The sequence below is a fragment of the Cryobacterium sp. BB736 genome, assembly GCF_014980265.1.
Classification (GTDB): domain Bacteria; phylum Actinomycetota; class Actinomycetes; order Actinomycetales; family Microbacteriaceae; genus Terrimesophilobacter.
Map to the genome: position 1 here is coordinate 1 of NZ_JABXWQ010000006.1, position 55211 is coordinate 55211.

Sequence of the window (55211 nt, forward strand, 5' to 3'; positions counted from 1 at the left end):
TGTGTACCTAGCCTGTTTTCGCCTGTTTCTTTCTGTGCTGCTGTTCCGCTACTTCCCTTATGCTCATTGGCTTGTAGCCCCGAGCCCCCTGTCGGATTCGAACCGACGACCTTCGCTTTACAAGAGCGGTGCTCTACCAGCTGAGCTAAGGAGGCGTTTGCCTCACCAATAGTAATGGCTGGCCGAGAGGCCGTAGCCTCTCGGCGCCCACCACCCTGTTGTGCAGGATTCTAGGCCGCCAAGCTGGGGCCGGACGACCGCATCACACCCCTGTTGTGCAGGACTTTCGGTCGTCCGGGCGGGAAATCACAGGCATCCGGGCCCGTTCTTGGCCGGATGTCCTGCACAACAAGGAGTGTCCTGCATAACAGGAACAGCCGACGGGGAGGGTCAGTCGCGTGGCTCGAAGCTCAGCGACACCGAGTTCATGCAGAAGCGGTCACCGGTCGGAGTCTGCGGTGCGTCATCGAAAACGTGCCCCAGGTGCGAGCCGCAGTTGGAGCAGAGCACCTCGATGCGCTCCATGCCGAGGCTGTGGTCCTTGAGCAGCTGGACCGCGTCCTGCTCGGTGGGGATGTAAAAGCTCGGCCACCCGCAGTGCGAGTCGAATTTCGCTTCGCTGCGGAACAGTTCCGCGCCGCACGCCTTACAGCGGTAGACGCCCTCCCGGTTCTCGTCGAGCAGCTCGCCCGTCCACGGGCGCTCGGTCGCCGCCTGGCGGAGCACCGCGTACTCGTCCGGGGACAGTTCGCTGCGCCACTCCTCGTCGCTCTTGGTCACTTTGTAAGCCATGCGGATGCTCCTCTTGCTCGTGTCCCTCCATTTAACGCCCGCTGTGTCCGAATCGTTCCCGTATCCCCCGGTTCGGCCAATGGCGGCCGGTTAGGCTGGAGAACGGTGCCGATTGTCGGGCACCCGAGGGGGAGTTGTGCAGGTCATCCGCAGCCGAGTGCTGGCTTTTTTCGTGGCGCTGGCCGCGGTAACAGCGATCCAGTCGCCCACGGCGGCCACCGCCGAGCTCGGCACCGCAGCTGCCACGTCGGGTGCGTCAACGGCCGAATCCCAGACCTGCGCAGTCACCGGGGCGGATCTGGAGTGGGGCTTCAAGGAGTCCTTCCGCAGCTACATCAGCAGCACGATCGCGAGCGGTGACTGGAGCGTCGCCGATGGTGCACGCTATGAGACGCCCACTTTCTACTGGTCCGGTGGCGACGGCGACTTCGATGGCCGCACCATGACCGGGACGGTGTCGTTCACCGGTTCGATCACCTTCACCGGGCACGACGGCATCTTGAACACGACCGTGGCCAATCCCGCCATCCGTTTCGATGGTCGCGAGGCAGTGCTGCTGGTGGACGTTGCAGGCACGACCCAGGATGGTGTCGCGGTGTCGGAGCAGGCCGTCGAGTTCGTCAGCATCGACCTCCGCGCCGGGGTCACAACGAGCGCCGACAACGTCGTGACGGTCAGGGATGCGCCAGCGGTGCTGTTGCCGACCGGCGCCGCAGCATTCGGAACCTACGAAGCGGGCGAGCCGTTCGATCGCATCCGGATCGACATCCCGACCGAATCGGAGTGCGCCCAGCTGGCCACGCCGCCGGTGTGGCTGTGGATCGCCATCGGCGTTGTGCTGCTCTTCGTCGTGGCGATTATCAGCTTCGTGGTCATCCGCCGCCGCGCCTGATGGCCACCCCGCCGCCCACCGCCGATTGGTACCGGCGCTTCGCCGAGCTCGAGGCAGCCGGACACTCCGCCGTCTACGAGGACTGGGCGCTCGGGGTCGCAGGCGACCCCGCCGTGCTTGCGCTCATCGAAGCGTTGCCGTTCCCCAAGCGGCAGCCGAACCTGATCCTCGCGTGCGCGCGCCTGCTCGGTGCGCCGGAGGGCGGTTACGTCGAGTTCCGCCACTGGCTGCTCGACAACTGGGACGCGGTCGCCGGCCAAGCACGGGTCCGGATGACGCAGACCAACGAGGCCCGCCGCTGCGCCGCGCTGCTGCCCGCGCTGGCACGAATCGACGGACCGCTCGCCCTGATCGAGCTCGGCGCGAGCGCCGGACTGTGCCTCTACCCCGACCGGTACAGCTACGACCTCGGCGGCGAGCGAATCGATCCGCCGACCGGGCCGTCCCCGGTGCTGCTCAGCAGCGACTACTCGGGACCCGTCCCCACCGTCCTGCCCGAGGTGACGTGGCGTGCCGGCTCTGACCTGAACCCGCTCGACGTGGGCTCCACCGACGACGTGCGCTGGCTCACCACTCTCATCTGGCCCGAACAGCATGAACGCCGCGAACGACTGAGCGCCGCCATCCAACTGGTGGCCGCCGACCCGCCGCTGCTGCTGCGAGGCGACGCGATCGACACCCTCGACGACCTCCTCGCCCGCGTTCCGGTCGGCGCGACGCCGGTGGTGCAGACCAGCGGCATGCTCGTCTACCTGCCGTTCGAGTCCCGGATGCGCCTCGTCGAGCGCATCCGGGCATCCGGTGCTCGCTGGGTCTCGCTGGAAGCGGTCGGCGCCCTGCCGACCGTGCGCGAGCGGTTGCCCGAGGAGCGTCCCGGCGCATACGTGCTCGGGCTCGACGAGCGGCCGCTCGCCTGGGTCGGTCCGCACGGCCAGTTCGTGGAATGGATTCAGGGGGCGTAGATCGCGCGGGCGAGCGCGTCGAGCACGTCGGCGGTGCGCGGCCCGAAGCTCAGGATCTCGCCGTCGGCCATGCTCACGAAGCGCTCGTTCTTGCCGGCGGTCGTCAACGCGAGCGCGGGCTTTGCCTCCAGCAGCCCGTCGACGCCACCCGCGCTCTCCAGCCCGTCTGACATCACCAAGATCAGGTCCGGGTTGGCTGCGATGATCGCCTCGTCGGTCATCGGGCGCATGCCCTCCCAGCCGATCTCTGTCGCCACGTCGATCCCGCCGACCGCCTCGATGAGCTGGTCGGCGCCGGACTCCTGTCCGAACAGGTAGTAGATCCCGGATGCGCCGCGGAGGTAGAGGAACACCATCCGCAGCCGGTCGGCCGGCTTCGGGGAGATGGCGGCGATCTCCGCGATCTTCGCGTCGATGTCCGCGGTGAGGGAGGTCGCGAGCAGCTCTCCGGAATCCGTCGCCCCGAGCGCTGCGGCGACCTGCCGGGTCAGGTCGGCGACACCACTCACCCCGGGTTCCGCCTTGACGAAGACGACCGGCACTCCGGCATCCCGCAACTGCAGCAGCGCATCCAGAGGGCCGACGGTGCCGTCGGTGACGATCACGCTCGGTCGCAGGCTGAGCACCGCCTCGCTGTTGATGGTGTGGCCGCCGCGCGTGACCAGCGGCAGCTCGCCTACCGGCGGGAAGGTGGTCGACGAGTCGCGGCCCACCAGGTTGTCGCCGAGGCCCAGCCCGTAGATCGTCGCCGCGATGGAGCCCGAGATGTCGAGGCCGATGATGCGTGACGTGTCGGTCACGGTGACGTTCCGGTCGCCCCCCGGGTCGTGTGACGTGACCTTGGCCGGCAGCTCTTGCGCGGGCGAGGAGGTGATCGGTTTGATCTGCAGTTCGCGCAGCAGGGCGACGGACTCGCCGACGTAGTCCTTCGGGTTGTCGAGCAGGTCGGCTTCGGCCAACGGCACGAGAGGACCGGATGCGGTCGGTGCCGTGCTGGGTTCGCTCGTCGCCGCCTGGCATCCGGTGAGGGCGACCGCCACCACGACAAGCCCCGAGAGCAGGGCGGGCAGGCGGCGGGTCATTGTGAGGCGGTTCTCCACGCGGATTGCGGACGGGTCGGGATGCAGGGAAGCAACTTAGGTAATCCTAACCGAGCCGGATTTCGCCCGCTGGCCGAGCCTCGGCCGCCGCCGCCACGCTTCGCCCTAGGATGGCGGCGGACCGACGGCAGGAGAAGGTGTGACGCAGGCATCCGGAGCGGAGCAGGAGCTTCCCGCCGCCGAATTGTCTGACCTCCAACTGCGGATTCTGGATTTCGAGCGCCAATGGTGGAGACATGCCGGCGCCAAGGAGGAGGCCGTGCGCGCGGAATTCGGCGTCTCCGGCGCCCGGTACTATCAACTGCTGAACGCTGTGATCGACTCTCCGGCCGCGATCGTGCACGATCCGATGCTGGTCAGGCGGCTGCAACGAGTGCGAGACCATTCAGTCGCTGCCCGTTCGGCGCGCCGGCTGCCCGGGTCACCGCGCGACTGACCCAAGTGCGACTGACCGAAGGAAAGAATGGCGACGTACCCGAAGGACCGCTTCGACGAGGTGCCTGACGAGCTGCTGCGCGTCGGCGCGCACCGGGCACCGGCGAAGAAGGGTCGCGGTTGGATCGCATTCGGATGGGCGGCGTTGGCGACGATCGTGCTGGTGCTGGCCGGGCTGGTCGCGCTCGCGGCGCTGAACGACGACTTCGAACTCGGGTTGCCGGGCTTCGAAGCGAGTGAAGCACCGCTTCCTGAACCCGAGGTGATCCCAACGGCCGAACCGACGATCGCGCCGGAGATCCCGATCACCATCCTCAACGGCACCCCGACGGTCGGGCTCGCTAACACGGTCGGCAACTCGCTCGTCGAGCAGGGCTGGGCCGGCGCGGACCTCGGGACCGGCTCGCGCGCGAACGCCGCGGCGAACGATGTCGAGGAGACGATCGTGTACTACAACGCCCCCGAGCTGGAGGGTGCCGCGCGCGGCATCGTGCAGTCGCTCGGCATGGGCGACGTGCGGTTGTCCGACGACTTCCCCGGATCGCCGCTGACCATTGTCATCGGACTCGACTACCGTCCAGCAGGCTAAAGGTCAAATCGCCTCTCCCGAAACTCCCTCAACCTCGCTACTATCGGCTCATCCGTCCCAGGTTTTGGGCAGGGCCGTAACAGCACAGCAGGGAGCACCACATGGCGAACGGAACCGTTAAATGGTTCAACGCTGAGAAGGGGTATGGCTTCATCACCGTCGACGGTGGGGGCCAGGACGTGTTCGTCCACTACTCCGCAATCGACATGTCCGGTTACAAGGTCCTCGAAGAGGGCCAGCAGGTCGTCTTCGAGGTCGGCACCGGATCGAAGGGGCCGCAGGCGGAGCAGGTTCGGGTCGCACAGTAGCGACCGACCCAAACCGTACGGCACGCGCGCGCTAACGCCGGCTGGGAGACCAGGCGGCGTTAGTCTGTGCCTGTGGTTCGACACGGGGGATTCGCGCGCGCCGCCGCGCTTTCGGGGATAGCGGCTCTCATCCTGACGGCTGCCGGATGCGCGGCGACGGCACCGGAGCCGGCACCGAGCCCGACCGTGCCGGTCTATGTCTCCACCTACGAGACGCCCGCGCCCACCGAGCTCGCGCCGCTGCGCGGTACGACTGTGCCCGCCGGTTCTCTCGCGCACTCCGCCATTGCAGCGAAGGTTGACAACCACTGGGATGCCCGCCCGCAGGTCGGGTTGGAGTCCACCGACATCGTCTACGAGGAACTTGTCGAGGGTGGCATCACCCGGTACGTGGCGATCTGGCAGTCGACCATTCCGGAACTCCTCGGCCCGGTGCGGTCCATCCGACCGATGGACCCCGACATCGCCGCCCCCTACGGCGGCATCATCGCCTACTCCGGTGGACAGCAGCGTTTCGTGAACCTCATGCAGGCAACGCCCGTCTACAACGCCATCCATGGCATGGGTGACACCGCGAACACCTTCTTCCGGACCGACAGCAAGCGCGCGCCGCACAACGTTCTCGTCAAGGCGACCGAAGTCGTCGCCCAACATGCCGACATCCCTGCGCCCGCTCAGCAGTGGGCATACTCGCTCGACGCGGCGTCGTCATCCGCGGCGAAGGAGGGGGCGCCGGTCTCCGCCATCCACTACCGCTTCTCCAACATGTTCGACGGAAGCTGGACGTACGATCCGGATAGCCAGACCTACCTGCGCATCCAGCAGGGCAGTGCGGACCTGGACTCCAGTGGCAACCAGTTGCGAGCGACGAACGTCGTCGTGCTGCGCGTCGGCGTGGTCGACGATCAGGGTGTGCCGAAGACGCTGCTGGAGGGCAGCGGGGAGGCTTGGATCTCCACCGGCGGCGGCACCATCCACGGCACCTGGTCGAAGGCATCACAGACGGAGCCCCTGCAGTTCACGGATGACCGAGGGTTCGGCATCCGGCTCGGCGCGGGCAACACCTGGGTCGAACTGGTGCCGACCCGCGGCAGCGTCGAGTTCACCGCAGCCGGCTGACCCTCGCTTGCACTCGCCCCCTTAGAGTGCCAGAATCGTTTAGCACTCTCTTGTAGGGAGTGCCAAGGTTGTATCTGGACGTCCGGGAGGGACGAGAAACACACATGGCAAAAATCATTGCTTTCGATGAAGAGGCCCGTCGCGGCCTTGAGCGGGGCTTGAACACCCTGGCCGACGCGGTACGCGTGACGCTTGGCCCGCGCGGTCGCAACGTCGTACTCGAGAAGAAGTGGGGCGCCCCCACCATCACGAACGACGGTGTGTCGATCGCCAAGGAGATCGAGCTCGACGACCCGTACGAGAAGATCGGCGCCGAGCTGGTCAAGGAGGTCGCCAAGAAGACCGACGACGTGGCGGGTGACGGAACGACCACCTCGGTCGTGCTCGCCCAGGCGCTCGTCCGCGAGGGACTGCGCAACGTCGCAGCCGGAGCCGACCCGATCTCGCTGAAGCGCGGCATCGAGAAGGCCGTCGCATCCGTGACCGAGGAGCTGGTCAAGCAGGCCAAGCCGATCGAGACCAAGGAAGAGATCGCTGCGACCGCATCCATCTCCGCCGGCGACACCGAGATCGGTGCGCTCATCGCCGAGGCGATCGACAAGGTCGGCAAGGAAGGTGTCGTCACCGTCGAGGAGTCGAACACCTTCGGCACCGAGCTTGAGCTCACCGAGGGCATGCGCTTCGACAAGGGCTACCTGTCGGCGTACTTCGTCACCGACCCCGAGCGCCAGGAGACGGTGTTCGAGGACCCGTACATCCTCATCGTCAACTCCAAGATCTCGAACATCAAGGACCTCCTGCCGGTCGTTGACAAGGTGATCCAGAGCGGCAAGCAGCTGCTCATCATCGCCGAGGACGTCGACGGCGAAGCGCTCGCGACCCTGGTCGTGAACAAGATCCGCGGCATCTTCAAGTCGGTCGCGGTCAAGGCTCCCGGCTTCGGTGACCGCCGCAAGGCGCAGCTGCAGGACATCGCGATCCTCACCGGTGGTCAGGTCATCAGCGAGGAGGTCGGACTCAAGCTCGAGAACGCCACCCTCGACATGCTCGGCCAGGCCCGCAAGGTCATCGTCACCAAGGACGAGACCACGATCGTCGAGGGCGCCGGTGACCCGGAGCAGATCGCCGGTCGCGTGAAGCAGATCCGCTCTGAGATCGAGAACACCGACAGCGACTACGACCGCGAGAAGCTGCAGGAGCGCCTCGCGAAGCTCGCCGGTGGTGTCGCCGTCATCAAGGCGGGCGCCGCGACCGAGGTGGAGCTCAAGGAGCGCAAGCACCGCATCGAGGACGCCGTGCGCAACGCCAAGGCCGCAGTCGAGGAGGGCATCGTCGCCGGTGGTGGCGTCGCGCTCATCCAGGCCGGTGCCGCAGCGTTCGGCAACGGCTCGCTGTCCGGCCTGACCGGTGACGAGGCGACCGGTGCGAACATCGTTCGCGTCGCGATCGACTCGCCGCTCAAGCAGATCGCGCTGAACGCCGGTCTCGAGCCCGGTGTCGTCGCCGAGAAGGTGCGCAACCTCCCCGCGGGTCAGGGCCTCAACGCCCAGACCGGCGAGTACGTCGACATGCTGGCCGCCGGCATCAACGACCCGGTGAAGGTGACCCGTTCTGCCCTGCTCAACGCAGCGTCGATCGCGGGTCTGTTCCTCACCACCGAGGCCGTCGTCGCCGACAAGCCGGAGAAGTCCTCGGCACCGCAGATGGACCCGTCGGCAGGCATGGACTTCTAGTCCGAACCTGCACGACACGAAGGGCGGCTCCCATCCGGGAGCCGCCCTTTGGCGTTCCTCGGGGATCGCTACGCGGGGACGGAACGTGAGACCGCCGCCCGTAGACGCCCACCACACCCGCGGCCTCACATTCCGTCCCCGCTCCGCTGGCCTATGCGCCAGACTGACGCGGGTGTTTCTTTCTCGCGCGAGTGTTGCAACACCCGCGCCTGGCAACAACACCCGCGCGATGCGCGCGCCTAGCGCCCGAAGAGGCGCGCGTTCGCCTGCTCGAGCTCGGCGTACTGGGTGCCGGCGTGGGTGAGCGCCTGGTTCATCGCCCGCAGCGAGTCCTCCATGTGCTGCGCCTGTGCACGCCACTCGGCGGCGAGAGCCTGGAACGCACTCGCCGCCGGTCCCTGCCACACGGTGGTCAGGTCGGTGAGCTGACCGTGCAGGCCGCTCAACTCCGCCCGGAGGCGTTCGATCGCGCCGTTCGTCGCCCCGGCACGCGCCAGTACCGCTTCACTGTCGACCTGGAACCGGGTCATCGCTGCTCCCTCCGCCGGGGCGGTTCCCCGGTTTCGCAGCACAGGCTAGGCAGGCATCCGGATGGCCGCCCGACGTGACGATGTCAGTCCGCGGCGGGCTCCGGCGCCTGGGGCGTGGGGAGGAGCGGAAGCGAGACGCGGAATGTCGCACCACCGCCGGGGGTGTCGAGCACCTCGACGGTTCCCTTGTGAGCGGCGACGATGCCGGCCACGATGGCCAGGCCAAGACCGGTGCCGCCGGTCTCGCGCGCGCGCGACGTGTCGGCGCGCCAGAACCGCTGGAAGATCTTCTCCCGGATCTGCGGGGCGATGCCCTCACCATGGTCGACGACCGCGAGCGTTCCCATGCTCCGGTCCTCGTCCACGCCGATCACCAGTTCAATCGGGCTGCCAGCGGGGGTGAACCGCATCGCGTTGCCCATCAGGTTGGTGATCACCTGGCGGATCTTGTTCTCGGCGGCGTTCACCACCGCCGGTCTGGCACCCTCTGTGGACTGCCGGATCGACGCGACCGGGATGCGCTGCTCGACCTGCGGAGCACCGCCCTTTCGCCGCGACCGCAGCTTGGCCAAGGTGGCTCCCGCGAACGCGATCGGGCCGGTCGGGTTGCTCGTGACCCGTTTAGGTCCCCGCGCGGAGGTCGCAGCCACGAGTTCCTGCAGCGACGACGACTCGACCGGGGCGGGGGACTGGACGATAACGGAGACGGTGCGGGTGGGGTCGAAAGCCATCGCGTCAAGCGCGGCGTCGTTCGCGAGGGGCACCAGGTCGACCGGTGCGAGCTGAAGCGGTTTCGCCTCATCGATGCGGGCCAGTTCGAGGAGGTCCTCGACCAGCTCGCCCATCCGGATCGCTTCCTTCTCGATGCGCTCCATCGCCTGCGCGACGTCCTCCGGGGTGCCGAGCGCGCCCATCCGGTACAGCTCGGCGTAGCCGCGCACCGAGACGAGGGGAGTGCGCAATTCGTGGCTTGCGTCACCGACGAAGCGACGCATCTGCTCGATGGTGCGGGCCCGGTCGGCGAACGCCCGGTCGATCCGGTTGAGCATGGTGTTCAGCGACCGGTTGAGGCGCCCCACCTCGGTGTTCGGGGTCGCGCCAGGCAGGCGCTGGCTGAAGTCGCCATCGGCGATGGCTGCGGCCGTTGCCTCGACCTCGCGCAGCGGCGCGAAGGTGGAGGTGACCAGCAGCCGCGTGAGGGCGGCGCCGAGCACGATGACGCTCAGCCCGAAGCCGAGGAAGACGGCGGCGTACTGCGCGATGATCCCGTTGGTGTCGGCCAGGTTCAAGCCGACCGCGAGGGTGACCGTAGACCCGTTCGGGGCGACGTACGGCACCGCGACAACTCGCCACTGCTGGGTGTGCGCGGTGTCCCACAGCGTGATCGGGTTGCCCTTCTGCTCGCCGACGATCGGTTCGGTGAGCACACCGACGTTCGGCTGCGCCTGGTTGTCGGCCCGGTTGTTGCAGATGGTGTCGCCATCGGCATCCAGCATCGCGACGAAGTAGCTGGCAGGACCGGTGGTCCGCTCACACGTGGCGTCGACCCCGATCGCGATCGAACTGAGGTCGAGCGCGAAGGTGGCGACCTTGCGGTCCGCCTCGCTCATCAGGTAGTTGCGCAGCACGGTCATCGTGCCGACACCGGCGACAAGCAAGCCAAGGGTCACCAGGAGTACGGTCACTCCGGTGATCTTGGTGCGCAGGGAAACGCGGTTCCACCACTGCGAGAGGCGCTCGTGCATCAGGGTTCAGGCTAGTCGCCTCGGCTGAGGCGGACGCTCAGACTTTCGCGGCCTTGAGCATGTAGCCGAATCCGCGCTTGGTCTGGATGACCGGCTCCTCGGTGTACTGGTCCAGCTTGCGACGCAGGTAGGAGATGTAGGACTCGACGATGCCGGCGTCCCCGTTGAAGTCGTACTCCCACACGTGGTCGAGGATCTGCGCCTTGCTGAGCACCCTGTTCGGGTTCAGCATCAGGTAGCGGAGCAGCTTGAACTCGGTGGGGCTGAGCTCGACAGGGGTGCTGCCGATGGTCACCTCGTGGGTGTCCTGGTCCATGGTGAGGTCGCCCGCGCGGATGATCGCATCCTCCTCGTCCTGCATGGTGCGGCGCAGGATGGCCTTGATGCGCGCCACGATCTCGTCGAGGCTGAACGGCTTTGTGACGTAATCGTCGCCGCCGACGGTGAGACCGGTGATCTTGTCTTCTGTGTCGTCCTTGGCGGTGAGGAAGAGAATGGGGGAGGTATAGCCGGATGACCGCAGCCGCTTGGTCACGCCGAAGCCGTTCATGTCGGGCAGCATGACGTCGAGGATGATCAGGTCGGGCTCTTCCTCGAGCACCGCGGAGATCGCCTGGGCGCCGTTGCCGACGGCACGGACGGCGAAGCCGGCGAAGCGCAGGCTGGTGGTCAGCAGGTCCCGGATGTTGGGCTCGTCGTCGACAATGAGAATCTTGGGTCCGTCGCTCATGCCGCCAGTATCTGCGTGTTGTCTGAGTACTTCCTGAATGCTTGGTGGTCGTGTTGCGAGCAGTGCTCGATCACTGGCTGGGAGCGATCCGTACGCAGCAGTGCCCCTCTGGGACCACGAATTCGATGCGATCGGCGTCATCGCCAGCACCCCGCGCGACGCCCCGCAGGTACTCCCGGTTGGCGTGGCAGATCACGTCCGCGTGGCGCGACGCGAGCCGGTGGAACGGGCAGTTCGCGAGCACCAGGCCGCCCTCCTCGTCTTCACACGGCTCGTAACCGCTTGCGCTCAGGGCGGTGGGCAGGCTGCCGGCTTCCGCGCCGTGCTCGATGCCCTTGGCGGTCGCGACCCGGCTGACCACGTCCCGGACCGGGTCGCCCGTCGCATCCGCCTCGCCGACCGCGGCGGCAAGCAGCTCGCCTGCCAGCTCATAATTGCGCGGCGGGATGGAGACGGTGAACTCGTCTCTCGCCAGTCGGTACAGCTTCGACGGGCGTCCGGACCCCGGGCCGTCCTTGCCGCTGAGCTTGCGGAACTCGGTCGCGAGCAGCCCTTCGCTGACGAGGCGCTCGAGATGGAAGGCCGCGGTGGCGCGGGGGATGCCCATGGCCTCGGCGGCCTGGTCGCGCGTCATCGGTTCGTCGTTCGCGCTGATCAGCTGGTACAGCGCGCGGCGTTGGGGGTCGTTGACCGCTGCAATGGCCGAGATCGGGTTCGGCAGTTCTCGCATGCTCATATCCTAGCTTTAAAACAACATATCTTGACAAAAGAAATTTCCCGACCTAGTGTCGCTGCCATGACCCAGGCGCTGGAGTTCACTGAAGAATCCGCCGAGCGGATGCCATCCGCCCAGCTTCATCCGGTCGCGACGCTCCACGCCGTGGATACCGAGGACACGCAAGCCAAGGCCGAAATCGCCGTCACCGAACTGCTGCGAGCGCTTGGGCGAGATGTGGACAGCGAGAACCTGGTCGGCACCCCGCGTCGGGTCGCGGCGGCGTTCATCGAACTGCTGACCCCGGTGGAGTTCTCGCCGACCACGTTCCCCAATGACGAGGGCTACAACGAACTCGTGCTCGTGCGAGACATCCCATTCCACTCGCTGTGCGAGCACCACCTCCTTCCATTCCGCGGCATCGCCCACGTCGGCTACCTGCCCGGCGACCGGCTCATCGGGCTCTCCAAGCTCGCCCGCGCAGTCGAGTACTTCGCCCGCGACCTGCAGGTGCAGGAGCGGCTGACCAGGCAGGTCGCCGACTGGCTCGATGTGACCCTCACCCCGCGCGGCGTCGGGGTTGTCATCGAGGCCGAGCACCTCTGCATGAGCATGCGCGGCGTGCAGTCCGCCGGGGCGCGCACCACGACATCGGCCTTCCTCGGCGACCTGAACGACACCGACCAGCAACGCCGATTCCGGATGGGCACAGCCGACTGAGAAGGCGGCATCCTTAGCCGGCACCGGGCCAGATTGAAGGAGCGAAAATGGACGACCAGGAGTTTGTGATCATCGGGGGCGGGCTTGCCGGCGCATCGGCCGCCGAGGAGCTGCGGGAGAAGGGGTTCGCCGGGAAGGTCACCATCGTCGCGGCCGAGACGCACGTTCCGTACATCCGTCCGCCGCTGTCGAAGGGTTACCTCGCGGGATCGGAGGGGCTGGATGCCGCCTACGTGCACCCCGCCGACTGGTACGGCGAGCACGACATCGACCTGATGCAGGGCCGGTCGGCGCAGAAGCTCGACCTCGCCGAGAAGCGGGTCCTGCTCGACGACGGATCGCTGCTGCCCTACGACAAGCTGCTGCTCGCGACGGGGGCGTCACCGCGGCGCCTGCCAATCGACGGAGGGCAGCTCGACGGCGTGCACTACCTGCGCACCATCGAAGACTCGCAGTCCCTGCACGAGGCACTGGGGGACGGCGGCCGCCGACTGGTGCTGATCGGCTCCGGCTGGATCGGGATGGAGGTCGGCGCGAGCGCACGCACCCTCGGCAACGAGGTGACCATCCTCGAGCGTGACCCGATCCCGCTTGCCAACGCGATCGGCGACGAGCTGGGCTCCATGTTCGCCGAGTTCCACCGCGAGAAGGGCGTCGTGCTGCGCCCGAGCGTCGTGGTGAAGCGCATCGTCGGCGACGGACGGGTGTCCGGTGTGGAACTCGAAGACGGTGAGGTGGTGCCGGCTGACCTGGTGCTGATCGGTGTCGGTGCGATTCCGAACACGACGCTGGCCGAGGCAGCTGGCCTTGTGATCGACAATGGCGTCGCTACCGACGCTGCGCTGCGCACGAGCGACCCGAATGTGTTCGCCGCCGGCGACGTCGCGAACGCGTTCCACCCGCGTGTGGAGCAGCGGCTGCGCAACGAGCACTGGGCCAACGCCCTGAATCAGGGTCCGGCGGCCGCGCGCTCCATGCTCGGCGAGCCGACGGTGTTCGACGAGATCCCGTACTTCTACACCGACCAGTTCGACCTCGGAATGGAGTACTCCGGGTTCGGGTCGCTCACCAAGGACGCGACGATCGTCTACCGCGGGGACCGCGAGAGCCGCGAGTTCATCGCGTTCTGGGTCGCTGACGGGAAGGTCGTGGCAGGCATGAATGTCAACGTGTGGGACGTCAACGACCAGGTGCAGCGACTCATCCGCAGCCAGCGGGTGGTAGACCTCGACGCGCTGGCCGATGAGTCGGTCCCCCTCGACGCGCTCGCCCAGGACTCGGTCCCGGTCGAGGAGCGGTAGTGGCCCAGACGCTCGAACTGCGCAGGCGCATCGGCGCTCGCGACTTCGATTTCTCCCGGCAGGTCGCGGTGATGGCGGTCATCAACCGCACACCGGACTCGTTCCATGACAAGGGCGCGACGTTCGCGCTCGAGGCCGCGGTGGATGCCGCCCTGCGCGCGGCGTCGGATGGCGCGGATTGGGTCGACATCGGCGGGGTGCCGTTCGGACGTGGCCCGGTCGTGACGCTGGAGGACGAACTCGACCGGGTCATCCCCGTCATTGAGGCTGTGACCAGGGCAACCGACGCGGTCGTCTCGGTCGACACCTTCAACGCGCGCGTCGCCCGGGCAGCCATCGCCGCCGGCGCTGCGGTGATCAACGACTCCAGCGGACTGTACGACCCCGAGATGGCAGCCACCGTCGCGGACTCCGATGCGACCATTGTGCTCACCCATTCGCTGCATCCGCCCCGCGCCGAACCGCCCCGACCGGAGTACGACGATGTCGTCCTGGATGTGATCGGCTTTCTGCAAGACCGGATCGAGCGGGCACTGGATGCCGGCATCCCGCCCGAGCGGATCGTGATCGACCCTGGCCACGACCTCAACAAGAACACGCTCCACACTCTCGAGGTCACCAGACGGCTGGGTGAGGTCGTCGCTCTCGGCTATCCGGTGCTGGCCGCGGTCTCGAACAAGGACTTCGTCGGCGAGGCCATCAACCGGGAGCAGGGCGAGCGGCTCGCCGGCACCCTGGCCGCGGCGGTCTTCTGCGTCATGGAGGGTGCTCGCATCCTGCGCATGCATGATGTGCGTGCGGCGGTCGACGCGGTGCGGATGACCGAAGCGATTCTCGGCTGGCGCGAGCCGGCCTTCACGAGGCACAACATCTGAGGTGACGTGAGCGACATCCACTCGGTCGAGTTCGGCGAGACGCTGGACGACGCCGCGTTGATCGCAGAGCTCGTGACGGATGAACCGCTGCTCAGGATGAACTTCGTCAGCAGCGTCGACGGTGCCGCCACCCATCGCGGTCAGTCCGGCGGGCTCTCCGGTGAGGCGGACAAGCGGCTCTTCCAGCTGCTGCGCCGAGTGTGCGACGTCGTGCTCGTGGGGGCGGGCACGGTGCGCATCGAGGGCTACGAGGCGATGCGGGTGAGCGCGGAGTCCGTCCGCTGGCGGCACGCGGCCGGACTTCCCGAGCATCCCGTGTTCGCCATCGTGTCCGGTTCGCTCGACCTCGACCCCGCATCCAAGATCTTCACGGATGCCCCGGTGCGGCCGATCGTCATCACTACTGAGCGCGCTCCCGCCGGCGAACGCGCCAGGTTCGACGCGCTCGCCGATGTCATCGTCTGCGGCCAGGAGCTGGTCGATGTCGACGCCATGCTCGGCGAACTTCGCAGACGGGGGCTCGCGCACATCCTGTGCGAGGGCGGGCCGACGCTGTTCGGCACCCTGCTGGCCGCCGACGCGGTCGACGAATTGTGCATCACCATCAGCGCGCGACTGGAGTCCGGTCCGGCGCGGCGAATCGCGAACGGGACGCTCCCGGATGCGCGACAGCTGACCCTGAAGCGGGCGCTCGCTTCCGGTTCCACCCTGCTCTTGCGCTACGGTCGCGAAAAAACTGAAGACCGCTAGGTCTTCCCCTGTTCGGGGGGTATCGGTTAGCGTCAGCACCACTGCTCCGAACCGGAGCATCATTCGCGAGCGATCAAGGGAGATCATCATGCAGCGAAAGCACATCCGGCGCGTGTGCGCCATCGGGATCGGGGCGGCGCTGGCCGTCTCGTTCTCCGTCCCGGCCCTGGCCGACAACGGCACCGACACGACGGCGTTGAGGGACGCCGTGACGGCAGAGGGCCTGCTGGAACACCTCGAGGCGCTGCAGGCTGTCGCCGACGCCAATGACGGGAACCGCGCGGCCGGCACCTCCGGCTACGAGGCGTCCGCCGAGTACGTCGAGGCGCAGCTGCGCGCGGCCGGCTACGACCCGGTGCGGCAGTACTTCGAGTACCAGCAGTACGTCGAGAGCGCGGCCGGTCTGGAGCAGGTCAGTCCGAACCCGATCGTCTACGTCGACCAGGAAGACTTCGACATCATGGAGTTCTCCGGGTCCGGGGACGTGACAGCGCCGGTGACGGCGGTCGATGTGAACCTCGCGGGTGACCGCGCGTCGACCAGCGGCTGCGAGGCCGCCGACTTCGCGACCTTCCCGGCCGGGAACATCGCGCTCATGCAGCGCGGAACCTGCTCGTTCCGGCAGAAGGTGGACAATGCGGCCGCGGCTGGAGCTTCGGGAGCGATCGTCTTCAACCAGGGCAACGACGTGCCCGGTGACGACCGCTTCGGGCTGCTGTTCGGCACGCTGAACCCGCCGGCCGAGTTCGCGGACATCCCCGCCGCGGGGACGTCGTTCGAACTTGGCGCCGAGTTCGCGACCACTGAGGGACTCGTCCTGCGCATCCTCGCGGAGGCGACGCTCGAGACGGTCGAGACCTTCAATGTGCTGGCGGACACCGCGGGACGCACGGACCGCACGGTCGTGGTCGGGGCGCACCTCGACTCGGTGGCCGAGGGCCCTGGTATCAACGACAACGGCAGCGGCACCGCGGCCATCCTGGAGACCGCCATCCAGATCGCGGAGCTCGGCGATGACCCGAGGAACCGCATCCGGTTCGCCTTCTGGGGCGGCGAGGAGGACGGCCTGCAGGGCTCGTCCTACTACGTGTCGCAGCTGACGAAGCGGGAGATCAAGGATCACGCGCTGAACCTCAACTTCGACATGCTCGGGTCCACGAACTTCGTGCGCTTCGTCTACGACGGGGACGGCAACGCGTTCGGCACGGCCGGACCGAACGGTTCCAGCCGGATTGAAGCGGTGTTCCTGGACTACTTCGCGTCACAGGGTCTCGCAACCGAGCCGACCGCGTTCGACGGACGGAGCGACTACTTCGCGTTCATCAACAACGGCATTCCGGCCGGTGGACTGTTCACCGGTGCCGAGGACCCGAAGACCGCGGAGCAGGCGGCAGTCTTCGGCGGCACGGCAGGCGAAGCGCTCGACCCGTGCTACCACCAGGAATGCGACACTATCGAGAACGTCGACCTGACGGTGCTCGAGCAGATGGCGGATGCCGTTGCGCACTCGGTGTGGACGTTCGCGGAGACCACCTCCGCGGTCAACGGCACCGCGCGGGGTGGCGGTAACGGTGTTGCCAACCAGGAGTTCATGGGCAGCAACCTGCTGAAGTAGCTCCACCAACGACAGCGGGGCAGCCGGCGTGTGCCGGCTGCCCCGCTTGCGTGTCCGGGCCGGATGCGGCACCCCCATCGATGCCGCGCCCGTTTGTTATCGATGCCGGCGCTAGAGCGGCCGCATCGATAACAAACCCGAGCAGCGTCGCTTGAGGTCAGGCCGAGCGGACCCCATCGACGCGGCGCGGGATGCCCAACGGGTTGTCGTCGCGCAGCTCGTCGGGGAGCAGCGCCTGCGGCACGCCCTGGTAGGCGACCGGCCGCAGGAAGCGGCTGATCGCGGCGGTTCCCACCGAGGTCGAGGTCACCGCGGTGGTCGCCGGGTAGGGGCCGCCGTGCTGCTGCGCGTGCGTGACCGAGACGCCGGTGGGCCATTGGTTCCAGAGCAGGCGCCCAGCACGCTTGGCCAGCAGACGCAGCAGGTCGGGCGCGATCGCATCGCTCTCCTCGCCGACAACGGTCGCCGTGAGCTGACCCTCGATGATGCGAGCGACCTCGAGCAGCTGATTCTCGTCGTCGTACTCCACCACGAGCGCGGTGGGACCGAACACCTCGGCCATGACGCCATCCGGGTCCTCGAGCACCGCGTCGATCGTCGTGGCGAGGATCGACGGTGCGGGCGGGTCGCTCAGCGACCCCTCCGAGTCGACGATCACCCGCACCTTGCCGGTCTGCTGCAGCGCGGTCAGGCTCGTGCAGTACCCCTCCTGGATGCGCGAGTTGAGCAACGGCGCTGCTGCCGGAAGCTGCACCTCGGTGAGCCGGTCGGTGAAGTCGGAGCCGCGCGGCACGAAGATCACCCCGGGCTTGGTGCAGAACTGCCCCGCCCCGAGCGTGAACGATCCGACGAACTCGTGGGCGATGCTCTCCGAACGCTCGTGCGCTGCGGCGCGTGTGACGAACACTGGGTTGACGCTGCCGAGTTCGCCGTAGAACGGGATCGGCTCCGGGCGGGACTGGGCGAGGTCGAACAGCGCCCGACCGCCCGGGATCGACCCGGTGAAGGCGCCGGCCTTGACGAGCGGATGCTGGAGGGCGATCCGACCGGCTTCGGTGCCGTAGATGACGGTGAACAGCCCCTCTGGCGCACCGGCCGCGGCAAGCGCCCCGGCGACGATCTCGCCGGTCTGGCGGGAGAGTTCCGGATGCCCGGAGTGCGCCTTGAGGATGACGGAGCATCCGGCGGCGAGGGCGGATGCGGTGTCCCCGCCGGCGACGGAGAACGCGAACGGGAAGTTGCTGGCCGCGAACACGACGACCGGCCCGAGCGGAATGAGCACGCGCCGCAGGTCCGGACGGGGGGCGCCCATCGGCCAGTCGGGATCCGCGTGGTCGATGCGGGCGTCGAGGTAGCTGCCCTCGGCGAGCATCTCGGCGAACAGTCGCAACTGGAAGGTCGTGCGCTTCAGCTCCCCGCGCAGCCGGCCGTCGGCGAGGTTGGTCTCCGATGCGGCGAGCGGCACCAGGGTGTCGGCTGCCGCGTCGAGAGCGTCGGCGACCGCCTCGAGAGCCTCGGCGCGGACTCGCGCGGGCGTGACGGCCCACTGATCGGCCGCGGAATCCGCGAGGACGGCGATCTTTTCGATCTCGCTCGGTGTCGTTGGGGTGCTCATTGGTTCCTTACGCTTTGCGCCAGACAAGTTCCGGCCATGCTAGTTCGGACGTGCCATGATCGTCCAAGCCACTAATGACATGCGATGATGCACTATCGGTATTGAAGGCATGCGTCGACGCATGTCGAGGAGGGGGCGGGATGTTCACGTTCGATCAACTGCGAAGCTTCGTCGTCCTGGCGGAGGAGCTGCACTTCAGTCGGGCCGCCGACAAGCTGAATATGACCCAGCCGCCGCTGAGCAGGCAGATCCAGAAGCTCGAGGCCGAGCTGGGCTTCACCCTGTTCGACCGCAACAACAAGAGCGTCCAGCTGACCGCGGCCGGCAGCGCGTTCCGCAGCGAGGCGGAGAAGATCCTGAGCATCGCCGAGGCCTCCCGCGCGATGGCGCAGCGCATTGCGGACGGCTCGGCCGGCGAGATCAAGATCGGCATCACCGCGACCGGCATCATGGAGCTGCTCGGTGAGATTCTGGCGCGCCTCGACGTGCACGCGCCGGGGGTCGCCGTCGACATCGCCGAGATGGTCACCAAGGACCAGATCGCCGCGCTGCTGCGCGGATCCGTCGATATCGCCTTCGTGCGCGAGGTGCCACTGTCCGCCGAACTCGACTCGCTGCTCGTCCGGCAGGAGCCCCTGGTCGCCGCTATCAGCAACCGCCACCGGCTGGCGGTGACCTCGCGCGAACTGAGCGTGACGGAGCTCGAGGGGGAGCACGTCCTGACCTACTCGCCGGTCGACGCGCACTACTTCCGCGCGCTGGTCGACTCGGTCCTCAGCGAAGTTGCGACCCGGCCGAGCCAGCAGATCACCCAGGTGCACAGCATGCTGTCCCTCGTCGCGGCCAACAAGGGCATCGCTCTGGTGCCGTTCTCGGCGAGCAAGCTCGGGATGCCCGGGGTCGTCTTCCGGGGCATCCGGGAGCACAAGGAGGCGAAGGTCCGGCTGCACGCGGTGTGGCGCGCCGATAACTCGAACCCGGTGATGGGGGCGGCCGCCCGCGTGCTCCGGGAGCTCCACTCGGCCATCCCGGCCGAGCCGATTATGTCGTGAAGGTATTGACGGATATAAAAGAACTGTTGATCGGGTATGCACCCCTCCCTACAGTGGGGAAAACTGCCCGAAGGAGGTGACTCCTTCGTTTGGATACCACCATCAAACAAAGGACCACACCCAGTGACTGCCTACAGCCCGCAAGATCTCGCCAAGAAGATCGGCAGCGGACTTCTCTCGTTCCCCGTGACCGCGTTCGCCGCGGACCTGAGCCTTGACGAGACTCGCTACCGCGAGCACGTCGCGTGGATGAGCAGCCACGACGTCGCCGGTCTCTTCGCCGCCGGCGGCACCGGAGAGTACTTCTCGCTCAGCAACGACGAGATCCGCACCGTGGTCAACGCGGCCGTCGCTGAAGCCCGTGACGGTGTGCCGGTGCTTGCTCCTGCAGGCGGCTCGGTCGTCGACGCCATCGAACAGGCCCGCATCGCGGCCGAAGCCGGCGCAGCAGGCATCCTGCTGTTCCCGCCGTACCTCACCGAGGCCTCCCAGGACGGCCTCGCCGCCTACATCGAGGCGATCTGCCGCAGCACGCCGCTCGGCGTTGTCGTATACAGCCGCGCGAACATGTCACTGGATGCCGACACCGTCAGCCGGGTCGCGGAGCGCAACAGCAACCTGATCGGCTTCAAGGACGGGGTTGGCAGCCTCGATCAGATGACCAAGATCTACACCGCCCTCGGCGACCGCCTCATGTACGTCGGTGGACTGCCGACCGCTGAGACCTACGCGCTGCCGTACCTCGAGCTTGGCGTGACCACCTACTCGTCGGCGATGTTCAACTTCGTGCCGGAATTCGCGCTGCGCTTCTACGCCGCGGTGCGCGCAAAGGACCACGATTTCGTCTTCACCAGCCTGCGCGACTTCGTGCTGCCGTACCTCGACATCCGTGACCGCAAGCGCGGCTACGCGGTGTCGATCGTCAAGGCCGGCCTGAACGTGTCCGGCCGTCCGATCGGAGGCGTGCGTCCGCCGCTCACCGACCTCACCGAGGACGAGAACGCGCGTCTCGCCGAGCTCGTGCAGAAGGTCGCGCCCGTACAGGTGTAGTCCTCGCTCTGCCTTCGCCGGTGACCGCGGGACAACCGCGGTCACCGGCTCACCTTTCGATTCACACCTGGTAGGAACCATTGGAACTCAACAACACCGTTTCGATCGCGTCCGTGGAAGCGACAGACCCGCTTGTCGTCCTGAAGCAGGTCAACAAGTTCTACGGCGAGCACCACGTGCTCCGCGACATCAACACGGTCGTCAACCGTGGGGAGATCGTTGCGCTGATCGGTCCGTCCGGCGCCGGGAAGTCGACGCTGTGCCGGGCGATCAACCGGCTGGAGACCATCAGTTCCGGCGAGATCTACGTTGACGGTGTTGCCCTTCCGGAGGAGGGTCGCGCGCTCGCCAGCCTGCGCGCCGACGTCGGCATGGTGTTCCAGTCGTTCAACCTGTTCGCCCACAAGACGGTGCTCGAGAACGTCGCGCTCGGCCCTGTCATGGTGCGGCGGATGTCGAAGGGCGAGGCCAAAAAGGTCGCCATGGAGCACCTCGAGCGAGTCGGAGTGGCCAACCAGGCAGACAAGCTGCCTGCGCAGCTCTCCGGCGGCCAGCAGCAGCGCGTCGCGATTGCCCGCGCCCTCGCCATGAACCCCAAGGTCATGCTGTTCGACGAGCCGACCAGCGCGCTCGACCCGGAGATGGTGAGCGAGGTGCTGGACGTCATGCGCGCCCTCGCGCAGTCCGGGATGACCATGATCGTCGTCACCCACGAGATGGGCTTCGCGCGTGAGGCCGCGGACCGCATCGTCTTCATGGCTGACGGCCAGGTGGTGGAGGAATCGCCACCCGCCGAGTTCTTCACCGAAGCAAAGACCACCCGAGCGCGGGACTTCCTCCAGAAGATTCTCGCGCGCTGACCCACCACCAAGAGGAGAAACAATGAACAAGAGAAGGACCGCAGTGCTCGCCAGCGTCGCCGCACTGGGCGTGCTGTTGACCGGGTGCTCGTCCAGCGCCACGGCGACAGACCCCGCTGAAGAGGTGAAGTTCCCCGTCGCCGAGGAGATCACCCTCGAAGGCAGCGCGACCCTCGACGCAGCAGTCGAGCGCGGCAAGATCGTCATCGGTGTCAAGGAAGACCAGCCCGGCTTCGGTGTGCGCGACTCAGCCACCGGCATCCGTTCCGGCTTCGACATCGACCTGTCGCGCTGGATCGCAGCGGAGCTCGGCTTCGGCACCGACGACATCGAGTTCGTCACCATCCCGAGCCAGAGCCGCGAGCAGGCGCTCACCAACGGTGACGCCGACCTGATCATCGGCATGTACACGATCTCCGAGAAGCGCAAGGAGATGGTCGGGTTCGCCGGACCGTACATGACCAACGGCCAGAGCATCCTGGTGCGTTCGGACAACACCGACATCAAGGGCGAGGACGACCTGGCCGGGCACAAGGTGTGCTCGATCACCGGTTCCACCCCGATGCAGTACATCAAGGAGAACCACCCGGACGTCGAGCCGGTCGAGTTCGACAACATGGCTCAGTGCGTCGACGCGCTCGTCAACGGTCAGGTCGACGCGGTGACCACGGATGAGGCGCTGCTCATCGGTTACACGACCCTCGACCCCGAGAACCTCAAGGTGGTCGGAAAGCCGTTCACCCACGAGGGCTTCGGTATCGGCGTGAACCTGGAAGACGTCGCGCTGCGTCACTTCGTCAACGACCTGCTGGTCACCAAGGCGGATGTCCTCCAGTCGATCTACGACGACAACCTGGGCTCGTCGGGCGTCGCGTTCCAGACCGCAGAGGTCGACAACTACTAGGCAGCACCCGCGGGGCGGGGGAGGGGGCCGCACGGTCCTCTTCCCCGCCTACGAGATCGGAATTGAAATGCAGGTTCTCCTGGACAACCTCGACCTGTTTGTCCTGGGATTCACGAACACCGTCGTGATCTTCGCGATCTCCGCCGTGTTCTCGCTGATCCTCGGATGCGTCGTCGGCATCCTCCGGATCTCCCCCTCGACACCGATGCGCGCCGTCGGCACGGTCTACGTCAATACGCTGCGGAACACCCCGCTCGCGCTGCTGATGATGTTCTTCGCCCTGGGCTACCCGAAGATGGGACTGCCCAGTCTCGACTACACCACCCTCGCGATCATCGCGCTGGTGCTCTACACCGCCAGCTACGTCGCCGAGGTCTTCCGCTCCGGGATCAACTCCATCAACCGCGGGCAGACGGAAGCGGCCAGAGCGATCGGGCTCACCTTCACCCAGGTGCTGCGCGTCGTGCTCATCCCGCAGGCCTTCCGCAACGTGATGCCGCCGCTCGTCAGCGTGTTCATCGCGCTGCTCAAGAACACCACCGTCGCGAGCGGGTTCTCCGTGATGCAGGCCGGTGCGATCGCGGCGAACATGTCCGAGCGCGGTGAGAACCTCCTCGTCACGCTCCTCTGGGTCGCCCTGTTCTTCTTCATCCTCGTCATGGTCCTCGCCGCAGTGCAGAGGGCGTTCGAACGAAAGTGGGCGGTGTAATGGCGTACGCAACGCAGGAGCTCTTCGACGTGCTCGGCCCGAAGGGTCGGCGCAAGAGCAACATCGCCGGGTTCATCACGATCACCGTTGTCGTCGCGATCCTCGGCTTCATCGTCTTCCAGCTGTACCGGTCCGGTCAGTTCGACGCCAAGAAGTGGCAGCTCTTCAGCTTCCCGTTGGTGCAGGAGGAGATCCTCCGCACCACGATCTCGACCCTCAGCGTGTTCGCCGTCGGAGCGGCCCTCAGCCTGGTGCTCGGTGTCGTGCTGCTGCTCGGTCGGATCTCATCGGTGAAGTGGATCAGCGTCCTGTCCGCCTGGCTGACCGAGGCCTTCCGGGCGGTTCCGCTGCTCGTGCTGATGATGCTCCTGTACTACGGGCTCCCGGTGCTCGGGGCGACGTTCGTCACCCCGTTCTTCGCCGTGGCCGTCGGTCTCATGATCTACAACGGGGCGGTGTTCGCCGAGATCTTCCGCGCGGGCCTGAACTCGCTGCCGAAGGGACAGAGCGAAGCCGGCTACGCGGTCGGCCTGCGCCGCAGCCAGGTGCTTCGCGTCATCCTCGCGCCCCAGGCCATCCGGAACATGCTGCCGACCATCATCTCCCAGCTCGTCGTCGCTCTGAAGGACACCGCGCTCGGCTTCATGGTCACCTACCCGGAGCTGCTGTACCTGGCCAAGTTCTACGGAACCCAGATGCAGTACGGGAGCCCGATCATCCCGTCGGCGATCGTCATGGGATCGATCTACGTCCTGCTGTGCCTGCTCCTGTCGTGGATCGCGGTGCGTGTCGAGCGGTGGTCGAGCGGCGGAACCAAGCCGAGCGCGAAAGCCAAGAAGAAAGTGGCTGTACTTCAATATGACTGAGTTGACTGTCTCCCGGCTCCTGGCCTCTGTTACAGAGTCGGCGCCGCAAGCCATCGACGCGCTGGCCAAGAAGTACTTGGCCGCCGGCCGGCCGGTGATCGCGTTCGGTGCCGGCGAGCCCGACTTCGACACGCCGTCGTTCATCACGGATGCCGTCAAGCGCGCGGTCGACGACCCGGCCAATCACCACTACAGCGGGCCGTCCGGGTTGCCGAAGCTGCGTGAGGCGGTCGCTGCCTACACGAGCGAGTACACCGGGACCCCGTTCGCGGCCGACACCGTCTCCATCGCGAACGGCGGCAAGCAGGCGATCTACAACGCGCTGTCCGCGATCCTCGACCCGGGGGATGAGGTGCTGCTTCCTGCGCCGTACTGGACCAGCTACCCGGAGCAGGTCAAGCTCGCGGGTGGCGTGACAGTGCCCGTGGCCACCACGTTCGAGGCCGACTACAGGACGACGGTCGACGCGCTCGAGGCTGCGCGAACCGATCGCACCAAGGTGCTGATCTTCACCTCACCGTCCAACCCGACCGGGTCGGTCTACGACGAGGACGAGATCCGGGCGATCGGCGAATGGGTTACCGAGCACGGCATCTGGGTGCTTTCGGATGAGATCTACCACGACTTCGTGTACGACGACGCGCGCTTCGTGTCGATCTCCCGCTTCGTGCCGCGGGAGCAGCTGATCATCGTGAACGGGCTCGCAAAGTCCCACGTGCTCACCGGATGGCGCCTCGGCTGGGTGCTCGCGCCGGTTCCGATCGCCAGCGCGATCAAGAACTTCCAGTCGCACACCACCGGGAACGTGTCGAACCTGTCACAGCAGGCCGCTGTGGCCGCGCTTACCGACGGAGCGGACTTCCCTGCACGGATGCGCGAGGTCTTCGACCGCCGCAGGTCCATCGCCTTCGACATCCTCTCGTCGGTGAAGGGGTTCCGGGTGCCGCGGCCGCGCGGTGCCTTCTACCTCTTCCCGGAGGTCGGCTCGGTGCTCGACGGTCGGCTCAACCTCGACGGGGTCCCGGTCACGACCTCGTTAGCGCTCTCGAAGCTGCTGCTCGAGGAGATCGACGTCGCTGTGGTGCCCGGTGAGGCGTTCGGCGCGGACGGGTACCTGCGGTTCTCCTACGCGCTCGACGACGCTGCGCTCGTGGAGGGACTCACGCGCATCCGGGACTTCATGGACGCCCGGCTCTAGTCGCTTCGCGCGCGCCGCCATCGCGCCTCCCCGCTCAACCGACTGCCCGCTTGTTGACCGCGCGCCACATTAATCCGGCGCGCGGTCAACAAACCCGAGCAGCGTCGACGCGTGTCACACCCGTTTTGGGGGTGTGAGGGGGGAGCTCCCGCCTCTAAAGTTCGAGGCCACCGCTTTAGAAGTGTTCTACACCCGAAGAGGAGCACTACATGGTTCAGGCGACCCAGGAATTAGCGACCCAACGACCCGCCCTTGCACCGCGACGAGATCCAGCGTGGCAGGCCTTCGCCTTGCTGCGGATCATCTTCACCGTCGCGCCGATACTGTTCGGACTCGACAAATTCTTCAACATCCTCGTCCACTGGCCCATCTACCTGTACCCGAACGCACTCGTCATCACCGAGCAAGAGGCGATGTACGTCGTCGGCATCATCGAGATCGTCGCCGGTGTCGTCGTGGCCATCGTCCCCCGGTATGGGTCGCTGCTTGTGGTTGTCTGGCTCACCGCCATCATCGTCAACCTGCTCGCGGTGGGCAGCTTCTACGATGTCGCGCTTCGCGACTTCGGACTGCTGGTCGGAGCCCTCGCCCTGTGGCGGCTTTCCGTCGTCTACGCTCCCGGGCTTCCGTTCCGGATGCGGAAGAAGCCGTCAGCCTGACAGGACGGGCAAGTCCTCAGGCGACCAGCAACGCGTCGGCGTCGAGGATCTCGTACGAGTAGCCCTGCTCGGCCAGGAAGCGCTGGCGGTTCTGCGCGAAGTCCTGGTCGACGGTGTCGCGCGCGACCAGGGTGTAGAAGTTGGCGGGCAGGCCGCTCTCCTTGGGTCGCAGCAGCCGACCGAGTCGCTGCGCCTCCTCCTGGCGGGAGCCGAAGCTTCCGGAGACCTGGATCGCCACGGTCGCCTCCGGCAGGTCGACCGAGAAGTTGGCGACCTTGGACACCACCAGCACGGTGATCGACCCATCACGGAACGCCTGGTACAGCCGCTCCCTCTCGTCCACCGGGGTGGAGCCGGTCAGTGACGGTGCGCCGAGCGCATCCGCCAGCTGCTCGATCTGGTCCAGGTACTGGCCGATCACCAGGATGCGCTCGCCGGCGTGCTTGTCGACCAGCTGCCGCACGACCCTCAGCTTCGCGGGCGCGGTCGCCGCCAGGCGGTAGCGCTCATCGTCGGCGCTCGCCGCATACTCGAGCCGCTCCTGCTGCGGCAGGTCGACGCGCACCTCGTAGCAGGATGCCGGCGAGATAAAGCCTTGCGCCTCGATCTCCTTCCACGGCGCGTCGAAGCGCTTCGGCCCGATCAGGCTGAACACGTCGCCTTCGCGGCCGTCCTCCCGCACGAGCGTGGCGGTCAGCCCGAGCCGTCGCCGGGCCTGCAGCTCCGCGGTCAGCTTGAACACCGGCGCAGGCAGAAGGTGCACCTCGTCGTAGATGATCAGGCCCCAGTCCATCGCGTCGAGCAGGCCGAGGTGCGCGTACTCGCCCTTCCGCTTCGCGGTGAGGATCTGGTACGTCGCGATGGTGACCGGCTTGACCTCTTTGACCGCTCCGGAGTACTCGCCGATCTCATCCTCGGTCAGGGTGGTGCGGCGCAGCAGTTCGCTGCGCCACTGCCTGGCCGACACGGTGTTGGTGACGAGGATAAGCGTCGTCGTGCCCGCCCGCGCCATCGCGCCGGCGCCGACCAGGGTCTTCCCGGCGCCGCACGGCAGCACCACAACGCCGGAGCCGCCGGTGAAGAAGTTGTCCACCGCGTGGTCTTGGTACGGGCGCAGGTTCCAGTCGGCGGTGTCGAGGCTGATCTCGTGCGGTGTCCCCGGCGTGAAGCCGGCAAGGTCCTCGGCCGGCCAGCCGAGCTTCACCAGCTCCTGCTTGAGCTGCCCGCGCGCCCACGGCGCGACGGTGTAGCTGTCGGATGAGCGTTGCCCGGTGAGCAAGGGGGAGATGCGCTTGGCCCGCGAGATCTCGGTGAGCACCGCGGCATCCGTCGACCGCAAGACGAGGTCATCGCCGTCGCGTTCAATGACCAGCCGTCCGTAGCGGCCGACGGTCTCCCGGATGTCGATGGCCACCGACTGGGGGATCGGAAACTTCGCGTACCGCTCGAGTGTGCCGATCATGTCCTCGGCGTCATGTCCGGCAGCGCGCGCATTCCACAGCCCGAGGCGGGTGATCCGGTAGCTGTGCATGTGCTCAGGGGCGCGCTCGAGTTCGGCGAAGACCGCCAGGTCGTGCCGGGCATCCTCGGCCGCCGGGTGGGCGACCTCAAGCAGGACACTCCGGTCGCTCTGCACGATCAGGGGTCCGGGAGGCATCCGCGTATTCTACTCGCTACCCTTCGCCGACCGAGTGGATGCTCGCCAGAGGCAGGGTGCGTTCGACCCCCGAGCTGTTGTCCCGCGCGCGCAGCCGCCCGCCCGCGACACTGGTGGGCTCCAGGACGAAGGTCGTGACCGAGCCGTTCGGCATCGTCACGCGCACCGTGAGGGTCGAGCGCGCACGGATGGCGCTCTCCAGTTGCCGGACCAGCCAGGCCTGCCCGGTGTCCTGTGGCGCGTCGGCGTCCGCAGCGCGCAGTCGGTGGACCAGCCCGATGTACGGGTCCGGCGCATCCGGTACCGGGAGCGGTCGGTTGCGGCGGAGGTTGATCAGCCGGCCGACATCGTCCTCTGCGGCCACCGGGTAGCGGGCCTCGCTGAGGGTCCAGAACAGTTGAGCGGGGTCGCGCCGGCTTACCAGCCGATGCGGTCCTGTGGCGCGCAGCCCGAGTACGGCGAGCGACTGGTCGACCAGAACAGTGTGCAGCAGCTCCGTGTCGTCGGAGCGCACATAGCTGAACCCCTCGGTGCCGTCGAGCGACCCGACCCGCAGCGCCCCGAACCGGCGGGCTGTCTCGTCGATGAGGTACGCGAGGGGCTGAGGGATGCCGGTGAGGGAGACCGATTCCAGGAAGCCGGTGAGCGAATCGGCGGACTCGCCTCCGGCGAGCGCCCGGTTCAGGCTCGACGACGTGACCCGGTAGGTGGATGCGACCGCTCGACTCTGCGCGTCGGCCAGCGTGCGCAGGCGTGCATCGATCTCCGGGGTGAGGGGTCCGGGAGCGACGATCGACAGGTCGTGCTGCAGGTACACGTTGGACACCGACGGTGGCAACAGCGCCGAGATCGCCTCGACCGAGGCATCCGGTCCACCGGCCAGAAGCAGCCTGGCCGGGGTGGATGGGGTGTGGCGGGCGGTGACCCCGAGCAGTTCGCTCTCGCGCAGCCCGAGCTCGACTGCCTCCGCAAGCTGGCTTCCGCCCGCGGGAAACAGCCAGCCGATGAGCGGGCGCAGGTGGTCTCCGTGGTCGCGGAAACCGGCGAGCAGGGTGCGGAACGACTCCGGCAGCGAGTCAGCGAATGCGGTTGCGAGTCGGATCCAGCGGCCGGATGCCTCCAGGCCGAGCCAATCGTCCGCCGCGTCGGTCGCGTGCAGCTGCCCGGTGCCCTCCGACACCAGAGAAGCCCGCACCGCCATGCTGATGAACGCGAGAGTCACGTCGGTGTCGACCGCGAGCGCGTCGGCGAGGCGGCGCAGGTCGGGCTGGGAGATACCGCCGCGGGAGAGCCGGCGCGCGGGTTCGAGTTTCAGCTGGTGCAGCAGTTCGGCGACGGAGGTTCCGGTGAGGAAGGCGTGCTCCGCCGCGAGTGCGTCGACGGTTGCCTGCTCATCGTCGGTGAGAGTGGTGCCGGTGGGTTTGGGTTCATCGGCCAGGGCCGCGGCATCCGGCAGTCCCTGCCCGGGCCAGGCCGCGAGCCGCGCGCGGACCTCCTCGAACACCACAGGGCCGTCGGCCGACCCGTCGCCCAGCAGCAGCCGGTCGGCGCACTCCACCGCGACCCGGGTCACCGGCGCGCTGCCGGCGAACGCCGCGAGTGTCGGCCGGTCGACGGCGGCCAGCGCAGACTGGATCGCGCTGGGCGACAGCAGGGCATCGGCGGCGTCGAAGAAGTCCCGGATGCCGGTCGTCGCCAGTTTGCGGCGGCGAAGAGCGGCAATCAGGTCACTGTCGCTCAGCGAGCGGAGGCGTGCGGCGAGAGTCAGCGTGCTGGTCACGACCACCTCCCGCTCATGGTCATCCGCCGTTCGACTTGGCGGCGCGTCCGCGCCGTATGGCGCTCAGGATGAGCAGCGCGATGATGAGCACGAAGGCGACCGGAAGGCCGATAAGGGGCAGCATGATGACAACCGGCCAGATGCCCTCGCTGAAACCGTCGTTGTTTCCGACACCCATCGCGGTGGCGACGATTACGGCGATGAAGGCGAGCAGGGACAGGCCGACGATGGCGATGATCAGGAACGCCAGCAACCGTTCGCCACGGTTGATCCCGCCGGGTGTCGATGCTGTCACGAACTCAAGGATACGGGCATCCGATTGCCCGTAGTCTTATGGGAACCAAGTACGACCCCTGCGCGCCCCCGCGCTGACGGAAATGAGGAGTGGCATGCCGACCGGCAGAGTCAAGTTCTTTGACGAGGAGAAGGGCTTCGGCTTCATCAGTTCTGATGACGGCCAGGAGGTCTTTCTTCACGCTTCCGCCCTGCCCGCTGGCGTCACGGTGAAGGCCGGCACCAAGCTCGAGTTCGGCATCGCCGACGGCAAGCGTGGTGCGCAGGCTCTGTCGGTGCGGGTGGTCGAGGCGCCGCCCAGCGTGGTCAAGATGAACCGCAAGCCCGCCGACGACATGGCGATCATCATCGAGGACCTGGTCAAGCTGCTCGACGGCATCGGCGGCAACCTGAAGCGCGGCCGGTACCCCGACAACTCGCACAGCCGCAAGATCGCGGCGATGCTGCGCAAGGTCGCGGACGAACTGGATGTCTGAGCAGCCCGACATCCCCCTGGCGCGGGAGGCGCTGCTCGACGTCACGACGGCGGACACGATCGGCGACTTCGCGGGCACCCGCGACGACGGTGACGGCGTCACGACGCTGTTCTTCGACACCACCATGCGCGGCTACCGCGGGTGGCGCTGGACCGTGACCATCGCGCACGTGGCCGGACTCGAGCCGAGCGTGCTGGAGACCGAACTGACCCCCGGCGACGATGCACTGCTGTCGCCGGACTGGGTGCCGTGGTCAGACCGGATGGCCGAGTACCGCGCCGCGCAAGAGGCGGCAGGCGAGGACGCCGACGTCTCGGACGACGACGATGATGATGACGACGACCTGCACGACGAGGACGAGGACGACCTGCACGACGAGGACGACGTCGATGGCGTCGACATCGACGTCATCGCCGAGTCAGCGCTGGCGGATGATGGTGTAGACGAGCCCGATCAGGCCGATGACGATGCCGACGACGCAGGTCCACAGCCACCACGAGTTTCCCGCCGCCGCAAGCGGACCGGGCAGGAACAGCAGCACGACGAGGGCGACCAGCCAGAGTCCTAGGCCGAGCGCGATCGGCTTGCGGTCATCCGTCTTCACCGGCGGCGGGTCGGGCCGCCGTTCGTCGTCATGAAGCAACAACCGCATGCGCACAGGCTAGCGGCCGCCCGCCAGCGCCTCCACCACGAACTCGATGCTGCGAATCAGCTGGCGCACATCATCCGGCTCGATCGCAACGAAGGTCGCGACCCGCAACTGGTTGCGGCCGAGCTTCCGGTACGGCTCGGTGTCGACGATTCCGTTGGCCCGCAGCGTCTTCGCGACGGCTGAGGCGTCGACCGAGTCCGCGAAGTCGATGGTGACCACCACTTGCGAACGGTGATCGGGGTCGGCGACGAACGGTGTCGCGTAGTCGACGGATGCCGCCCAGTCGTAGAGTGCGCCGGATGACTCGCGGGTGCGGGCGTCCGCCCAGGCCAGGCCGCCGTTTCCGTTGATCCACTCCAATTGGCCCTCGAGCAGCACGAGGGTGGAAATCGCCGGGGTGTTCAGAGTCTGGTTCAGCCGGGAGTTGTCGATGGCGTTCTTCAGGCTGAGGAACTCCGGGATGTAGCGGCCGCTGGCCGCGATGCTCTCGGCCCGCTCGATCGCGGCGGGGGAGAACAGTGCGAACCAGAGGCCACCATCGGAGCCGAGGTTCTTCTGCGGGGCGAAGTAGTAGACATCTGTCTCGCTCGCGTGGAAGTCGATCCCGCCCGCGGCGCTGGTCGCATCGATGACGGTGAGTGCCCCCTCGGCGTCGACGCGGCGCACCGGCGCCATGACGCCGGTTGAGGTCTCGTTGTGGGTCCAGGCATAGACGTCGAAGCCTTCCGCGGGCTGCGGTTCACTGCGGGATCCGGCCGGCGCCTCGATGACCTGAGGCGGCACGAGGAACGGCGTCTTGGCGGCCTTGGCGAACTTGGAGCCGAACTCGCCGAAGGACAGGTGCTGACTGCGCGTGCGGATGAGGCCGAACGCCGCGGCATCCCAGAACGCGGTGGACCCGCCGTTGCCGAGGATCACCTCGTATCCGTCCGGGATGCGGAACAGCTCACCCAGACCCTCTCGGACGCGTCCGACCAGGTCCTTCACTGGCGCCTGGCGGTGCGAGGTGCCGAGCAGGTCGGCACCCGGGCCAGCCAGCGCCTCGAGCTGGGCGGGGCGGATCTTCGACGGCCCGCATCCGAATCGTCCGTCGGAGGGAAGCAGGTCTTCGGGGATCGTCACGTCCGTCATGAGCCAATTCTATTTGCTCAGGCGACGTCGCCCGCGGCCAACCGCTCAGGCCGCTCAGGTTAGGCTTGCCTTTGAGTTTGTGGGGGCAAGGAGGGCCGGATGACCGATCTGATCGACACGACAGAGATGTATCTGCGGACCATCTACGAGCTCGAGGAAGAGCACATCATCCCGCTTCGCGCCCGCATCAGCGAGCGGCTTGGGCATTCCGGTCCGACCGTGTCGCAGACCATCGGCCGGATGGAGCGGGACGGACTCGTCGTCGTCGAGAACGATCGTCAGCTGCGTTTGACCCAGGCCGGCCGCAGCAAGGCAGTCAACGTCATGCGCAAGCACCGGCTCGCGGAGCGGCTGCTGGCCGATGTCATCGGCCTCGACTGGGCTCTCGTGCATGAGGAGGCCTGCCGCTGGGAGCACGTGATGAGCGAGCAGGTTGAGCGGCGCATCATCGAGTTGCTGCAGCATCCGACCCACTCCCCGTACGGCAATCCGATTCCTGGCCTGTCCGACCTGGGCGAGAACGTGCAGACCGGGGCGTTCTCGGATGGCGTCGTCAACCTCGTGAACTTCGTGCACGGCGCGGTGGGTGCCCAGACTGGCGAGGTGAAGCGGCTCGGCGAGCCGGTGCAGTACGAGCCGGAGGTGCTCCAGCAGCTGCGTGCCGCGGGCCTGGTCCCCGGCGCCCACGCGAGCTTCACCTCGACGCCCGGCTACGTGCACGCGACGGTCGAGGGCAGCGATCAGAGCCTCGAGTTGCCGACGGATGTCGCCCAGCACATCTACGTCGCGGTTACACCTAAGAAAACAGCCGGGTAACGACCGCGTGCCCGTGCGTGATTAGTGGCGCGAATCGGGTTAGCCTTGAACGTCCGCTCAGCGCGTGAGCTGTAAAGGAAGAGTCGAATGATCAGAGGGCGAATCATCCAAACCGTGGATGAGCGCGCCCTTTTCTTCATACGACGCAGCAACGGGTACGCCTGCCAGGCGCACTTGGAGAACGACTGAGCACTGTCATTTGACAGTGCTTTCTTGTTTTTTTAGCTACTTCCGCTCATTCACTGACGGGCAGGACGAACACCTGCAAGCCGTGCAGGTTTCTTCGGAAGGATGAGCATGCGCACCCTGGTCCTGAACGCGGGCTTCGAGCCCCTTGCCGTCGTGTCCTTCAAGCGGGCACTGGTGTTGGTGATGAACGACAAGGCGACGATCCTCGCCGCAGACGATGACAATCCGGTGTTCGGTTCGTTCGGAGCGTACGACCGGCCATCCGTCATCCTGCTGACCAGGTACGTACGGATTCCACAGGGTCGGATGGTGCCGGTGAGCCGTCGTGGGGTGCTTCGTCGCGACGGGCACCGCTGCGCGTACTGCGGTGCCAACGCCACCACGATCGACCACGTGCTGCCGCGTTCGCGAGGCGGTGAGGACAGCTGGGAGAACCTGGTGGCCTGCTGCCTGCGTTGCAACAACGTCAAGGGTGACCGCACGCCCGCGGAGATGCATTGGGAGCTGAAGGTGCGACCGCGGCCGCCGCACGGGTCGGCCTGGCTGGTGCGCGGCATCGAGAGCCCGCTGCCGCAGTGGGATGACTTCCTGACGCCGGTCGCCGCCTGACCCCCTCCATCCCCTTAAGCTTCACGAGACTGCACAGACCTTCGTTCTGGGGCTCCATACTGCCGATTTGCGCAGTCTCGCGGGGTCGGAGAGGAGGGCCGGCCCGCTCACGCGTGACCGCTGTCGCTGCTGTGCCATGACGCCCACAATGCGGCATAGTCCCCACCCGCTGCCACCAGTTCGTCGTGATGGCCCAGCTCGACGATGTGCCCGTCCCGCATCACCGCGACCCGGTCGGCGTCGTGAGCGGTGTGCAGCCGGTGCGCGATCGCGACCACGGTGCGGCCTGCCAGCACGCGCTCGAGCGCTGTCTCCAGGGTTCGTGCTGCATTCGGGTCCAGCAGCGAGGTGGCCTCGTCGAGCACCAGGGTCTGCGGGTCGAGCAGCACGAGTCGGGCGAGCGCGACCTGCTGCGCCTGCGCGGGGGTCAGCAGCACCCCGCCCGAGCCGACCACGGTCTGCAGCCCGGTGGGCAGCGAGCGCATCCACTCCAACGCCCCGACCACCGACAATGCGTGCTCGAGCATCCCGTCGTCCGCGCCCGGCGCCGCCAGCTGCAAGTTCTGTGCGAGGGTTCCGACGAAGACGTGATGCTCCTGCGTCACCAGCGCGACGTGGGTGCGCAGCCGCTCGAGCGGCAGGTCGACGACCCGCACCCCACCGACGGTCACCGTGCCATCCGTTGGCGTGTCGATGCCGGCCAGCAGCCTGCCGAGGGTCGACTTGCCCGACCCGGATGGCCCGACGATCGCGAGCCGCTCGCCCACCTCCGGGTCCAGGTTGATGCCGTGCAGCACGTCCCGGCCGTGCGGGTAGGCGTAGCGCACGTCGCGCGCGAGCAGCGTGTCATCGGATGGCCGCGCATCCGGGATCGGGTGGCGGTCGGGTGGCACCTCGGCGACTCCGATGATGCGGGACAGCGCGGTCGCCCCGATCTGGATCTCGTCCATCCAGCCGAGCAGCTCGTTGACCGGCCCGATCAGCTGCGTGCCGTACAGCGCGACCGCGGCGACCTCGCCGACCGTGGCGTCGCCGGCCTGCACCAGCCAGGCGCCCCACGCGATGACCGCGACGATCGGCACGAGGAAGGACAGTTCCATCGACGGCAGCCACACCGTGCGCAAGCCCAGGGTGTAGCGCTCGGTCTCACGCCGTTCGTGCAGCGCGGCGTCGATCTTGCGTTGCTGGGCGGGCGCAATGCTGAGCGCCTCGATGGTGTGAGCGCCCTCCACGGTTTCGCTGACCACCCCGGTCAGCCGTGCGAACGACGCCAGCTGCCGCTGATAGCCCCTGCCAGAGCGCCTGAGGTACCAGCGGCTCACGGCGACGATGCTCGGCACGCCGACGAACAGCGCGAGCGCGACGAGCGGGTTGGTGAGCAGCGCGGCGATGATGGTGAGGATGGTGGTCACGCCCGCCACGAGGATTCGCGGCACACCGAACCGGACGGTCTGCGCGATGCTCTGGATGTCGCTGGTGGTGCGCGAGAGCAGGTCGCCGGTGCCCGCGCGTTCGACCGTGGACAGCGGCAGCGCGCCCACCGTGGCCATGAAGCGCTCCCGCAACGCGGCGAACACCGTCTCGCCGAGGACCATGGCCCGCTGCTGGGCGAACCTGCTGATGAAGCCCTGCCCGGCGAAGGCGGCGACCAGCGCCAGCGCGACCAGATTGACGGTCGTCAGGGTGGCGGTTCCCGAAGCGATGGCGTCGACGATCCGGCCGATCAACCAAGGGCCGGCGAGTCCGCAGAGCGAGGCCAGGGTGTGCAGCACGACCACCGAGGTGAGGGTGCGACCGTGGTGGCGGAGCAGCCGAGCCGCCTCCTGGCGTACCGTCCTCGTGTCAGCGATCGGCAGCAGCATCCGGGTGCCCCTCTGAATACACCGGGATGGCGCCGGTGTGCTCGGCGGCGTACCACAGCGTGTCGATGGCGCCGGTGCTGGCGTCGTCGAGCTCTTCGCCCTCTGCGGGTTCGGCGGCGCTCACTGTGCGCGCGACGATCGAGCGGTACAGGTAACCGGTGTCGTCCTCGCGGCGCAGCAACTCGGCGTGGCTGCCGCTGCCGACGACCCGGCCGTCCTGCATGACCCGGATGATGTCCATGCGGTCGAGCACCAGCGGGCTGGCGCTGACGACCACCGTCGTGCGGCCCTCCCGCGCGTGCCGCAGGCGGGTCGCGATCTGCGACTCGGTGTGTGCGTCGAGCGCGCTGGTCGGCTCGATGAGCACGAGCACCTCGGCGTCGGTGAGGAGCACCCGCGCCAGGCTGAGCCGCTGGCGCTGTCCGCCGGAGAAGGACCGGCCCCGTTCAGCCACCGTCTGCCGCAGCCCGTCCGGCAGCCCCTCGACCGTCTCGGTGGCGGCGGCATCGTCCACCGCGCGGCTCACGGCCCGGAACTGCCCGGTCTCCGTCCCCTCGAACGCCGGGTCGCGCGCCCGCTTGACGTCCAGCCCGTCGATGAGCGCGCCACCGAACAGGTGCGGGTGGGCGTCGCTCACCACGATCCTCTTGCGCAGTTCCCGGATCGGCACCCTCCTGTGGTCGACGGCTCCCCACAGCACCGGCGCATCCGCGTGCGCGCTGTCGTCGAACCGGCCGAGCCTGGTCGCGACTGCCGCCGCCGCATCCGGGTTAGCGTCCACCAGGCCGGTGAACTGGCCGGGTTCGACGACGACACCGGATGCCACGTCCACCAGTTCCGCACCCACCGGCGGCGCGCTTGCGGGCGAGGCGACGTCGCGCGCCGCCGGCTGGATTCGCAGCACGTCGAGCACCCGTCGGGTGGCGACGATGCCTTTCGCGAACACCTGGGTCGCCTCGACGCCCGTGCGGAGCGGGATGACCAGGAAGGTCGCGTAGCCGTAGAAGGAGATCAGTTCGCCGGCGCTGATGGTGCCGGCGAGCACCAGGCGCGCCCCGTACCAGACGATGAAGGCCAGGAATACGCCGGGCAGGAAGACCTGCAACCCATCCAGCCAGGACTGGAGCTTGGCCAGGTGCACTCCGGCGCGGCGCACCAGCTGGGAGCGCGCGGCATAGCGGGCGATGAACTCGTCCTCGCCGCCGATGCCACGCAGCACCCGAAGCCCGGCGACGGTGTCGGCACCGAGGGTGGTGAGCAGGCCGGTCTGCTCGCGCCACACGGTCTGCCTTGTCTGCAGCGGCCGCAGCAGCAACGCCAGGAGTCCGCCGAGCACCGGGACCCCGATCAGCACAACCAGTCCGAGCTCCACCGAGGTTGCGAGCATGATCGCGGACACGACCAGGTAGGCGACGATGCCGCCGCTCAGGCGTGCCACGACATCGAACATGGCGCCCAGGCTCAGTGCGTCCGTGGACACCGTGGCCACGATCTCCCCGGATGGCGTGGTCGCGGTGATCGCGGACCCGGTCTCGGCGGAGTGGTGGCCGATCAGCCGGCCGATCTGCAGGGATGCCCGCACCAGGTTCTTCACCGCCATCCGGTGGCGCAGCGCGCCGGACACGGCCTGCACCACGGCGACCGCGAGCAGCAGCCCGCACCACAGCCACACCTCTGCCGATTGCGCTGCGACACCATCGTCGATGGCCCGCCCGAGCAGGTACGGCCAGAGTGCCTGGCAGAGCATCCAGATGACACCGAAGGTCACTCCACCGATCAGGAACCGCTTCTGGCGGCTGGCCTGCCAGAGCAGGAAGCGGGGAACCGACTCGAGATTCGGCCGGTCTGCGGATGGTGCTGTGCCGCTCATCGAAGAGGTCACTTCCGCGATGCTACGCCGCGAGTCGAACCGCTACTAGATCAGCACCGGGGTGGCGCCCATGGCTGGTTGATCGACCGCACGAGTAGCCTCGATTTCGGGAGGCGCTGTGACCGAGAACTGGACCGTCGACGATCACCTGCGGGGAGCCGACCCGGCGCAGGTCGAGTTGTATCGCGCGGTGGAGGCGATCATCCGGGAGTGCGGGCCGGTCACTCTGTCGGTTTCCAAGACGACCATCACGTTCAAAGGTTCGAGTCGCGGCTTCGCGGGTGCCCGCCCGTCCAAGTTCGGTGTGGACGGGTATCTGGACCTGATGCGGTCCCTGGTCGGTGACCGGCGCATCCGGAGCGCGAGCCCGTACCAGCGCAACCTGTTCGTGAACCACTTCCGGGTGTCGTCGCTGGCGGACCTCGACGAGTCGTTCCGCGGCTGGGTCGCCGAGGCGTACGCGGTGGGGGAGGGGGCCCACCACCTGGGCTAGTCGAGGCCGAGCACCTTCTGGATGGTGGTGACGACGCCGTTCTCCTCGTTGGACGGCGCGATGTAGCGGGCGGCGGCGAGGACGTCCGGATGCGCGTTCGCGACGGCGAAGGACAGATCGGCCGCGGCGAGCAGACCGAGGTCGTTCAGGTAGTCACCGAAGGCCATCGTCTGTGCGGAGGTGACGCCGAGCTTCTCCTGAAGGCGGTGCACGACCGTCGCCTTGCTGGCATCCGGGCTCATCACGTCGACCCAATGGCCGCCCGAGAGCACCACCTGCTGGTCGGATGCTGCCTTCTCGAGCGCTGGCAGCGTGCGCGCCTCGGCGTCACCGAAGTCGTAGACCGCGACCTTGAGGAACTCGTCGTCAACGCGCGTGAGGTCATCGACGTCGGCGAGTTCGAGGTAGTACTTCTCGGCCTCCTGCCGGAACGCCCGCTCGGAGCGCTCGACGTACGCGGACCGCTTGCCGCAGACCACCGCGCCGAGATCGAGTCCGGTCTCGACCAGTTCGCGGACCGTGCGCACGAGCCCGTGGACGACATCAGTGCCGATGGTCGCTGAACTCAGCTCCTCCCCGTCGCGGACCACGTACGCGCCGTTCTCGGCGATGAACACCATGCCGTCGGCTTCCCGCTCGAACAGGTGCGCGAGCATCGCGTACTGGCGCCCGCTGGCCGGGCTGAAGGTGATGCCTCGCTCGTGCAGTTGGTGCAGGAGCGGCCAAAGGGAATCCGGGACCTGCTTGTCGCCATCGAGCAGGGTTCCGTCCAGGTCGGCGACGATCAGCCGGACGTCCTGTCCGGGTGCAGGGAGTGTGCGCTCAGCCATCCGGTCAGGCTACGTGCCGCACCTGTGCGAGCGGGATGCGTCAGTCGGCGCCCCAGACGGACTTCGAGCTGCGCGCGTCGGAACGCGGACGCGCGCGCGGCCGCGTGCCTGGCCGCCAGACGATCGCTCCGGCGAACAGCCAGAGCAGCATCGCCAGGCTGCCCACGCTTGCCAGCCACGCGGCGATCGCAAACTGAGTGGCCCCGGCGCTTGCGCCGAAGTAGGACGCCTCGCTCGCTCCCGCCATGGCGAACAACACCGCCAGCGTGAGGGTCACCCACCCTATGTGGAGCAGCGCCTTCAGATACGGATTCGCCTGAGCAGAACTCGCCATGCGCTGAACCTACAGCCAACCGACCACCGTCCCGTAGCACTCGCGGAACTACGACCGCGCCGACACCCGCTTGGTCTGGTACGCCCAGATCGCAATCTCAACCCGGTTGCGCGCGGACAGCTTCGTCATCAGGCTCGCGACGTGAGTCTTCACCGTGCTCAGGGTGATGTACAGCTCGGCGGCGATCTCGCTGTTGCTGAGGCCCCGGGCAACAGCAGCGAGCACCTGCTCCTCTCGCTCGGTGAGCGGCTCGACCGGTTGCGGCAGAGGCGCGGCGGGAGCGGTACTCGCGAAGGTTTCGAGCAAGCGCACGGTGACGTTGGGGGCGATGAGGGCGTCGCCGCTGGCCGCGGCGCGCACCGCCTGTCCGAGCAGCTCGGAGCCAGCGTCCTTCAGCAGGAAGCCTTTCGCGCCTGCGCGCAGGGCGGCGTAGACGTACTCGTCGAGGTCGAAGGTTGTGATGATCACGACGTTCATCGGGTCCTCGACGCCGGGCCCGGCGATGGTGCGGGTCGCCTCGATGCCGTCGATGCCGGGCATCTGGATGTCGAACAGGCACACATCCGGGCGCAGGCTGCGGGCGAGCGCCACTGCCTGGTCGCCGTCGGATGCCTGGCCCACCACCTCGATGTCCGGCTGGGCGTCGAGGATCATGCTGAGCCCCGTGCGAACCAGCTCCTGGTCGTCGGCGATGAGCACGCGGATTCTCATGTGGTCCATCCAACACGAGGGAGCACCGCGGTGACGACCCATCCGCCGCCCGGCGCGCGGGCGGACTGGCAGGTGCCGCCAAGCAGCGCGGCGCGTTCCATCATTCCGGTGATGCCGTAACCTGGCGTGGTCGCCGGCGCCACCTCACCGTCGTTGGTCACGGTGAGCTGCACTCCGCCCGCGTCCGCCTGCACAACGACCTTGATGAGGGATGCTCCCCGCGCGTGCCGCCGGGCATTCGTCACCGACTCCTGCGCCATCCGGTACACCGCGGCGGCCACCGTCGGCGGGATGCTTTCGGTGTCACCAGTGATCCGCACCTCGACGCGTGGCCCGGCCGCTTCTTCGCTCGCGAGCTGCTCGATGTCGGCGAGCGTGCGGCCTGGCGCCAGCTCTGGCGCCTCGCCCTGCCGCAGCACGCGAACCATCGAGCGCATCTCGGCCAGAGTTCTGGATGCCTCAGCCTCGATCACGCGGAGGGCATCGGTCGCAGCATCCGGCTTCAGGGCTGCGGTCGCCAACCCGGCCTGGGCGCGGATCGCAATCGCGGACACGTGGTGGGCGACCGTGTCGTGCAGGTCGCGGGCCAGCATCTCGCGTTCCATCAGCCTGGCGCCATCCAGTTCACGCATCCGGGCGCGGGCCCTGAAGCGGAGAGCGAAGGCGAGGGTGACCACAATGGCGAAGAATGCGGCTTCCCCGATGAGGTCGCCCAACACTGTGCCGGTCAACGCGGACACAACCAAGCTGGCGAGGAGGATGCCGGATCCGATCACCAGAGCGTGCCCATTGCCCCACCGGAACAGCGCGTAGAGCGTGAAGAGGACGAACCCGCTCGTGTAGAGGAGGGAGTCGCCGAGGAACACGGACGCGAGTGCCGTGGTGCCGAACGTGATCGCGAGCATGAGCAGCGGCCGCGTCCGTCGCCACAGCAGGGTCGGGGCAGAAGCGATAACGAGGATCGCGGCCACCAGCGGCTGGGTCAGGTCGGTGCGCAGCGTCGCCTCGAGCGCCGCGGCCACAACGACCAACGCCACCAGCACCCAGTCCCGCCACACGCGCCGCGGCGGTGGGGGAGCTGCGCCTGGCGCGTTCCACGCTGAACGCAGGAGTCCGGTCACGTCCTCATGATAGGAGCGCATCAGCGTGCGGCCCCGGATGCCCGGGCTAGACGCGCACGTCGAAGGATCACGAACTCCGCGACGCCGGCGTTGATCACCCAGGCTGCGCCCATGAGCAGCGCGTCGGTCAGGCTGTCGACCGGTCCGACGGCGAGGATCCACACCGCGAAGACCAGGGCCTGGGTTCCGGCGGCGATGCCGAGGGCGTAGGCGCGCGTCATCCAGGCGCCGTGCGCGACGAAGTCGCGGCGCCGGATGCTGGTGATCCCGAGTACGAGGCAGGCCACCATCGCCGAACCGAAGGCCAGGCGGATCACCATGAGCAGCGCGCTGTCGCCACCGGGGAACGAGTAGAAGGCCGCCATCCATAGGCCGGAGAAGGCGGCGACGAAGCCGGCGGGGATCAGGACCAGCCCGGCGATGCGATGCCAGCTGCGCCTGCGGCGCAGCGCGGGGACGAACTGGAACGCCCCGAGCAGGCAGTACACCGTCGCCCCCACGATGTGGGCGATCACCGGAATCGACGAGGCGAAGAAGCGAGCGTTGTCCGCGGTGATGGCGCCGCCTGCCAGCTGGGTGAGCCGGAACATGCCGGCGATCACCGGGATCAGGCTGAGCAGGATGAGGCCGGATGCGGCAAGCCAGCCGCTGCGCTGCTTTGTTCGGTCACGCTGGGGCTGCCCCGCGCTCGTGCGGGTGATGGTGATTCGGGAAGTCATACCCCGATGCTCGCTTGATTGCCCGGCCACGACATCGGGAGAGCGGACGAGCCGGAAACCGTACTTTCGGCTGATCGGAATCAGGCCGATCTGCCGATGTCAGCCGTTCGAGGGCGGACAAAAATCGAACCATGACAACGAACACCACCATGACAGCGGCCGTGTACCGCAAGTTCGGCCCCCCCGAGGTCGTGCAGGTCGAGACGGTCCGCAAGCCGACCCCGAAGGCGGGCGAAGTCCTCATCAAGGTCCACGCCAGCACCGTCAGCGTGGCCGACCACCGCTCCCGCAGCCGCGACATTCCTGCCGGACTCGGCCTCATGGCCGCCTTCGGCCTGGGCGTCTTCCGCCCCCGCAACCACATCCTGGGAATGGATGTCGCCGGCGTCGTCGAAGCGGTCGGCGCCGACGTCACCAGCTTCACTCCGGGCGACCGGGTGATCGCCATGATGGGCGGCAAGTTCGGCGGCCACGCCGAGTACGCCTGCGTCGCCGCGGACGGCGCCATCACCCGCGCCCCCTCCAACATGAGCTTCGAGCAGGCGGTGACGCTCCCGTTCGGCGGCAGCACCGCCCGAGAGTCCCTGAACCAGGTCGCGATCAAGCCGGGCGACACCGTGCTCGTCAACGGCGCATCCGGTGCCGTCGGAACCGCGACGGTGCAGCTGGCCAAAAACCTGGGCGCGCATGTCACCGGCGTCACCAGCGGAGCGAACCGGGAACTGGTCACCTCGCTCGGCGCCGACCGTGTCATCGACTACACAACGGATGATTTCACCGCCGAAGGCAAGGAATACGACGTCATCGTCGATTGCGTCGGCAACGCCCCGTTCGAGCGGGTCGAATCGTCGATCAAGCCCGGCGGCGCCCTGCTGCTGGTGATCATCGACCTCAAGGGGATGCTCAAGGCGCGCGGGCAGAGCCGCAAGAGCGGCAAGCGCGTCATCCCGAACCTCGGCAAGTACCGCGCCGACGACCTGGCCTACATCGTCAGCCTCGCCGAATCCGGCCGCTACCAGGCGGTCATCGACCGCACCTACGACCTCGCCGGCACCGTCGAAGCGCACCGCTACGTCGACACCGGACGCAAGAAGGGCAACGTCGTGCTGCGCATCTCCACCCCCGACAACAACCATCAAGGACAGAACTCATGACCATCCCCGCACCCGAAACCGACCCCCGCCGCCTGAGAATGAGCGGCCTGCACATGTTCCTCCTCATCGCCGGCGTGCTCGGCGCCGGAGGGTCGCACCGGCTCCTCGGCGATATCGACCTCCTCGGCTGGGGAATCGGCGCACTCGCCGCCAGTGTCGCACTTATCCTGTTCGGTGCGGTCGGGCTGGGCCGGAGCATCCGCTCCACACCGATCGCCCCCGACGGCTACCCGACTCGGCTCGAGGGCCAGCTGGACCCAGCGCTGTCCCGCGGCATGTGGCTGGTGAAGTGGCTGCTGGCTTTCCCGCACTACATCGTGCTCGCCATCCTCTGGGCGGCGTTCCCAATTGTGGTGCTGGCATCCGGTCTGGCGATCCTGTTCACCGGCCGCTACCCGGCGTCCTTGTTCGAGTTCGTCGTCGGTGTGCTCCGCTGGAACTGGCGCGTCGTGTTCTACGCCACCGGAGTGCTCGCCACCGATCAGTACCCGCCATTCACGCTCGCCCGCGCCGACTTCCCGGCGACGTTCGACGTGGCCTACCCCGACCGGCTGTCCCGCTGGAAGGTGCTGGTCAAGTCGTGGCTGCTCGCATTGCCGCACCTGATCATCGTCGGCATCCTGGCCGGTCTGCTGTGGGTGTTCTCCGACGGCCCGGGCGTTGGCGGACTGGTCGGCCTCCTGGTGTTCATCGCCGCGCTCATCCTGCTGTTCACCGGCGTCTACAACTCCGGCCTGTTCAACCTGGTGATGGGCATCCACCGCTGGATCTACCGGGTCTACTCCTACACATCGCTGCTGCGGGACGACTACCCGCCGTTCCGGCTCGATCAGGGGCCGCTGGAACCCGCGTACCGCTGACCCACTCGCTGTCCCACCTCAGCGCACTACGCGTGTGCTGAGGTGGGACAGCAGTTGACAGTAGTACTTGCCACCTTCCGAGGACGTTTGTGCCATCAGAGGCCGAACGGTCGCCGTCGTATGGCACGAACCTCATCGGAACTACGGCCGCGACGACATCAGACGAGCGCGTTGATGGCTGCGACCGCGTCCTCGGTGTCGACACCGAACCAGTCCGGATCGCTGAACCATTTGAGGCCAACCGCCCTGAATTCCTCGATGGTGATGCGTCGGCTTGAACGCAGGATGGTGGCAATTTCGTCTGCCTCCAGCCGGTACTCGTCTTCGGGTGCAACCCGGCCGGGCTCCAACCCGAACGGGTCGTACTCGCTCAGTATTCGCAAGACCGCGTCGCTGCGTCCCATCGGTGTGACCTCTTCTGATCGACGGTTGAAGAACCGATCATTCTGACACGTCGCCAACGGTCGTAGTGCGCGGCGCGGCGGATGCACGCAGCCCCCGCAGTGCCTCGCTGGGACTGGCCGTGGCTATTTCAGCAGGCGCGATAGCACGCGGTCGGCGAGCGGTTTGCCGCCGGTCTGGCAGGTCGGGCAGTACTGCAGGGTGGAGTCCGCGAAGATTACCTGCCGCACGGTGTCGCCGCAGACCGGGCATGGCTCGCCGGTTCGGCCGTGCACGCGCATCCCGGACTTCTTTTCCTTCTTGAGCTCGGATGCGGCAAGGCCCTCTGAGCGCGAGATCGCCTCGCGCAGGGTCGTCTGGATGGCGTCGAAGAGGCGGTCTGCGTCGTCCGGGCTCATCGCCGCGGGCTTGAAAGGGGACATCTTCGCCACGTGCAGGATTTCGTCTGAGTAGGCGTTGCCGATGCCCGCGATGGTGGACTGGTTGCGCAGGACTCCCTTGATCTGCGCGCGGCCGGCGGCGGCAAGGATGCGTTGGAAGGCCGCGAGGGTGAAGCCGTCGCTGAGGGGATCGGGTCCGAGCCTGGCAATGCCGGGGACCTGAGTCGGCTGCTCGACCAGGTAGATCGCGAGGCTCTTCTTGGTGCCGGCCTCGGTGATGTCGAGACCGGTGCCGTCGTCAAGCAGCAGCTGGGCGGCGAGCGGGCTTTTCGGGCTGCGGGCCGGGGCGGGGCGGGTGCCGTCATTCCACCGCACCCAGCCGGCTCTGGCCAGATGCATCACCAGGTGCAGGTCGCCGATGTTCAGGTCGAGGAACTTCCCCTGCCGGGTGACCGAGTGGATGACCTGGCCGTCCAGCGCCGACGTGGGCGGATCGAACGTCTTCAGCGCCGCGAACGACAGAAGGTCGAGCCGTGCGACAACCCGGTCGCGGAGGCGTCCTTCAAGGTCGGCCGCGAGCGCGTGTACCTCGGGGAGTTCGGGCATGCCCCCCAGTCTTCTGCCACCTGCCGACATCCGTCCAGAGGCCGGTGCCCAGACCGCGCCGACTGACCAACGAGCAAAGCTGCCTCGGATGTCGGTGGCCGCCGATACGTTGATGTTGGTCAAGATCTCCCGCGAAAGTCCTCCGGCATGCGGGAGAGGCAACCGCGCGACGCGCACGGTGCCCCCGGAGGAAGACCTGCCCATGCCGCCCGGCTAGGGAACCGCGATCAACTTGGGAGTCCCAATGGAAGACCTCACCCACACCAACACATTTCTTTGCGTCAACGATGAGCCGTGCCGTCTCTATCGACCGGGGCATCACATCCACGCGATCCACTGGTCGGCTGCCCACCGCTCTCCGGAGTTCTTGCAGGATGCGATCGTCCGTGCGGTGGAGGGCGGTCGTGTCGATGTCGAGTACCTCGACGGTCGCTCCGAAACCTACTGGAACCACCACGACCTGGCCGCCGCGCTCTCGCCAGGAGACCCGGTGAGCATCCACTCGCGATTCCACCTGCTGATCGTCGGAATGCGAAGCTTCAATGTGGCCGACGAACCGCTCTAGCGGGCGCGACGGCAACCGGCGCTGATGGGCGTTGGGTTGTGGCGGATCAGAACATCGCGTAGCTGAAGCTGGTCAACGCGGTGGAAATGAGGGTCACCAGCGCGAAAACCCCGGCCCCCAGAGCCATCGCCGCGAGGACCTTCCTGCGCCCCGGCAGCGCGAGCGCGATTCCGCCGAGGATGACCGTCAGCACCGCCAAGGCGATGCTGACGAAGGTGCGGATGGGCGTCATCAGTTGCAACGCAGCGATGTCGCCGGCGACCACGGCGCTTAGGTACAGGAACTGGAAGACGACGCCGACGACGAGCATCAGGCCGGCGACTCCAGCGGCTGCGACGCCCAGCGGGTTGCCGGCCGGTCGAACCGCGGTCTCGACTGTGGGGCTGAGGTTGGACGGGGCCGGGGAGTATGGCGAGCTGTGGGTCACGCGGTCAGCTTAGCGGCGGGGCTGCGCGGCGCCTCTTTCCGCCGCCGATCTGGTGCGCGCATCCGTCGCTTCACGAGAATGTCCGTAGCGGAAGGTGATGACGCCAGCCGCGAGCTGCGAAAGGACACTTCCACCGTGACCAGAACCAGGCGCCTGGCGCTAGCGGCCGGGATCTTCTACCTCCTGACTTTCGCCTTCTCGATTCCCGCGTTCTTCCTCTACGAGCCGGTGCTGACCGACCCGAACTACATCGTCAGCGCGGGCGGGGCCGACACCCGGATAATCCTCGGCGCATTCCTTGAGATGCTCACCGCGCTGGCCGGCATCGGAACCGCCGTCGCGGTCTACCCGGTGATCAGGCGGCAGAGCGAGGGCGCGTCATTGGGCTTCGTGACGACCCGGCTCTACGAGGCGGCGGTGATGATCGTCGGCGTGCTGGCGCTGGTCACGATCGTGAACCTGCGGGTGGCCGGCACCGGCAGCGGGTCTGAGGACGACCTTGCGATGGTCGCGGTCGGACAGGCGCTGGTCGAGATTCGCGACCAGACAGCGATCTTCGGGCCGGGTTTTGTCCCCGCCCTGAACGCACTGCTGTTCGGCTACGTTCTGTACCGGTCGCGGCTGGTGCCGCGCGTGATTCCGGCGTTGGGACTGATCGGGGCACCGCTGCTGCTCGCATCCGTGACGGCGCGGATCTTCGGATTCGACGACCAGCCGCTATTCGGCGCGGTCGCGCTGGCGCCGATCTTCTTCTGGGAGCTTTCCATCGGGCTGTGGATGACGTTCCGAGGCTTCAATCCATTGGCGCTGGCGTCGCTGGGCTTCGACGAGAGAGACGCGGGTCGCTCGACTGGACCAGGCCTGGTATCGAATGGCGACATCTCGTGATGCCAGCAGCAGAGCATCTGCTCCCGGCCAGGGGTGAGGATTGGTTCGGCCGTACCTAAGCAGCGGGGTGCTTCAGTCGCTATTCGATTCGTCGTTCGACGATCCTCCTGGCTTGGACCGCTTACCGAACGCTGCCCCGAGGCCGGCGCCGATAGCGATCCCCATTGCCAGACCCAGCCCCATGTTGTCCATGGATGCGCCGAGGGCCGCGCCCATGGCCACCCCGATGCCCAAGCCGGTCGCCATGACGGAGCCGTTGCCCTGACTGTCATTAGCCATGCCCTCACGGTAGTGACCCCGGTTCGGTCAGCACATCCATCGCAAGTCGGAGATTTGGAACCTACGGGCGACTGAGGTGACCCGCGCCACCGGGAGGCGCCGACCGAGGTCGCCGATAGAGGCGGCGGACGGCGGCGTGGAGTCACACCATGGCAGAGCCCGCTCGGCGGCGCTCCATCCCGAAAGCTAGGTGGCGGCTTCCATGTTCTTTCCGACCACGTCGAGGGTCTGCTGCAGCTGCTCAGTGGGGCTGAATTCGACGATTTCAGTGCCGGCATGGAGCACCGGGGTGTGACCCGGCGGGACGTAGTAGGCATCGCCGGCCTCGTAGGTCTCGTCGCCAGAGGCGGTTTTGTACGTCACTTTGCCGGTCAGAACGTATCCCCAGTGGGCTGCCTGGCATTGGTCGTTCGGCAGGCCCTTGAAGAACTCGGTGAGGTCGGCGTCGGCGGTGTACTTCTCGAAGGACACCGTGTAGCCCCCCTCGAACTTCTCCAGGTGACCCTCGTAGCCCTCCATCTCAACGGTTTCCGAGGCGTTGCTCTTCGATGTCTTGGGCATGTTCTCTTCCTTTCCGATGGGCCCGTATCTGGGCGAGCCACCCTTCAGCAATCGCTGTTGGGTGAAGTGCCCCCATTCGGCCGGGCCGCAGTTGCCGACCATGGCCGATTCCCCTGTCGTGCGGTACTCGCGAGGAAGTCCAAGACTGGACGTCGAGTGCGGCCGGCGCGCCGACGCGCCAAGACTGGGCGAACGTCAGCGCCATCGGGCGGGTCAGCGCGCTCTTGGGCGTTCCGTGCGAACTGAAACGCCGCCCCGGCCGTCGCCGGTCGTGCTTGGCCGCCGCTGATCGTCTTTCGGCGAGCGGACCGTGCCCGTCCATGGTCCCGATCCTCCTCCCGCGCTCGGTCGGATGTCCAGCACGAGTTGTTCGCGCGCGAACGGCACGAGCGCGGGGCGGCGACCGAGGCCGGTTACTGAGGCAGAGGGACGGCCGCGATTGTTTCGCAGGCTGGGCTGCGTCAACGGAAGTGCCCCTGGAGGGACTCGAACCCCCAACCCTTTCCTTAGGACGGAACTGCTCTTCCATTGAGCTACAGAGGCAGGCGGCATCGAGTCTAGCGGGGTCGACAACAATGGATGCATGGCCCCTCGACGCATCGTCATCCTCACCGGGGCCGGCGTGTCGGCCGAATCGGGCATCCGCACCTTCCGCGCCGCCGACGGTCTGTGGGAGGAACACCGCATTGAGGACGTCGCCACCCCGGAGGGATTCGCCCGCAACCCGGAACTGGTCCACCGGTTCTACAACGAACGGCGACGGCAGCTCGTCAGCGGCGACGTGCATCCGAATGCCGCGCACCTCGCGCTCGCCCGGCTCGAGGCCGAGCATCCCGGCGACCTGCTGCTCATCACCCAGAACATCGACGACCTGCACGAGCGCGCCGGGTCCCGCAATGTGCTGCACATGCACGGGGAACTGCTCCGGATGCGCTGCACGCGCTGCGAGGTCGTGCACGAGATCAGCGGCGACATCCGGACCGAGGATCGCTGCCCCGGATGCGGCGCCACCGGCACCCTGCGGCCGCACGTCGTGTGGTTCGGTGAGATGCCGCTCGAGCTCGACGCGATCTTCGACGCGCTCGAGGCGTGCGACCTCTTCGCCGCGATTGGGACATCCGGCAACGTCTACCCGGCCGCCGGCTTCGTCGCGACCGCAGTGAACGCGGGTGCGCACACCGTCGAGCTCAACCTTGAACCCTCGGAGGTGAACTCGGCGTTCGATGAGGTGCGGCTGGGTCCGGCCACCGAGCAGGTTCCGGCCTGGGTCGACGAGCTCCTCGCCTGAGTGTTCAGCTGTCCATTGAGTCGGGAGTAGTTGCCCAATTGAGCGCTGGCATAAGGGCAACTACTCCCGACTCGATGGCGGGGCGGGAGGTCCGCTAGATGACGGTGGTCATCGTCAGCTGCAGCCCGCCTTCGACCTCGTCGAGCGTGAGCGTCGCGCGCAGTCCCTCCAACTCGGCGAGGGATGTCGCGTGCGTTCCGCCGCACGGGATGCTCGCCTCACCGTCGACCAGCTCGGCCACCCACGACCGCCGATCGGTCAGGTGCTCGCCGTCGCGGTCGATCCGGATGGGCGCAGCGGTCGCGATCCAGCCCGCAAGAGCCGCGTTCACCGCATCCTGAATCGCGGGCAGGTCGTCCGCGAGCCCGTCGGTGGTGAAGCCGCGCTTGCGCAGCGCCTTGCCGAGCCGGTAGGTGTCGACCGAGCCGTGCGGGACGATGGTCGAGGTCTCGTTCGCCTCGGCGTCGAAGTTCGGTGCTCCCAGCGCATCCGGGCGCACCTCCTTGCGCCAGCGGTCGGTCATCGCCCGGTTCAGGGCGAGGGACGCGAGGTGGCACCCGGTGTGCCCGACCGACAGCGCCCGGCGGTAGTCGCCGTCCACCTCGACCGTGACCTCGGTGCCCTCCACCGGCGCATCCGGAACCAGGTGCGCGACCACGAACGCCCAGCCCTCGGTGCCCTTGCGCACCGGAATGTCGCCGCCGAAGTGCAGCGCCGCACTGTCGGTCGCCGCGACGATGGCGTCGCTGACGGATGCCTCGCCACCCTCCCAGCGGATCACCGCCCGGTCGGCGGCCTGGTCGGGCCAGCCGGCATCCACCGGGTGCACCGGCGTGCGGTCGAGGAGCACCGCGAAGCCGGCATCGACGGGTTCAACATGCAGCACGGTCGCGGTGCCGGATGTCGCCCCGGCCGGGTACGTGACGATTGTGTCGGTAGTGGGCAGTGTCAACGTTGCTCCAGTTTGTTATCGATGCGCCCGCTGTAGCGCCCGCATCGATAACAAGCGGGCGCAACGTCGGGCTAGTTCACTTCCGGGGTGTCCACGGGCTGGTCTCGACAGGCTCGCCCACCGTGGCTCACGCGAGCAGCGGACGCACGCCCGCCTCAAGCGCCAGCACCGCGGCCTGCGCGGTCGCCATCCGCTCCTCCGCAGTGCCCTCGGTGCTCGAGGCATCCAGATACACCTTGAGCTTCGGCTCGGTCCCGCTCGGACGCACGATCACCCGCGACCCGTCGGCCAGCCAGTAGCGCAGGATGTCGCTGGCCGGGTAGTCGCCGAAGCCGCCCAAGAAGTCGTCGACCCGCTCGATCGCAACCCCGCCGATCGCATCCGGCGGCGTCGACCGCAGCCGCTGCATGACGCGCGGGATCTCCGCGAGGTCTGTGACCCGCACCGACACCTGGCCGGATGCGAACGCCCCGAACTTCTCCGCGAACGCACGCAGCTGGTCGGCGATGGTGAGCCCCTGCGCCTTCAACTCGGACACCAGGTCGAGGAACGCGGCTGCGGCCGAGATGCCGTCCTTGTCGCGGACCTTGTCGGGGTCGACAAGGTAGCCGAGCGCCTCCTCGTAGCCGAATACAAGATCCGGCACCCGCGAGACCCACTTGAACCCGGTCAGCGTGTCGGTGAACCCCAGCCCGTACTGGCGGGCGACCTCGGCGAGCGCGGTCGAGCTGACGAGCGAGCAGGCCATGGTGCCGCGTCCACCCGCCGCCTCCGCCGCGCGCCAGCCCAGCAGCGCACCCACCTCGTTGCCGGTCAGGCGGCGCCAGCCATCGGCATCCGGAATTGCCACCGCCAGTCGGTCGGCATCCGGATCGTTCGCGATGATCAGCTCCGCACCGACCCTGGTCGCGGTGGCGAAGGACAGGTCAAGCGCGCCCGGCTCCTCCGGGTTCGGGAAGGCAACGGTCGGGAAGGCTGGGTCCGGCTCGCTCTGCTCGGCCACGACCGTCGGTTCGCCGAAGCCCGCCGCGGCGAACACGCGGCGGCTGGTTTCCCATCCGACGCCGTGCATCGCCGTGTAGACGGCTTTCACGGAACCCGGATGCTTCACAACACCGGCCGTGCGGCGGACGTACTCGTCGATGACGGACTCATCGGCGATCTCATAGTCGTTCGATCGGCGCAGGTCGGCGACGCTGCCGAGCGCTACCCGGAGGATGTGCTGCTCGATCTCCTGGTCGGCGGGCGAGACGATCTGAGAGCCCTCGTCGGCTCCGCCGAGGTAGACCTTGTAGCCGTTGTCGCGGGGCGGGTTGTGGCTCGCAGTGACCATCACGCCCGCGCTCACATCGAGGTGCCGCACCGCGAACGCGAGCACCGGGGTGGGCAGCAGCCGCGGCAGCAGGATCGCGCGCACCCCGGCGCCGGCCATCAGCTCGGTGGTGTCGGTGGCGAACACCCGGGAGTTCTTGCGCCCGTCGTAGCCGACCACGACACTCGGCTGCGGGTTACTCGCGAGCAGATAGGCGGCGAGGCCGGCGGCCGCTTGCGCGACGACGACCCGGTTCATCCGGTTCGGGCCGGCCGCGAGCTCGCCGCGCAGGCCGGCGGTGCCGAATTCCAGGCGCGTGCTGAACCGATTGTTCAGCTCGGCGAGGGCGCGCTCGTTGTCGGCCTCGGCATCCGCGATCAGCCCGTTCAGTTCGGCGCGGGTCTCGGCATCCGGATCCTGGTCCGCCCAGGCGCGGGCGGCCGCGAGCAGCTGGTCGGTGCTCTGCGCCTCCATCAAAGCTCCGCCACGATCTTGGCGAGCAGCGCGCTGATCACCGGCTCGGCGGTGCGCCCGGCCTCGATGACCTCCGCATGGCTGAGCGGCGTGGTCTGGATGCCCGCCGCCAGGTTCGTGATGAGCGACATGCCCAGCACCTCCATGCCAGCTTCGCGCGCTGCGATCGCCTCGAGCGCGGTCGACATGCCGACGATGTGGCCGCCGATGGCCTTCGCCATCTGCACCTCAGCCGGCGTCTCGTAGTGCGGGCCGCGGAACTGCACGTACACACCCTCGTCGAGGCCGGGGTCGACCGACTTGGCGAGCGCGCGCAGTCGGGAGGAGTAGAGGTCGGTCAGGTCGACGAACGTCGCACCCTCGAGCGGAGAGTCGGCGGTGAGGTTGATGTGGTCGCTGATCAGCACCGGCTGCCCTGGCTTCCAGGACTCCCGGATGCCGCCGGCGCCGTTGGTGAGGATCATCACCTTCGCGCCGGTCGCGGCCGCCGTGCGCACGCTGTGCGCCACCCGGCGGACGCCGTGGCCCTCGTAATAGTGCGTGCGTGCGCCGATGATCAGCGCTCGCTTGCCGCTGGGGAGGAGAAGTGAGCGCAGCGACCCGACGTGGCCCTCGAGCGCCGGCTTGCTGAAGCCGGCGATGTCGGTCGCGGGGAAGGTGACGGTGGTCTCGCCGATGAGGTCCGCCGCTTTCGCCCAGCCGCTGCCGAGCGTCAGCGCGATGTCGTGCTGCTCGACGCCGGTGCGCTCCGCTATCTGTTCGGCCGCCTGGCGCGCGACGTCGAAGGGATTCGCGGCCGGATCGTCCAGCGGATTCGAGTGTTCGTTGATCATTGCACCACTCTAAATGAACCGTCCTTCGCGGCATCCGGATGCTGGTGGCCGCAAGCCGCCCCGCGACTGGGGAAGAATGGTCACATGGCCTACGAGTTCGAGCGCAAACAACGGATCGCGATTCTCGGTGGAGGCCCCGGGGGGTATGAGGCGGCGCTGACTGCCGCGCAGCTCGGCGCGGAGGTCACCGTGGTCGAGCGCGTCGGGGTCGGCGGGTCGGCGGTGCTGACGGACGTCGTGCCATCCAAGACACTTATCGCCACCGCCGAGGCGGCGAAGGCGGTCGAGGGGTCGGTCGACCTGGGTGTGCAGTTCTTCGTGAAGGGGGACAGCGGCCTGGCGCAGAAGCCCGAGGTCGCAGTCAACCTGGCCGCGGTGAACCGGCGGCTGCTGACCCTCGCATCCAAGCAGTCCGAGGACATGACCCAGACCCTCCTTCGCGCCGGCGTGCGGATCATCCAGGGCGACGGCCGGCTCGACGGCCCGCAGCGCATCGTGGTGTCGACCGGCAGCGGTAAGAAGCGCGTCGACTTCGACGCCGTTGACGCCGACACCATCGTCGTCTCGACCGGATCAACGCCGCGCATCGCGCCGACCGCGCAGCCGGACGGCGAGCGCATCCTCACGTGGACTCAGGTCTACTCGCTCGACGAGGTGCCGGAGCGGCTCATCGTCGTCGGCTCCGGCGTGACCGGTGCGGAGTTCGCGTCCGCCTACAACGCGCTCGGCTCGAAGGTGACGCTGGTCTCCAGCCGCGACCAGGTGCTGCCGGGGGAGGATGCCGACGCCGCGCAGGTCATCGAGCGCGTGTTCAAGCGCAACGGCATGACGGTGCTTTCCAAGTCCCGGATGGCGTCGGTTGAGCGCACAGAGGACGGCGTGGTTGTCACGCTCACGGACGGTCGCACCGTCGAGGGCTCGCACTGCCTGCTCGCGCTCGGGTCGATCCCGAACACGCAGGACATCGGTCTGGAGGAGGCCGGCGTGCAGCTGACCGAGTCGGGGCACATCCGGGTGAACCGGGTGGCGCGCACGTCGATGCCGAGCATCTACGCTGCCGGCGACTGTTCGGGGTTCCTGCCCCTCGCATCCGTCGCCTCGATGCAGGGTCGCACCGCGGTCTTCCACGCGATGGGGGATGCGGTGACGCCGACCGAGCTGCGCAACGTGACCTCGAACATCTTCACCCAGCCGGAGATCGCGACCGTCGGATGGTCGCAGAAGCAGATCGAGGACGGGCTCGCCCAGGGCGACATCTACAAGCTGCCGCTCGCGCAGAACCCGCGCGCGAAGATGCTGGGCATCAAGGACGGTTTCGTGAAACTGTTCGCGCGCACCGGGTCTGGGACCGTCATCGGCGGTGTTGTGGTGGCGCCGAAGGCGTCGGAGCTGATCCTGCCGATCGCGATCGCGATCGAGCATCGGCTCACGGTTGACCAGCTGGCCTCCGCGTTCAGTGTGTACCCGTCGCTGTCGGGCTCGATCACGGATGCGGCGCGCGCGATGCATATCGTGCGCTGACCCGCCGCCGAGCGCCGCCCAATTGTGCGAGTGCTCGTGCAATATCGCGCGCGCTCGAACAATTGGGCGGCGCTGGCGAGCGGCACTCTCGCCCTCAGCAGGCGCGCTCGGCGCGCACGACTCACAGCCTCCAAGCATCCGGTCCCGCGCCGGGTCGAGTTCGAATCACGATGGTGCATGACCGTCATCACAGCTCCGTGGCGTGAGCGCTTCATCCTGGCTTCGGATGCCGTCACACCGGGACAGAGGTCTGCCCTACGGCGGGCGGTCGAAACGGGTTCGCTGCGGCGGGTCTGGCGTGGTGTCTACCTCCCAGAAGGCGACTGGCGTATTTTCGACAGAGACGCCCGCTATCTCGCCGTCGTCCAAGCAGTCGCGCTCGCGTACGACGGCAACTTGGTGTTCTCGCACCTTTCGGCTGCGGCGCTCTGGGGTCTCCCAATGGTGGGATATTGGCCGAAGGAGGTGCATGTCGTCGATGAACGGACATCCGGCGGGCGAGCCCGACAAGGCCTAGCGTGCCACTCAGAGGGGATACCTGATGGCATCGTGCAAATTGACGGACTGTGGGTGACGCCCCTCCCGCGAACGGTGATCGACACCGCCCGAACGAGCCTTTTCGGCACCGCTGTCGCAATGGCCGATCACGCGATCAGCCCGAGTCCTCTTGATGCTCCGAGTGACTGGCAGGCGACCGACCTCGAGACGCTTCACTCTGAATTGGATCGAGTGCGCACCAGTCGCGGTGTCGTTGCTACGCGCCGTGCGCTCGCGTTTGCCGACCCACGCAGTGGCTCACCCGGTGAATCTCTCAGTCGTGTCGCGATCCACCTGCTGGGCTTCCCGCCGCCGGAGCTTCAAGTCGACTTCTCGGATTCCAAGGGAAGGATCGGCACAATCGACTTCTGGTGGCCCGAGTCGAACCTTATCGGCGAATTCGACGGCGCCGGCAAGTACCTCCGCGACCAATACACGGGAGGTCGCGAGCCAGCCGAGATCGTCATGGCGGAGAAGAAGCGCGAGAACCGGCTTCGAGCGGTCGGGCCCGGCCTCACACGGTGGGATTGGCCAATCGCGGCATCCCTGCCATCCCTTCGCCGACACCTCGTGGAGGCTGGGCTGCGCCCCGAGCGCCGTGCAATTGTGCGAGAGCACGCGCACTATCCCGTGCGCTCGCACAATTAAGCGGCGCTCGCGGGTGCCTGCGGGCGGAGAGGCCCGCCTCACACGATGTTCAGCAGCAGGTGCCCGGATGACACGGTCGCCCCGACCGACGCGTTCACGTTGGCGATGACCCCGTCCTTGTGGGCGGTGAGCGGCTGCTCCATCTTCATCGCCTCG

59 protein-coding genes, 2 tRNA genes, 1 pseudogene and 1 riboswitch (1 of these 63 running past the window's edge) are annotated in these 55211 nt (G+C 67.6%); of the genes and pseudogenes, 32 read left to right on the forward strand and 30 right to left on the reverse strand.

All coding sequences use genetic code 11. The features are described 5' to 3' along the window. Positions 1-82: 82 nt before the first annotated feature. A tRNA-Thr gene (locus tag IRG63_RS12230) sits at positions 83-155 on the reverse strand. A gap of 235 nt (positions 156-390) precedes the next feature. After that, positions 391-792, reverse strand: coding sequence for a peptide-methionine (R)-S-oxide reductase MsrB (gene msrB, locus IRG63_RS12235; protein WP_168626352.1), 402 nt, complete (start codon positions 790-792; stop codon positions 391-393). A 136-nt stretch (positions 793-928) separates the two neighbouring features. Between msrB and IRG63_RS12240 the strand changes: the two genes are divergently transcribed. Both IRG63_RS12240 and IRG63_RS12245 read left to right on the forward strand, forming a co-directional pair. Next, complete coding sequence (locus IRG63_RS12240; protein ID WP_193510306.1) at positions 929-1684, forward strand: HtaA domain-containing protein; 756 nt, start codon at positions 929-931, stop codon at positions 1682-1684. Beyond that, positions 1684-2646 (forward strand): DUF2332 domain-containing protein, encoded by a 963-nt coding sequence (locus tag IRG63_RS12245; RefSeq protein WP_193510307.1) that lies wholly within the window; start codon positions 1684-1686, stop codon positions 2644-2646. Before IRG63_RS12240 ends, IRG63_RS12245 begins: the two co-directional genes overlap by 1 nt. On the opposite strand, the gene IRG63_RS12250 is transcribed toward IRG63_RS12245, so the two are convergent. After that, positions 2634-3728 (reverse strand): hemin ABC transporter substrate-binding protein, encoded by a 1095-nt coding sequence (locus IRG63_RS12250; RefSeq protein WP_193510309.1) that lies wholly within the window; start codon positions 3726-3728, stop codon positions 2634-2636. The genes IRG63_RS12245 and IRG63_RS12250 overlap by 13 nt on opposite strands. 157 nt (positions 3729-3885) lie before the next feature. Between IRG63_RS12250 and IRG63_RS12255 the strand changes: the two genes are divergently transcribed. From IRG63_RS12255 to groL, 5 genes are all read left to right on the forward strand, one after another. Further along, positions 3886-4182 carry a DUF3263 domain-containing protein gene (locus tag IRG63_RS12255; protein ID WP_193510310.1) on the forward strand — a complete coding sequence of 99 codons (297 nt, stop codon included), beginning with the start codon at positions 3886-3888 and terminating at the stop codon, positions 4180-4182. Positions 4183-4209: 27 nt separating this feature from the next. Beyond that, positions 4210-4770 carry a LytR C-terminal domain-containing protein gene (locus IRG63_RS12260; RefSeq protein WP_168626357.1) on the forward strand — a complete coding sequence of 187 codons (561 nt, stop codon included), beginning with the start codon at positions 4210-4212 and terminating at the stop codon, positions 4768-4770. A gap of 101 nt (positions 4771-4871) precedes the next feature. Further along, positions 4872-5078, forward strand: a complete 207-nt coding sequence (locus tag IRG63_RS12265; RefSeq protein WP_168626358.1) for a cold-shock protein — start codon at positions 4872-4874, stop codon at positions 5076-5078. A gap of 72 nt (positions 5079-5150) precedes the next feature. After that, positions 5151-6197, forward strand: coding sequence for a DUF3048 domain-containing protein (locus tag IRG63_RS12270; protein WP_193510311.1), 1047 nt, complete (start codon positions 5151-5153; stop codon positions 6195-6197). Positions 6198-6301: 104 nt separating this feature from the next. After that, positions 6302-7930, forward strand: a complete 1629-nt coding sequence (groL, locus tag IRG63_RS12275; RefSeq protein ID WP_168626360.1) for a chaperonin GroEL — start codon at positions 6302-6304, stop codon at positions 7928-7930. A gap of 239 nt (positions 7931-8169) precedes the next feature. Here groL and IRG63_RS12280 read toward each other — a convergent pair whose 3' ends face one another. The 4 genes from IRG63_RS12280 to IRG63_RS12295 all read right to left on the reverse strand — a co-directional run bounded on the left by IRG63_RS12280 (position 8170) and on the right by IRG63_RS12295 (position 11665). Further along, positions 8170-8460, reverse strand: a complete 291-nt coding sequence (locus IRG63_RS12280) for a WXG100 family type VII secretion target (RefSeq protein WP_168626361.1) — start codon at positions 8458-8460, stop codon at positions 8170-8172. Between the two features lie 83 nt (positions 8461-8543). Next, entirely contained in the window at positions 8544-10205 is a 1662-nt protein-coding gene (locus IRG63_RS12285) for a cell wall metabolism sensor histidine kinase WalK (RefSeq protein WP_168626362.1), read from the reverse strand. A 37-nt stretch (positions 10206-10242) separates the two neighbouring features. Beyond that, positions 10243-10935 (reverse strand): response regulator transcription factor, encoded by a 693-nt coding sequence (locus IRG63_RS12290; RefSeq protein WP_168626363.1) that lies wholly within the window; start codon positions 10933-10935, stop codon positions 10243-10245. 70 nt (positions 10936-11005) lie between these two features. Continuing rightward, positions 11006-11665 (reverse strand): metalloregulator ArsR/SmtB family transcription factor, encoded by a 660-nt coding sequence (locus tag IRG63_RS12295; RefSeq protein ID WP_168626364.1) that lies wholly within the window; start codon positions 11663-11665, stop codon positions 11006-11008. Positions 11666-11731: 66 nt separating this feature from the next. On the opposite strand from IRG63_RS12295, the gene folE reads away from it, so the two are divergent. The 5 genes from folE (at position 11732) to IRG63_RS12320 (ending at position 16911) form a co-directional block, all read left to right on the forward strand. Next, a complete protein-coding gene (folE, locus tag IRG63_RS12300) occupies positions 11732-12370 on the forward strand; it encodes a GTP cyclohydrolase I FolE (RefSeq protein ID WP_227412148.1) in 639 nt (212 codons plus the stop codon). Between the two features lie 47 nt (positions 12371-12417). Continuing rightward, complete coding sequence (locus IRG63_RS12305) at positions 12418-13671, forward strand: NAD(P)/FAD-dependent oxidoreductase (protein WP_168626365.1); 1254 nt, start codon at positions 12418-12420, stop codon at positions 13669-13671. Further along, positions 13671-14546: a dihydropteroate synthase gene (folP, locus tag IRG63_RS12310; protein ID WP_349236127.1), complete on the forward strand. Its 876-nt coding sequence runs from the start codon at positions 13671-13673 to the stop codon at positions 14544-14546. The genes IRG63_RS12305 and folP overlap by 1 nt, the downstream gene beginning before the upstream one ends. Before the next feature lie 6 nt (positions 14547-14552). Further along, complete coding sequence (locus IRG63_RS12315; protein ID WP_370566261.1) at positions 14553-15296, forward strand: pyrimidine reductase family protein; 744 nt, start codon at positions 14553-14555, stop codon at positions 15294-15296. A gap of 88 nt (positions 15297-15384) precedes the next feature. Then, positions 15385-16911, forward strand: a complete 1527-nt coding sequence (locus tag IRG63_RS12320) for a M20/M25/M40 family metallo-hydrolase (protein WP_168626366.1) — start codon at positions 15385-15387, stop codon at positions 16909-16911. Positions 16912-17068: 157 nt separating this feature from the next. On the opposite strand, the gene IRG63_RS12325 is transcribed toward IRG63_RS12320, so the two are convergent. Next, positions 17069-18526, reverse strand: coding sequence for an aldehyde dehydrogenase (NADP(+)) (locus IRG63_RS12325; protein ID WP_193510312.1), 1458 nt, complete (start codon positions 18524-18526; stop codon positions 17069-17071). Between the two features lie 140 nt (positions 18527-18666). On the opposite strand from IRG63_RS12325, the gene IRG63_RS12330 reads away from it, so the two are divergent. The 8 genes from IRG63_RS12330 to IRG63_RS12365 all read left to right on the forward strand — a co-directional run bounded on the left by IRG63_RS12330 (position 18667) and on the right by IRG63_RS12365 (position 25824). Beyond that, positions 18667-19578: a LysR family transcriptional regulator gene (locus IRG63_RS12330; protein ID WP_193510313.1), complete on the forward strand. Its 912-nt coding sequence runs from the start codon at positions 18667-18669 to the stop codon at positions 19576-19578. Positions 19579-19701: 123 nt separating this feature from the next. Next, positions 19702-20628 (forward strand): 5-dehydro-4-deoxyglucarate dehydratase, encoded by a 927-nt coding sequence (kdgD, locus tag IRG63_RS12335; RefSeq protein WP_168626369.1) that lies wholly within the window; start codon positions 19702-19704, stop codon positions 20626-20628. A 113-nt stretch (positions 20629-20741) separates the two neighbouring features. Beyond that, positions 20742-21488 (forward strand): amino acid ABC transporter ATP-binding protein, encoded by a 747-nt coding sequence (locus tag IRG63_RS12340; RefSeq protein ID WP_193510314.1) that lies wholly within the window; start codon positions 20742-20744, stop codon positions 21486-21488. A gap of 22 nt (positions 21489-21510) precedes the next feature. After that, entirely contained in the window at positions 21511-22392 is an 882-nt protein-coding gene (locus IRG63_RS12345; protein WP_193510315.1) for a glutamate ABC transporter substrate-binding protein, read from the forward strand. A gap of 67 nt (positions 22393-22459) precedes the next feature. Next, on the forward strand, positions 22460-23101 hold the full coding sequence (locus IRG63_RS12350; RefSeq protein WP_168626371.1) for an amino acid ABC transporter permease: 642 nt from the start codon (positions 22460-22462) through the stop codon (positions 23099-23101). After that, entirely contained in the window at positions 23101-23967 is an 867-nt protein-coding gene (locus IRG63_RS12355; RefSeq protein ID WP_193510316.1) for an amino acid ABC transporter permease, read from the forward strand. The genes IRG63_RS12350 and IRG63_RS12355 overlap by 1 nt, the downstream gene beginning before the upstream one ends. After that, positions 23960-25165: a pyridoxal phosphate-dependent aminotransferase gene (locus IRG63_RS12360; protein ID WP_193510317.1), complete on the forward strand. Its 1206-nt coding sequence runs from the start codon at positions 23960-23962 to the stop codon at positions 25163-25165. The genes IRG63_RS12355 and IRG63_RS12360 overlap by 8 nt, the downstream gene beginning before the upstream one ends. A gap of 209 nt (positions 25166-25374) precedes the next feature. Further along, complete coding sequence (locus IRG63_RS12365; protein ID WP_193510318.1) at positions 25375-25824, forward strand: hypothetical protein; 450 nt, start codon at positions 25375-25377, stop codon at positions 25822-25824. A 16-nt stretch (positions 25825-25840) separates the two neighbouring features. Here IRG63_RS12365 and IRG63_RS12370 read toward each other — a convergent pair whose 3' ends face one another. From IRG63_RS12370 to IRG63_RS12380, 3 genes are read right to left on the reverse strand one after another with little or no spacing between them, the layout of a single operon-like run. Further along, positions 25841-27481, reverse strand: a complete 1641-nt coding sequence (locus IRG63_RS12370; RefSeq protein WP_193510319.1) for a DNA repair helicase XPB — start codon at positions 27479-27481, stop codon at positions 25841-25843. A gap of 16 nt (positions 27482-27497) precedes the next feature. Beyond that, the gene (locus tag IRG63_RS12375; protein WP_168626376.1) at positions 27498-29261 is read right to left on the reverse strand and encodes a helicase-associated domain-containing protein; all 1764 of its coding nucleotides are present in this window, start codon (positions 29259-29261) and stop codon (positions 27498-27500) included. 19 nt (positions 29262-29280) lie between these two features. After that, the gene (locus IRG63_RS12380) at positions 29281-29556 is read right to left on the reverse strand and encodes a multidrug ABC transporter ATPase (RefSeq protein WP_168626377.1); all 276 of its coding nucleotides are present in this window, start codon (positions 29554-29556) and stop codon (positions 29281-29283) included. A gap of 94 nt (positions 29557-29650) precedes the next feature. On the opposite strand from IRG63_RS12380, the gene IRG63_RS12385 reads away from it, so the two are divergent. Then, positions 29651-30031 (forward strand): cold-shock protein, encoded by a 381-nt coding sequence (locus IRG63_RS12385; RefSeq protein ID WP_168626378.1) that lies wholly within the window; start codon positions 29651-29653, stop codon positions 30029-30031. Continuing rightward, a complete protein-coding gene (locus tag IRG63_RS12390) occupies positions 30024-30599 on the forward strand; it encodes a DUF3027 domain-containing protein (RefSeq protein ID WP_227412150.1) in 576 nt (191 codons plus the stop codon). Before IRG63_RS12385 ends, IRG63_RS12390 begins: the two co-directional genes overlap by 8 nt. Here IRG63_RS12390 and IRG63_RS13870 read toward each other — a convergent pair. Further along, positions 30534-30683, reverse strand: a pseudogene (locus IRG63_RS13870) (DUF2530 domain-containing protein); the annotation flags it as partial. The gene IRG63_RS12390 and the pseudogene IRG63_RS13870 overlap by 66 nt on opposite strands. A 9-nt stretch (positions 30684-30692) precedes the next feature. Next, complete coding sequence (gene serC, locus IRG63_RS12400) at positions 30693-31814, reverse strand: phosphoserine transaminase (RefSeq protein ID WP_193510320.1); 1122 nt, start codon at positions 31812-31814, stop codon at positions 30693-30695. A gap of 99 nt (positions 31815-31913) precedes the next feature. On the opposite strand from serC, the gene IRG63_RS12405 reads away from it, so the two are divergent. Together IRG63_RS12405 and IRG63_RS12410 are read left to right on the forward strand one after the other, a co-directional pair. Beyond that, positions 31914-32630 carry a metal-dependent transcriptional regulator gene (locus tag IRG63_RS12405; RefSeq protein WP_193510321.1) on the forward strand — a complete coding sequence of 239 codons (717 nt, stop codon included), beginning with the start codon at positions 31914-31916 and terminating at the stop codon, positions 32628-32630. Positions 32631-32927: 297 nt separating this feature from the next. Further along, positions 32928-33428, forward strand: a complete 501-nt coding sequence (locus tag IRG63_RS12410) for an HNH endonuclease (protein ID WP_168626382.1) — start codon at positions 32928-32930, stop codon at positions 33426-33428. Between the two features lie 107 nt (positions 33429-33535). Here the strand turns inward: IRG63_RS12410 and IRG63_RS12415 are convergent, their stop codons facing one another. Then, positions 33536-35290 (reverse strand): ABC transporter ATP-binding protein, encoded by a 1755-nt coding sequence (locus IRG63_RS12415; protein ID WP_193510322.1) that lies wholly within the window; start codon positions 35288-35290, stop codon positions 33536-33538. Continuing rightward, the gene (locus IRG63_RS12420; RefSeq protein WP_370566262.1) at positions 35271-37172 is read right to left on the reverse strand and encodes an ABC transporter ATP-binding protein; all 1902 of its coding nucleotides are present in this window, start codon (positions 37170-37172) and stop codon (positions 35271-35273) included. Before IRG63_RS12420 ends, IRG63_RS12415 begins: the two co-directional genes overlap by 20 nt. Positions 37173-37278: 106 nt before the next feature. Between IRG63_RS12420 and IRG63_RS12425 the strand changes: the two genes are divergently transcribed. After that, on the forward strand, positions 37279-37653 hold the full coding sequence (locus IRG63_RS12425) for a DUF5655 domain-containing protein (RefSeq protein ID WP_193510323.1): 375 nt from the start codon (positions 37279-37281) through the stop codon (positions 37651-37653). Here IRG63_RS12425 and IRG63_RS12430 read toward each other — a convergent pair. Genes IRG63_RS12430 through IRG63_RS12450 form a run of 5 tightly spaced genes read right to left on the reverse strand, consistent with a single transcriptional unit; the run spans position 37650 to position 41368 of the window. Continuing rightward, positions 37650-38483: a Cof-type HAD-IIB family hydrolase gene (locus IRG63_RS12430; protein ID WP_193510324.1), complete on the reverse strand. Its 834-nt coding sequence runs from the start codon at positions 38481-38483 to the stop codon at positions 37650-37652. The genes IRG63_RS12425 and IRG63_RS12430 overlap by 4 nt on opposite strands. A gap of 40 nt (positions 38484-38523) precedes the next feature. After that, entirely contained in the window at positions 38524-38817 is a 294-nt protein-coding gene (locus IRG63_RS12435) for a hypothetical protein (protein WP_168626386.1), read from the reverse strand. 48 nt (positions 38818-38865) lie between these two features. Next, on the reverse strand, positions 38866-39528 hold the full coding sequence (locus tag IRG63_RS12440; RefSeq protein WP_193510326.1) for a response regulator transcription factor: 663 nt from the start codon (positions 39526-39528) through the stop codon (positions 38866-38868). Then, a complete protein-coding gene (locus IRG63_RS14130; protein WP_193510327.1) occupies positions 39525-40649 on the reverse strand; it encodes a histidine kinase in 1125 nt (374 codons plus the stop codon). Before IRG63_RS14130 ends, IRG63_RS12440 begins: the two co-directional genes overlap by 4 nt. A 20-nt stretch (positions 40650-40669) precedes the next feature. Next, positions 40670-41368 carry a DUF2306 domain-containing protein gene (locus tag IRG63_RS12450; RefSeq protein ID WP_193510328.1) on the reverse strand — a complete coding sequence of 233 codons (699 nt, stop codon included), beginning with the start codon at positions 41366-41368 and terminating at the stop codon, positions 40670-40672. Between the two features lie 131 nt (positions 41369-41499). On the opposite strand from IRG63_RS12450, the gene IRG63_RS12455 reads away from it, so the two are divergent. Beyond that, positions 41500-42522: an NAD(P)-dependent alcohol dehydrogenase gene (locus IRG63_RS12455; protein WP_227412151.1), complete on the forward strand. Its 1023-nt coding sequence runs from the start codon at positions 41500-41502 to the stop codon at positions 42520-42522. After that, positions 42519-43382 (forward strand): DUF4389 domain-containing protein, encoded by an 864-nt coding sequence (locus IRG63_RS12460; RefSeq protein WP_370566263.1) that lies wholly within the window; start codon positions 42519-42521, stop codon positions 43380-43382. The genes IRG63_RS12455 and IRG63_RS12460 overlap by 4 nt, the downstream gene beginning before the upstream one ends. 158 nt (positions 43383-43540) lie before the next feature. Here IRG63_RS12460 and IRG63_RS12465 read toward each other — a convergent pair whose 3' ends face one another. After that, a complete protein-coding gene (locus tag IRG63_RS12465; RefSeq protein WP_193510329.1) occupies positions 43541-43786 on the reverse strand; it encodes a hypothetical protein in 246 nt (81 codons plus the stop codon). A 123-nt stretch (positions 43787-43909) separates the two neighbouring features. After that, positions 43910-44770, reverse strand: coding sequence for an Fpg/Nei family DNA glycosylase (locus tag IRG63_RS12470; protein ID WP_193510330.1), 861 nt, complete (start codon positions 44768-44770; stop codon positions 43910-43912). Positions 44771-44887: 117 nt separating this feature from the next. Then, positions 44888-45000: riboswitch (SAM riboswitch) on the forward strand. Between the two features lie 14 nt (positions 45001-45014). On the opposite strand from IRG63_RS12470, the gene IRG63_RS12475 reads away from it, so the two are divergent. Next, positions 45015-45335 carry a hypothetical protein gene (locus IRG63_RS12475; RefSeq protein ID WP_168626393.1) on the forward strand — a complete coding sequence of 107 codons (321 nt, stop codon included), beginning with the start codon at positions 45015-45017 and terminating at the stop codon, positions 45333-45335. 46 nt (positions 45336-45381) lie between these two features. Here the strand turns inward: IRG63_RS12475 and IRG63_RS12480 are convergent, their stop codons facing one another. After that, positions 45382-45762, reverse strand: coding sequence for a hypothetical protein (locus IRG63_RS12480; protein ID WP_168626394.1), 381 nt, complete (start codon positions 45760-45762; stop codon positions 45382-45384). Positions 45763-45897: 135 nt separating this feature from the next. Between IRG63_RS12480 and IRG63_RS12485 the strand changes: the two genes are divergently transcribed. After that, positions 45898-46650, forward strand: a complete 753-nt coding sequence (locus IRG63_RS12485) for a DUF4386 domain-containing protein (RefSeq protein ID WP_349236132.1) — start codon at positions 45898-45900, stop codon at positions 46648-46650. Between the two features lie 72 nt (positions 46651-46722). On the opposite strand, the gene IRG63_RS12490 is transcribed toward IRG63_RS12485, so the two are convergent. The 3 genes from IRG63_RS12490 to IRG63_RS12500 form a co-directional block, all read right to left on the reverse strand. After that, positions 46723-46929: a hypothetical protein gene (locus tag IRG63_RS12490; protein ID WP_193510432.1), complete on the reverse strand. Its 207-nt coding sequence runs from the start codon at positions 46927-46929 to the stop codon at positions 46723-46725. A gap of 186 nt (positions 46930-47115) precedes the next feature. After that, entirely contained in the window at positions 47116-47490 is a 375-nt protein-coding gene (locus IRG63_RS12495; protein WP_227412152.1) for a hypothetical protein, read from the reverse strand. Positions 47491-47961: 471 nt separating this feature from the next. Next, positions 47962-48033 (reverse strand) — tRNA-Arg (locus IRG63_RS12500). Positions 48034-48073: 40 nt separating this feature from the next. Between IRG63_RS12500 and cobB the strand changes: the two genes are divergently transcribed. Further along, positions 48074-48778: a Sir2 family NAD+-dependent deacetylase gene (gene cobB / locus IRG63_RS12505; RefSeq protein WP_193510332.1), complete on the forward strand. Its 705-nt coding sequence runs from the start codon at positions 48074-48076 to the stop codon at positions 48776-48778. Positions 48779-48872: 94 nt separating this feature from the next. Here cobB and IRG63_RS12510 read toward each other — a convergent pair whose 3' ends face one another. The 3 genes from IRG63_RS12510 to IRG63_RS12520 all read right to left on the reverse strand — a co-directional run bounded on the left by IRG63_RS12510 (position 48873) and on the right by IRG63_RS12520 (position 52349). After that, entirely contained in the window at positions 48873-49730 is an 858-nt protein-coding gene (locus tag IRG63_RS12510; RefSeq protein ID WP_193510333.1) for a metal-dependent hydrolase, read from the reverse strand. A gap of 127 nt (positions 49731-49857) precedes the next feature. Next, on the reverse strand, positions 49858-51516 hold the full coding sequence (locus IRG63_RS12515; RefSeq protein ID WP_193510334.1) for a phospho-sugar mutase: 1659 nt from the start codon (positions 51514-51516) through the stop codon (positions 49858-49860). Continuing rightward, the gene (locus IRG63_RS12520; protein ID WP_193510335.1) at positions 51516-52349 is read right to left on the reverse strand and encodes a purine-nucleoside phosphorylase; all 834 of its coding nucleotides are present in this window, start codon (positions 52347-52349) and stop codon (positions 51516-51518) included. The genes IRG63_RS12515 and IRG63_RS12520 overlap by 1 nt, the downstream gene beginning before the upstream one ends. An 84-nt stretch (positions 52350-52433) precedes the next feature. Between IRG63_RS12520 and IRG63_RS12525 the strand changes: the two genes are divergently transcribed. Together IRG63_RS12525 and IRG63_RS12530 are read left to right on the forward strand one after the other, a co-directional pair. Further along, positions 52434-53870 (forward strand): NAD(P)H-quinone dehydrogenase, encoded by a 1437-nt coding sequence (locus IRG63_RS12525; RefSeq protein WP_168626401.1) that lies wholly within the window; start codon positions 52434-52436, stop codon positions 53868-53870. A gap of 177 nt (positions 53871-54047) precedes the next feature. Next, complete coding sequence (locus tag IRG63_RS12530; protein ID WP_193510336.1) at positions 54048-55055, forward strand: hypothetical protein; 1008 nt, start codon at positions 54048-54050, stop codon at positions 55053-55055. Positions 55056-55093: 38 nt separating this feature from the next. Here the strand turns inward: IRG63_RS12530 and IRG63_RS12535 are convergent, their stop codons facing one another. Further along, positions 55094-55211, reverse strand: the 3' portion of a protein-coding gene (locus IRG63_RS12535; RefSeq protein ID WP_168626403.1) for a biotin carboxylase N-terminal domain-containing protein. Its footprint extends 1616 nt past the window's final position; 118 of the gene's 1734 nt are visible here — the last part of the coding sequence; its start codon lies beyond the right edge, outside the window — the gene reads right to left on this strand; the stop codon is at positions 55094-55096.

Coding starts and splice junctions, on each gene's coding strand:
- msrB (WP_168626352.1), bottom strand. CDS start 792: ATGGCTTACAAAGTGACCAAGAGCGACGAGGAGTGGCGCAGCGAACTG.
- IRG63_RS12245 (WP_193510307.1), top strand. CDS start 1,684: ATGGCCACCCCGCCGCCCACCGCCGATTGGTACCGGCGCTTCGCCGAG.
- IRG63_RS12250 (WP_193510309.1), bottom strand. CDS start 3,728: ATGACCCGCCGCCTGCCCGCCCTGCTCTCGGGGCTTGTCGTGGTGGCG.
- IRG63_RS12260 (WP_168626357.1), top strand. CDS start 4,210: ATGGCGACGTACCCGAAGGACCGCTTCGACGAGGTGCCTGACGAGCTG.
- IRG63_RS12265 (WP_168626358.1), top strand. CDS start 4,872: ATGGCGAACGGAACCGTTAAATGGTTCAACGCTGAGAAGGGGTATGGC.
- groL (WP_168626360.1), top strand. CDS start 6,302: ATGGCAAAAATCATTGCTTTCGATGAAGAGGCCCGTCGCGGCCTTGAG.
- IRG63_RS12280 (WP_168626361.1), bottom strand. CDS start 8,460: ATGACCCGGTTCCAGGTCGACAGTGAAGCGGTACTGGCGCGTGCCGGG.
- IRG63_RS12285 (WP_168626362.1), bottom strand. CDS start 10,205: ATGCACGAGCGCCTCTCGCAGTGGTGGAACCGCGTTTCCCTGCGCACC.
- IRG63_RS12290 (WP_168626363.1), bottom strand. CDS start 10,935: ATGAGCGACGGACCCAAGATTCTCATTGTCGACGACGAGCCCAACATC.
- IRG63_RS12295 (WP_168626364.1), bottom strand. CDS start 11,665: ATGCGAGAACTGCCGAACCCGATCTCGGCCATTGCAGCGGTCAACGAC.
- folE (WP_227412148.1), top strand. CDS start 11,732: ATGACCCAGGCGCTGGAGTTCACTGAAGAATCCGCCGAGCGGATGCCA.
- IRG63_RS12305 (WP_168626365.1), top strand. CDS start 12,418: ATGGACGACCAGGAGTTTGTGATCATCGGGGGCGGGCTTGCCGGCGCA.
- IRG63_RS12320 (WP_168626366.1), top strand. CDS start 15,385: ATGCAGCGAAAGCACATCCGGCGCGTGTGCGCCATCGGGATCGGGGCG.
- IRG63_RS12325 (WP_193510312.1), bottom strand. CDS start 18,526: ATGAGCACCCCAACGACACCGAGCGAGATCGAAAAGATCGCCGTCCTC.
- IRG63_RS12330 (WP_193510313.1), top strand. CDS start 18,667: ATGTTCACGTTCGATCAACTGCGAAGCTTCGTCGTCCTGGCGGAGGAG.
- IRG63_RS12345 (WP_193510315.1), top strand. CDS start 21,511: ATGAACAAGAGAAGGACCGCAGTGCTCGCCAGCGTCGCCGCACTGGGC.
- IRG63_RS12350 (WP_168626371.1), top strand. CDS start 22,460: ATGCAGGTTCTCCTGGACAACCTCGACCTGTTTGTCCTGGGATTCACG.
- IRG63_RS12355 (WP_193510316.1), top strand. CDS start 23,101: ATGGCGTACGCAACGCAGGAGCTCTTCGACGTGCTCGGCCCGAAGGGT.
- IRG63_RS12360 (WP_193510317.1), top strand. CDS start 23,960: ATGACTGAGTTGACTGTCTCCCGGCTCCTGGCCTCTGTTACAGAGTCG.
- IRG63_RS12365 (WP_193510318.1), top strand. CDS start 25,375: ATGGTTCAGGCGACCCAGGAATTAGCGACCCAACGACCCGCCCTTGCA.
- IRG63_RS12370 (WP_193510319.1), bottom strand. CDS start 27,481: ATGCCTCCCGGACCCCTGATCGTGCAGAGCGACCGGAGTGTCCTGCTT.
- IRG63_RS12385 (WP_168626378.1), top strand. CDS start 29,651: ATGCCGACCGGCAGAGTCAAGTTCTTTGACGAGGAGAAGGGCTTCGGC.
- IRG63_RS12390 (WP_227412150.1), top strand. CDS start 30,024: ATGTCTGAGCAGCCCGACATCCCCCTGGCGCGGGAGGCGCTGCTCGAC.
- serC (WP_193510320.1), bottom strand. CDS start 31,814: ATGACGGACGTGACGATCCCCGAAGACCTGCTTCCCTCCGACGGACGA.
- IRG63_RS12405 (WP_193510321.1), top strand. CDS start 31,914: ATGACCGATCTGATCGACACGACAGAGATGTATCTGCGGACCATCTAC.
- IRG63_RS12410 (WP_168626382.1), top strand. CDS start 32,928: ATGCGCACCCTGGTCCTGAACGCGGGCTTCGAGCCCCTTGCCGTCGTG.
- IRG63_RS12415 (WP_193510322.1), bottom strand. CDS start 35,290: ATGCTGCTGCCGATCGCTGACACGAGGACGGTACGCCAGGAGGCGGCT.
- IRG63_RS12430 (WP_193510324.1), bottom strand. CDS start 38,483: ATGGCTGAGCGCACACTCCCTGCACCCGGACAGGACGTCCGGCTGATC.
- IRG63_RS12435 (WP_168626386.1), bottom strand. CDS start 38,817: ATGGCGAGTTCTGCTCAGGCGAATCCGTATCTGAAGGCGCTGCTCCAC.
- IRG63_RS12440 (WP_193510326.1), bottom strand. CDS start 39,528: ATGAGAATCCGCGTGCTCATCGCCGACGACCAGGAGCTGGTTCGCACG.
- IRG63_RS12450 (WP_193510328.1), bottom strand. CDS start 41,368: ATGACTTCCCGAATCACCATCACCCGCACGAGCGCGGGGCAGCCCCAG.
- IRG63_RS12455 (WP_227412151.1), top strand. CDS start 41,500: ATGACAACGAACACCACCATGACAGCGGCCGTGTACCGCAAGTTCGGC.
- IRG63_RS12460 (WP_370566263.1), top strand. CDS start 42,519: ATGACCATCCCCGCACCCGAAACCGACCCCCGCCGCCTGAGAATGAGC.
- IRG63_RS12465 (WP_193510329.1), bottom strand. CDS start 43,786: ATGGGACGCAGCGACGCGGTCTTGCGAATACTGAGCGAGTACGACCCG.
- IRG63_RS12470 (WP_193510330.1), bottom strand. CDS start 44,770: ATGCCCGAACTCCCCGAGGTACACGCGCTCGCGGCCGACCTTGAAGGA.
- IRG63_RS12475 (WP_168626393.1), top strand. CDS start 45,015: ATGGAAGACCTCACCCACACCAACACATTTCTTTGCGTCAACGATGAG.
- IRG63_RS12490 (WP_193510432.1), bottom strand. CDS start 46,929: ATGGCTAATGACAGTCAGGGCAACGGCTCCGTCATGGCGACCGGCTTG.
- IRG63_RS12495 (WP_227412152.1), bottom strand. CDS start 47,490: ATGCCCAAGACATCGAAGAGCAACGCCTCGGAAACCGTTGAGATGGAG.
- cobB (WP_193510332.1), top strand. CDS start 48,074: ATGGCCCCTCGACGCATCGTCATCCTCACCGGGGCCGGCGTGTCGGCC.
- IRG63_RS12515 (WP_193510334.1), bottom strand. CDS start 51,516: ATGGAGGCGCAGAGCACCGACCAGCTGCTCGCGGCCGCCCGCGCCTGG.
- IRG63_RS12520 (WP_193510335.1), bottom strand. CDS start 52,349: ATGATCAACGAACACTCGAATCCGCTGGACGATCCGGCCGCGAATCCC.
- IRG63_RS12525 (WP_168626401.1), top strand. CDS start 52,434: ATGGCCTACGAGTTCGAGCGCAAACAACGGATCGCGATTCTCGGTGGA.
- IRG63_RS12530 (WP_193510336.1), top strand. CDS start 54,048: ATGACCGTCATCACAGCTCCGTGGCGTGAGCGCTTCATCCTGGCTTCG.